This window comes from Paenibacillus harenae (assembly GCF_030812415.1).
Taxonomy (GTDB): Bacteria; Bacillota; Bacilli; order Paenibacillales; family Paenibacillaceae; genus Pristimantibacillus; species Pristimantibacillus harenae_A.
Map to the genome: position 1 here is coordinate 461,371 of NZ_JAUSST010000005.1, position 57,671 is coordinate 519,041.

Genomic DNA, 57,671 nt, shown 5'->3' on the forward strand with positions numbered 1-57,671 from the left:
CGGCATTACGCAAGAAGATCTTCGAGCCGCATTCCCCCATGCGGTCATCGAAAGCGCCGACGCTTCGGAGGCGGATAACGCCCCAAGGTCGCCCGGCATGAAGTATACGCATTATGCTCCGCGGGGCGAGCTTACGCTCGTCCAAGGCGAGCCGGATCAAGTAACGGCCTATATCCGTGCACAGGTCGCGAAGTCCAAGAATAGCGGAGAGTCCGCCGGAGTGCTGGCCTTCGAAGAACGAATCGCCTCCTATGAAGGCGATCTTGTGCTGTCCTGCGGAAGCGAAGCCTCGCTTGAAGAGGCAGCGCATCGCTTGTATGCCGCTCTGCGCGAATTCGACGCAGCCTCCATTCAGCGAATATGGGCGGAATGCGGCCCAGAACATGGGATCGGCGAAGCGCTTATGAACCGCATGGCCAAAGCCTCAGGCAATCGAATCGTTCGATTGTAGTCTGTTTGTCCACTTGTCCGCATATGTTTGGTAGAGAATGTGACGGACATGGAGGAGATAGGCTGTGGTCGAAGCTGATTTGCATGCAGGGCAATTTTTGACGCTGCTTATCATGGCTGTAGCGTTAGGTTTTGATGCTTTTTCGCTAGGGCTCGGTATCGGCTTAAGAGGAATCCGGATAAAGGATATTTTGAAGCTCAGCTCCGTTATCGCCTTGTTCCACATCATTATGCCGCTTGGCGGCATCGTCATGGGACAGTTCGTAAGCGGGCTGCTTGGCAGTGTAGCTACGACCGCTGCGGGTATTCTGTTACTGCTGCTTGGCGGACATATGATATACAGCTCGCTCAGGGGCGATGCGGTCGTGTCCTTCGACCACCGTACCTATTGGGGGTTGTTTGTTTTCGCGCTTAGCGTAAGCATCGACTCGTTTTCCGTTGGCATTACGCTTGGCATGTTCGCGGCGGATATATGGCTGACTGTACTGCTCTTCGGATTTTTCGGCGGCTTAATGTCGATAATGGGGTTAATGCTTGGACGCAAAGTAAGCGCGAACCTCGGCGAGTACGGGGAAGCGTTGGGAGGCGCAATCTTATTCGTCTTCGGTATTTTATTCGTGTTCTAGCAGGATGCGGCTTTAGATGCGGACGCTGGACGTATACGGTCTTTTTCTGTACTATTTAGTTAAGCGAAAACGTTTTTTGCTTGTGCGGTTTGCACAAAGATCCCAAGTTGAACATTTCATTATTAAAGGCTGACGGAATGTTGGCTTTCACCGCCAAATGATGGCGATAGCGGTTTGCGCTTGAATACGCGGTATGATAGGGGGCAGAAGGCATGAAACGGATTTTATTCGTATGCACCGGCAATACGTGCCGATCTCCGATGGCGGAAGCGATGCTGAGAAGAATGGCGCATTTAAGAGGGATAACGGTTGCCGTTCGTTCCGCCGGCGTATCGACCGTTGACGGACTACCCGTATCCCGGCATGCGCTGGAGACGCTGCGCGAACGAGAGATTGATCATAAAGGGACATCCCGGTCGATGACCGGCGAAGCGGTTGAATGGGCCGATCTCATATTGACGATGACGGCCGGTCATAAGAGAGGACTTCTGCAATGGTTTCCCGAAGCGGTGGACAAGACGTATACGCTTAAGGAATATACGAATATGGACAAGAGCGTACTTGCCGATATCGAGGAGCTTGAAGGGCTGTATACCGACATGCACATGAAGCAGGCGCTCGGCCAGCAGCTTACGTCCTCGGAACGTATGAGGCTGCTTGAGCTGGAACGACGTATTCCGAGCTTCGATATTGCCGATCCGTTCGGCGGCTCCTACGCTCTTTACGATAGCTGCGCGCATGAAATCGAGACGGCGCTTGTCCGCTTGCTTGATAAGCTGGCCAAGCGATAATCCGCCTCGGCCTACACGATAGCAATTGATTTTTTGCCGAGTATCGGCTATGATGAAAAGACATATTAGGTTTCCGATGTAACTGGCGACGGAAGTGGGCTAACCACGGTGGAGCATCGGATCATACGGCCGGTCGCCTGGGCAAAGAGCAACATGCTTACAAGCATGTCATGCTCTTTTTTTGTCTTTATAAGGATTAAGACGTAAGCTTGCTGCCTGCGCTTCTGTTTCGCCGCGAAGCGGCGGCTGATCCGCCTTGCGGGAGAATCAGCCGTTTACGCTTGACAAATGCAGGTATAATAAGACTGTAATTGATGTTCGAGGGAGGTCATTAAACCTATGAAAATTGCAATTGGAGCCGATCACGCCGGCTATGTTCTGAAGGATGTTGTCGTACCTTTCATTGAATCGCTTGGCCATGAGATTGTAGACGTTGGATGCGACTGCAGCCAGTCGGTCGATTATCCCGATTACGCGCTTCCGGTATGCGATCTCGTCGCGAGCGGCGAAGCCGATCGCGGCATTCTGATCTGCGGGACGGGCATCGGGATGTCCATTGCCGCCAACAAGGTGAAGGGCATACGCTGCGCGCTAGTGCATGATCTGTTCTCGGCGAAAGCGACCCGCGAGCATAACGATACGAACGTGCTTGCCATGGGCGAGCGGATTATCGGTCCGGGCGTCGCGCAGGAAATCATTCGGATTTGGCTCGAAACGCCGTTCTCGCAAGGCGAGCGCCATCTTGGACGCTTGAATAAAGTCGCTCGAATCGAACAACCAGTTGCTTTGAAATCCGAGTAATCGCTATGAATGAAACCTACATGAATGAACGCGTATCTCTCGAGTCGATAGCATCGAATGTGGAAACGATCATACGGGAGCTAGCTGCGGCGGGCGGTTTGTCTGAAGGCCAGCTTCTTGTAATAGGCGTCAGTACGAGCGAAGTGCTCGGGAAGCGCATCGGAACGGCAGGCACCGTGGATACCGCCGAGCGAATATTCGCAGGCGTTGAGGCTGTACGCAAGCAAATCGGCTTTCATCCGGTCTATCAATGCTGCGAGCATCTGAATCGCGCGCTTGTCATGGAGCAATCGGTTGCCGAGCGTCTTCGTCTCGAGCTTGTATCGGCTGTTCCGGTTCCGAAAGCAGGCGGTTCAATGGCCGCATTCGCGTATCGGTCGCTTTCCGGAGCTTGTCTCGTCGAGACGGTAGCCGCTCATGCGGGAATCGATATCGGCGATACGCTCATCGGGATGCATTTGAAGCGCGTTGCCGTTCCGGTTCGGCCTTCTATCAAGAGCATAGGAAGCGCGCATGTAACGATGGCGTTCACGAGACCGAAGCTGATCGGCGGGGCTCGCGCCGTCTATGAGCTGGAAGGCACGGCGGCACAGCCTGTGCAGGACAACGGCACTTGTGAATGATTTTTGATACGATAAGGATACATGAATCAAACCCTATATACTTTTTTTTAAACCTAAGGAGGAATTACTGTTATGGAAAATCTACGCAAGCAAGATCCTGAAGTGCTTAAAGCAATGGGCCTTGAGCTAACGCGCCAACGCGACAACATCGAACTGATCGCTTCCGAGAATATCGTAAGCGAAGCCGTTCTTGAAGCAATGGGCTCGGTTCTGACGAACAAATACGCGGAAGGCTATCCAGGCAAGCGTTACTACGGCGGCTGCGAGCATGTCGATATCGTTGAGGATCTTGCCCGCAACCGCGCGAAAGAACTGTTCGGCGCCGAGCACGCGAACGTGCAGCCGCACTCCGGCGCGCAAGCGAACATGGCTGTTTACCTCGCGGCGCTTAAGCCCGGCGATACGGTTCTCGGCATGAACCTGGCGCATGGCGGCCACTTGACCCACGGCAGCCCGGTTAACGCATCCGGCTTGCTGTACAACTTCGTCGCATACGGCGTACAAGAGGATTCCTTCACGATCGATTACGAAGAAGTTCGCAAGCTCGCATTCAAGCACCGTCCGCGTTTGATCGTTGCCGGCGCCAGCGCATACCCGCGCATTATCGATTTCGAGAAATTAGGCAAAATCGCGAGCGACATAGGCGCGTTGTTCATGGTCGATATGGCGCACATCGCTGGTCTTGTAGCTGCCGGCCTTCACCCAAACCCGGTGCCGCATGCGCACTTCGTAACGACAACGACGCACAAGACGCTTCGCGGACCTCGCGGCGGCATGATTCTTTGTCGCGGGCCATGGGCTGCTGCCATTGATAAAGCGGTATTCCCTGGTTCCCAAGGCGGCCCTCTTATGCATATTATCGCGGCAAAAGCCGTTGCTTTCGGCGAGGCGCTTCAGCCTTCCTTTAAGCAATATGCACAAAACGTCGTAAAAAACGCCAAGGTTCTTTCCGAAGAATTGTTGGCCCGCGGAATCAACATCGTATCCGGCGGAACGGATAACCATTTGATGTTGATCGACACGCGCAACCTGGGCATTACAGGCAAAGTGGCTGAGCATGTATTGGATGAAGTCGGCATTACGGTTAACAAAAACGCGATTCCGTTCGACCCGACCAGTCCGTTCGTAACAAGCGGCATCCGCATAGGTACGCCGGCGGCTACGGCTCGCGGCATGAACGAAGAAGCGATGAAAGTGATTGCGGAAGTTATCGCCCTAGTGCTTAAGAACGCCGAGGATCAAGCCGTGCTGGAGAACGCGCGCGGCATGGTTCGTGACCTGACGGCGAAATTCCCGCTTTATCCTGGAATGACTTACTAGTATCCATTCAAGTATCTATATACAGTTTTATGAATAAAAAGCCCGTGCCTCGACGCAAAGTTGACAGCACTGGCTTTTTTTTCATGCATTTTTTCATAGAAACCATGCATTTTTATTCATATATCCAAAAGCTATTTACAAACGTTTTGTAAGCTCCGGTAAAAAATTTTTTAAAGTAAAAAAAACCGCAAGTGTAATTTCGAAAAATTGTAGCATCCTATACGCAACAAGGGATTTGTCGAATTTCCAGCAAAATCGGATTTGCAAAATAGTTACGGTGGCAATTTTTAGCCAGTTGACAATGCAATCAGCGTTAGTATATATTTTTCTACGTTAAAATCAGAGTAATAGTATATTATTTTCGTGAAAATTAATGAATTCATTATTCATTTAGATTCATAATTATGCAAAATGAATTTTTATGCACTTTGTGTAATTATTAATCGTTAATTTTTGCGATTTTAGTGTTACAAAAAATTGCATCTGATACAAAATCAGGGGAGGAAACGAAGTGAAAAAGAAAACAGTATTTTCGTATGTAACGCTTTTGTTGGTGCTTACGCTCGTCTTAGCTGGCTGCGGCAACCAAAACAACAACCCTGCAAATCCGAACAACTCCGGCAACGATGGCGGATCCGAGGGCCAAGAGGAAGCTAGAGCTTTCCGCTTGAATCTTCATTCCGAACCGCCAAGTCTTGACCCGGCACTGATGGAAGACAACGTGTCCGGTACAATCGCAACGGGTATCTACGAAGGTTTGACTCGCAAAGACGAATCAGGCAACACGGTTGAAGGTATGGCCGAGTCTTGGGAAATTTCCGAAGACGGCAAAACCTATACATTCAAAATTCGCTCCGATGCAAAATGGAGCAATGGCGACCCTGTAACGGCAAATGACTTCGAATTCGCTTGGAAACGCGCGCTTGACCCGGCTATCGGATCGACATACGCATACCAATTCTATTACATCGCAGGCGCCCAAGATTACAACGAAGGCAAAACAACGAATGCCGACGCTGTAGGCGTTAAAGCGCTGGACGCTCAAACGCTGGAAGTTAAGCTTAACTCCCCAACGCCTTATTTCTTAGGTCTGACATCGTTCTATACGTATAACCCTGTTCATCAATCCGCTAAGGAAAATGCGGGCTGGGCTGCCGACGCCGCGACGATTATCGGCAACGGTCCTTTCAAAATGGGCGAATGGCAGCACAACACTTCCATCAAGCTCGTACCTAACGAAAACTATTACGCTAAAGATCAAGTGAAATTCACAAGCGTTGATTTCACGATGATCGCAGACTCGGCTACCGAGCTCGCGAACTATGAAACGGATCAGCTTGATTACACAGGCAAACCGACCGGCGAAATTCCGGCCGAGCAAATTCCGGTTCTTGCCGAATCGAAGAAAGACGAGTTCCACCAAGTAGGGACGGCTAGCTCGTACTACTACATGTTCAACATGGAGAAAGCGCCTTTCAACAACGTGAAGGTGCGTAAAGCTCTTGCAATGGCGATCGATCGCCAATCGATCGTTGAAGATATTACGCAAGCGGGCGAGCTGCCGGCTTTCGGTTTCGTACCTCCGGGTATCGTAGGCGTGAAAGGCGACTACCGCGACGAAGTGAAAGACGACTTCTTCAAGGAAGACGTAGAAGAAGCGAAAAAATTGCTTGCTGAAGGCTTGGAGGAGCTTGGTCTCTCTTCGTTCCCTGAAGTGAAGCTGACTTACAACACGAACGACTCGCACAAAGCGATTGCCGATGCGATCGTAGACATGTGGAAAACGAACCTGGGCATCACTGTAGGCACAGGCAACGAAGAATGGGCCGTATTCCTTGAGAACCGTACGGCGATGAACTATGAAATTCAACGTGCGGGCTGGGGAGCGGACTACAACGATCCAATGACTTACATGGACATGTTCGTAACGAAAGGCGGACAAAACAACACCGGTTTTGCTTCTGCCGAATACGACGCCCTGATTCAAAAAGCATATGCAAGCAGCGACCAACAAGAGCGTATCGACGCTATGAAAGAAGCGGAAAAAATCTTGATGGATCAATTGCCGATCTTGCCGATTTACTACTACAGCAGCGTATACATGCTGAAACCAGGATTCGAAAATATATACCTGGACTACAAAGGCGACATTGAGTACACTCGCGGCTACTACGTAGCGAAGTAAGGTGAGTCCAGCACTTGAGGTCAGGGATATATGCGCAAGCTGCGTATATATCCCTTTCTTTTGAGTGATTCCATGCAGGCTGTTGTAGCGTTTTGCTCATTTGTAAGGAGGTGTCCGTTGCAGTGCTTAAATACGTGTCCAAAAAATTTTTATCGATGCTTGCATCCTTGTTTGTACTTGCGTCAGCAACCTTCTTCTTGATGAAGCTTATTCCGGGCGATCCGTTTCTGCGTGAGAAAGCGATTCCCGAGAAAATTAAAGAAAGTCTATATGCCATGTACGGTTTAGATCAGCCGATATGGAAGCAATATTTGATGTATTTGAACAACCTGCTTCACGGAGACTTAGGAATGTCGATGAAGCAGCAATATATGTCCGTCACTCGCATTATTAAAGACAGTTTTGTGTATTCCGCGCAAATCGGGGTGCTGGCGATTATCGTTTCCGTTGCCGCAGGCTTGATTCTTGGCATTATCGCTGCGCTAAACCATCGAAAATTATTGGATAGCCTTACGATTGTCGTTGCCGTGCTGGGTGTATCGATTCCGAACTTCCTTGCGGCGTCGGCGTTGCAATATGTATTCGGCCTTAAGCTCCGCCTACTGGATGTATCGGGACTGAATGATTGGACCGACTACATTATGCCCGTGCTTGCGCTATCTTTCCTGCCGGCGGCGTTCATTGCACGCTTGACTCGTTCGACAATGCTTGAGGTTCTATCCGCTGATTATATTAAGACGGCTCGTTCCAAAGGACTCAGCGGCCGCATCATTCTTGTCCGTCATGCACTGCGCAATGCAATCCTGCCCGTTGTCACTTATATTGGGCCGATGACGGCAAACATTATTACGGGCTCCGTCGTGGTTGAACAAATATTCGGCATCGGCGGCATCGGCAAGTTTTTCGTTCAAAGCATTACGAACCGCGATTATACGCTTATTATGGGCCTTACGTTATTTTACGGCATCATCCTTATGGTCGCGCGGTTCTTGACCGATGTCGCCTACGGCTTCGTCGATCCGCGAATTAAGCTAAGCAGAGGGAAGGGGGCTAAATGATGGCTGAGAAAATGTTAACCCCTGACGACTTTGCCAAGCTGAGCAAAGAAGAGAAGAAAACGGAGACGGTCGTCCGCGAAAGCATTTCGGCTTGGAAGGACGCCTGGCTGCGGCTGAAAACGAACAAAATGGCGATGGTTAGCCTTGCTATCCTTGTCGTTATCATCATCATGGCGATCATAGGTCCATGGATTTCAGAGCTTATGGGCCAAGACTATTCTACCAACCATTTGAAAGAGAAGAATACCTCGCCGAACGGAACCTATTGGTTCGGAACGGACAATCTCGGCCGCGATATGTTCGCGCGTACGTGGATGGGAACGGGCATCTCGCTGCAGGTCGGTTTCTATGCCGCGCTTGCCGACCTCGTGATCGGCGTTATTATGGGCGGCATCATGGGCTACTTCGGCGGTCGCGTGGACGAGATCTTGAACCGCTTCTGCGAGGTGTTGTATTCGATTCCGAGCATGCTCATTATTATTTTGCTCATCGTCATTATGGAGCCGAGTATGTTCACGATCGTACTGGCCCTCAGCATAACAGGCTGGATTAATATGGCCTGGCTCGTTCGCGGGCAAATCATGCAGCTCAAAAACCAGGAGTACGTCATGGCGGCCCAAGCGCTTGGCGCAAGCACGCCGCGTATTCTGTTCAGACATCTTATACCGAATGCAATGGGACCGATTATCGTAACGCTGACGCTTACGGTGCCGAGCGCGATTTTCGCCGAAGCCTTCTTAAGCTTCCTCGGACTTGGCGTGCAATCGCCTTCGGCTTCGCTCGGCACGATGATTAACGATGCGATTAAAGCATGGACGCTTTATCCGTGGAGAATGTGGTTCCCGGCTGCGATTATCAGTTTGATGATGCTTTGTTTCAATATTTTCGGCGACGGCTTGCGCGATGCGCTCGATCCGAAGATGAAGAAGTAGGAGGTGGATCATGATGGAAAGATTGCTTGAAGTCAAAGACCTTCGCGTTGATTTTAAAGTTCGCGGCGGCATCGTGCAAGCGGTGCGCGGCGTCAACTTTCATGTGAATAAAGGCGAGGCGGTAGCGATCGTCGGCGAGTCCGGCTGCGGCAAGAGCGTCACGGCTCAATCGCTGATGCGGCTCGTTCCGTCCCCGCCGGCGAAGACGACAGGCTCGATTCAATTCGCGGGCAAAGATATATTGAAGCTGACCGATCGGCAAATGGAGGATGTGCGGGGCAAGGAAATGGGCATGATCTTCCAGGATCCGATGACTTCGCTGAATCCGACGCTAACGATCGGCCGTCAGATAACGGAAGGCCTTGTTAAGCATCAAGGATTAAGCAACGAGAAGGCACGTGCGCGCGCCATTGAGATGCTCGAACTGGTAGGCATACCGAATCCGGCTTCGCGCGTGAATCAATACCCGCATCAATTCTCGGGCGGTATGCGCCAACGGGCGATGATAGCAATCGCGCTTGCTTGCAACCCTTCGCTGCTTATAGCGGATGAGCCGACAACGGCGCTGGACGTTACGATTCAAGCGCAAATTATGCGCGTGATGAAAGATTTGCAGCAAAAGCTTGGCACTTCTATTATTCTAATTACGCATGATCTTGGAGTTGTAGCCGATGTGTGCGATCGCGTTATCGTGATGTATGCCGGCAAAGTGGTCGAGACAGGAACGAAATGGGAAATTTTCAAAAATCCGAAGCATCCGTATACGAAGGGTCTGCTGCGCTCGGTGCCAAGGCTCGATCAGAAGAAGGACGAGCCGCTTGTTCCGATCTACGGCATGCCGCCGGATTTGATCAAGCCGCCGGTCGGCTGCAGCTTCTGCGCGCGTTGCGACGAAGCGATGCGCGTCTGCGTCGATAACGATCCCGAATTGCTTAAGGTAGGCGACAGCGAGTCGCATGCATCGGCATGCTGGATGGCCCATCCTTTCGCGCAGCCGAAACGGGAGGTGTCGTTATGAGCCAACCGTTGATCGAAGTGAAAAACTTGCGCAAGTTCTTCAACCTTGGGGGCGGTACGACGCTTCAAGCGGTTAACGATATTAGCCTTTCGATCCAGAAGGGCGAAACGGTAGGTGTCGTCGGCGAGTCGGGCTGCGGCAAGTCGACGGCTGGCCGCACCATTATGCGGCTTTATGAACCGACCGGCGGCTCGGTTGCATTCGAAGGCAAGGACATTTACGGGCTGAGAGGTTCGAAGCTGAAGGCGCTTCGCCGCGATATGCAGATGATTTTCCAGGATCCGTATGCCTCGCTCAACCCGCGAATGACGGTTATGGACATTATCGGCGAGCCGATCGATATTCATAACCTCGCGAACGGCGGCAAGGAACGCAGGAAAAAGGTCGAGAATCTGCTCGATCTGGTTGGCCTTAACCCAAGCCATGCAACGCGTTATCCGCATGAGTTCTCCGGCGGCCAGCGCCAGCGGATCGGCATTGCCCGAGCGCTTGCGGTCGATCCGAAGTTCATCATTGCCGATGAGCCGATCTCCGCGCTTGACGTGTCCATCCAAGCTCAAGTCGTCAACTTGATGCAGGATTTGCAGCGCAAGATGGGACTCACGTATTTGTTCATCGCGCATGACCTCTCCATGGTTAAGCACATAAGCAATCGCGTTGCCGTTATGTACTTGGGCAAAATCGTCGAGCTGGCTTCCAGCGACGACCTGTACGCGATGCCTGCGCATCCTTATACGCGCGCGCTTATGTCGGCGATTCCGATTGCCGATCCCGAGGTGGAAGCAACGCGCGAGCGCATCGTGCTGACGGGTGATCTTCCGAGCCCGATCAATCCGCCGAAGGGCTGCCAGTTCCACACGCGCTGCCCGATCGCGACCGATCGCTGCAAGGTAGACGAGCCCGCTCTATTGGAAACGCGCAAAGGGCATTTTGCTGCATGTCACTACGCATAATAATGAAGATAAGCACACTGGAAGCGGCATTTTATGCTCGCTTTTGGTGTGTTTTTTGATTTGGCTGAGCTTGGATGCCCGTAAAGATTGAATAAGCAGCCATCCACCGACATGGAGTTCGAATTGTGGCTTTTAATGAAGAAGCGTTTTGTGGTAAAATTTAGGTAGTAGGGTTGATTGCGCGTAGTGTAATGGATGGACTTGAAATGAATTGCGTTTGAAATGGGGGAAGTTATGGAGTTCATTATAGCGCTGATCGTTATATTGTTCGTTGTATTTGGACTAATAGGGGCAACTACTAAAAAGAAGGGACGCGGATCGGGTTACCGGAACGGAGGATCGAGAGGAATGAAACGAATCTATGCCTCGTGGCCGTCTGCGGAGCCCCCTATGGCACTGGGCGTACCCTACGGGCATCCGGCCCGTTCGGCAGCGGAGAGGCTCGAATCGGCGCTGGGGCTGGATTTCGAAGCACGCGTCAAGGATCGAGTGCTGAAGGAGCAACCCCGTCTGACGGATAACGAATGGAAGTGGACGTGGTTCGAGCTGAAGCGTTATTTCCTCATGTGCGCGATTATGCGAAGCGTGCCGATGTATAGCCGTTCAGCTGACGCGATCTGGCATGAAATGCTTATGTTCACGAGGGAGTACGAGCAATTTTGCTCGGGATTCAGCGGCGAGATGATTCATCATGCGCCTCATGCAGCAGGCGTACAGTCGGAACCGGGCGAGAGAGCATGGTTCGACTGGGTATATGGCGAGTTATTCGAGCAGACGCCGGTAAGCGGAAGGGTATGGGGAACGTTCTACCGTACTCCGCTGCCGCAGTCGAAACTTTCGGAGATCGAGTTATGGAGCGAGCAGCAACTAAAAGATGGATGGTTCAACGGCAAAGCCTCGCTCAAGCATGGGGATTTGAGCGATACGATCGGTCACCTGATCGGTCGATTGAAGCGCCAAGTGGGAGAGGCCAAGCAGAGACGCATCATTACCCGTCAGGACCGGTCGTCAAGAAACGGAATCTATGATGATCCTGCGCTAATGATGCTGTCGGGCATGCTTATCTTTAATTCGCTTCATCATTCCGATGATTTTGCCCGGCAGATGGATAATCTGCAGACGGAAGAGGAACGTAAAGCGAACTCGAGCGGCGATTCGACTTACGCATGCAGCGGCTCTTCGCATGACGGCAGGCACGACGGCGGTCATGACGGCCATTCCGGCGGACACGGCGGCGATTCTTCGTGCGGCGGCGGGGGGAGCGGCGGCGGCGGATCGTCCTGCGGCGGCGGATGCGGTGGAGGCGGAGATTAGCGATCGATTCAAGTAACGAATGATATTATGGGCAACCCGCATTCCCTAGGAGGATGCGGGTTGTTTGTTATATGTAGCAAAAGTTATAAGTGCATATATGATCTTACAACCAGTGGTTAGGTATGTGGCGGTGTCTGTAAGAGTGTATAGGATCTTACAGAGTATTTGAGTCTGCTGGAGCACGCCCGCGACTTCGTGCAAGATCACATACGCACTTACAGTGGGAGGTCGGATAAGCATCGGCGTCTGTAAGAGCATATAGGCACTTACGGAGCTGCTGTTGGAGTCGAGGCTCGTTTCTGAGTACTGTAAGAGCATAAATAACCTTTCTTTTATCGTTTCTGCAATTATCGACAAGCCACAGCATCAGCCGGGCTGGCTTGGACATACTGAAAATGAATAAAACTCAAGATGCATCGAGGGGTTTACAATGCTATAATAGTTGGGATTGTGTCAAGCCTACAACTATATACGGGAGGAATTACGCTCCATGAGCAAACTAATCATTTGCGACCATCCTTTAATTCAGCATAAGCTGACTTTTATTCGGAATAAAGAGACGAATACGAAAGATTTTCGGGAATTGGTTGACGAAGTGGCTACATTGATGGCCTATGAAATTACGAGAGAAATTCCGCTGGACACGATTAAAGTACAGACCCCGGTCGCCGAGACGGACGCCAAGGTCGTATCCGGCCGCATGCTCGGTCTGGTGCCCATTCTTCGCGCGGGACTCGGGATGGTTGACGGCATATTGAAGCTCATTCCGTCCGCCAAGGTCGGTCATATCGGACTGGCTCGCGACCACGAGACGCTGCAACCGAAGGAATATTACATTAATTTGCCGACGGACGCCTCCAATCGCATGCTGATCGTTATCGATCCGATGCTGGCAACGGGCGGTTCGGCAATTGCTGCTATATCCTCGCTTAAGAGCCATAATTGCGACCAGATTAAGCTAATGTGTCTTATCGCCGCCCCTGAAGGCGTGAAGGCGGTTCAGGATGCGCACCCGGATGTAGACATCTATATCGCCGCGCTGGACGAGCGCTTGAACGAGAAGGGCTACATCGTTCCGGGTCTTGGAGATGCGGGCGACCGCATGTTCGGAACGAATTAGAGAAGTAAAAACTTCCCTGCTTTTGAAGCGAGTTTGCTATCAAACTTTTAGGCCCCCACATCATCGAATTACATCAATACAGTTTTTTTCATAGGAGTGGAAACTTTTGACCAAACTGAAAGTAATGACAATTTTCGGCACGCGTCCGGAGGCGGTCAAGATGGCACCGCTTGTTCTTGAACTGCAGAAGCATGACGATCAGATCGAATCGATCGTATGCGTGACGGCGCAGCATCGCCAGATGCTGGATCAGGTGCTGGACTTTTTCGAGATCGAACCGAATTACGATTTGAACGTAATGAAAGATCGCCAGACGCTGACGGAAACGACCGTACGCGTGCTTGAAGGCCTCGATCCGGTGCTGCAGCAAGCAAAGCCGGATATCGTGCTTGTGCACGGCGATACGCAGACGACGTTTCTTGCCAGCTATGCGGCGTTCTTGAAGCAGATTAAGGTCGGCCATGTCGAGGCGGGACTTCGCACGTGGAACAAGCTTTCTCCGTATCCCGAGGAGATGAACAGGCAGCTTGCCGGCGTCCTTTCCGACGTGCATTTCGCCCCAACGGAGTGGTCGGCGAACAATTTGCGCAAGGAGAACAAGTCCGAGGAAACTATCTATGTGACCGGCAATACGGCAACCGACGTGTTCCAATACACGGTGGACGAATCGTTCATGCATCCCGTGCTTGATTGGGCGAAAGGGAAACGGATGATTCTGATGACGGCACACCGCCGAGAGTCGCTAGGTGAGCCGCACCGCAATATTTTCCGTGCAGTGAAGCGGATCGTGGACGAGCATGAGGATGTCGTAGTCGTCTACGCGGTCCATCTGAACCCGGCAGTTAGAGAACCGGCTAATGAGATTCTTGGCAATCACCCTCGCATTCAATTGATCGAGCCGCTCGACGTGTTCCAGTTCCATAACTTCTACCCGCATACGTACATGATTATGACCGATTCGGGCGGCATGCAGGAAGAAGCTCCGTCGTTCGGGGTACCGACGCTTGTCCTTCGCGACACGACGGAGCGTCCGGAAGGAATTGAAGCAGGCACGCTTGAGCTTGTAGGCACGGATGAAGAGACCGTGTACGGCAGGGCGAAGGCGCTGCTCAACGATTCGGAGCTATATGGAAGAATGAGCAGAGCTGCAAATCCGTATGGAGACGGCAAAGCGTCGGAGCGCATCGTCGAGGCGATCCTGCATCATTTTGGCAGAAGAAAGGCGCGCCCCGATTCGTTCACAGAACGTTCATAGTTTACATGCGTTCAGTCAACTGTAAGGTCAATGTACAGCATACAGTAGTACTGTACGGTTTTGATCGCTCGGAACACTAGTAGAATCAAGGGTTTTGTACATTTTGTTCACTAAATGTTTGCAGTTATATCAATTGACAAAACCAGCGCCGCTTCGATAAAATATATGAGGATTGACAGGGGTACAAGCCAATGAATAGAAATAACAAAAGGGACAATCCGTTGCTGGCCGCCGGTCTAGTAGGCGCTCTCGGAATCAATGTCGCAGTTTGTATTTTCTTGGGGTACTGGATCGGCTCTCTGGGCGCCGACCGCTTCGGCGGCGAGATGGCTTGGAAGATGTCGGGTCTGCTTGTCGGTCTGGCTGTCGGCATTCTCTCAGCCATTCTGATTGTAAAGAGGGTTCTGGAGGATTCCGATGGATAACATTATGAAGACGGCAGTTCGGGTGCTCCTGTATCTGCTGGCAGCTTGTCTGCTGGTATGGGCTCTCGCTCCGGAATGGCGTATTGTCACACTCGGCCTTCTTCTAGGATTGGCGGCAAGTTCCATGAATGCGTTTTTATTGAGACGCCGAGTGGAGATGGTTACACATGGAGCAGCGGGAACCGGACCTCGCAAGATGGGTCTCGGACTCGGAAGCCGGATCGCGACCGTGCTTTTGGTAGCCATGATCGCCTATCGCTTCCCGGAGAAGTTCAGCATGCCGGCCGCTTTAATCGGCTGTATGGTTATGCCGTTTATTCTTTTGGCAGCAGCTTATTTCCATAACAAACGACAGTCTTAGCGGAAAGGGGTGAAAATTTTACATGCATGAATTTCCCGTAGTGCAGCTTGGGCCACTCAACATTGATATTTCCACCGTAATCGCGTTATTCGTATCCGTTGTCATAACGATGCTGGTGGCAAGATTGGCTGTTCGCAATCTTTCGGTGACCAACCCGGGCAAGATGCAAAACTTCCTGGAATGGGTCGTTGAATTCGTTCACGGCGTTATTGCCAGCGCAATGCCGCTTAATCGTGTCAAACCTTTCCTATCGCTAGGATTGACGCTTATTATGTTCATTTTCATCTCCAACTTACTCGGCTTGCCTTTCGGTATCACTTTCGAGGCACATCACGTCAACGAAGCATTGGGGATTACGCAAGAGTTGTTGGACGAGCACCATGGCGAAGCGCACGTTTCCTTCTGGAAATCGCCAACTGCGGATCTTTCGGTTACGGCAGGCCTGGCGCTTATCGTATTCGTGATCGTCCACTACCTTGGTCTTAAACAAAATAGAAAGCACTACCTGAAGCATTACTTCCATCCGTTCCCGATTTTCTTGCCGGTCAACATTATTGAGACTATCTCGAAACCGGTAACGCTGGCACTTCGGTTGTTCGCTAACATCTATGCGGGCGAGGTTCTAATTTCTACGATTCTGATGCTTAAATGGGTCGGTATTCCGTTCCTGGCTGCTTGGCAGGGCTTCAGTTTATTCGTAGGCGGCATTCAGGCTTTCCTGTTCACGATTCTGACGATGGTTTATATTTCGCAAGCTGCCATTCATGACGAAGCCGATGAACATCATTAATATCGCTTTATGCCCGGGCAAGCTCATGGGCCTCCGGGTTGGTTATACAACTAAAAACAACATATCTTGAGGAGGAAATTTAAAATGGAAATCTTGGCAGCAGCATTGGCAGTAGGTTTGGGCGCAGTTGGCGCAGGCGTAGGTAACGGTATGATCGTCAGCAAAACAGTTGAAGGTATCGCTCGTCAGCCTGAACTTCAAAGCAAGCTTCAAACAACAATGTTTATCGGTGTAGGTATCGTCGAAGTTGTGCCTATCATCGGCGTAGTTATCGGATTCTTGGCGTTCTTCAGCGCTTAATTGAAAACAGTCATGATTGGCGGGGAAGGCCTAGCCCTCTTCGCCTTCGTTATGAAAATACGCTTTAATCAAACAGCGGATGGCGACAGCCGTTCACGCTTGGACACTACTGTGGTAAGAAAGGAGTGGCTTCAATGAGTTTGAGTTGGGAATCGACAGTGATAGCGATTATTTCGTTCCTGATTTTGTACTGGTTCTTGAACAAGTATGCGTTCGGTCCATTGTTCGGTGTAATGGAGAAGCGCAGACAATTGGTGCTCGAACAGATGAATACAGCGGATTCCAGCCGTAAAGCTGCCGAACAACAAATGGAAGAGCAGAAGGCAGCGCTGCAGCAAGCGCGCAAGGAAGCCTACGAAATTATCGAGCAAGCGAGAACGACAAGCTCGAAGCAAGCGGACGAAATCGTGCAAACGGCTAAATCCGAAGCTTCCCGCCTGAAAGACGACGCTCTCAAAGATATCGAAAGCGAGAAAAACAAAGCGATTGCAGCTCTTCGTTCCGAAGTCGGCGGCATCTCCGTTAAGATCGCATCGAAAATTATCGAGAAGCAAGTGGACGAGAAGGCACAGGAGCAGTTGGTTGATCAATACCTGAAAGAAGTTGGAAACAAATGAGCCGCGATACGGTCGTAGCGAAGCGCTACGCTAAAGCGTTGTTCGAGGTTGCCGCTTCGCAGCAAATCGTTGCCGAAGTGGAAGCGGAACTGAAGCTGATTGTTGAAACGCTTGAACAAAACGTGGACGTTCAAAAATTTCTTTCCTTGCCTAGCATTGATCCGGACAAAAAAGTAGCGGTAGTAAAAGCGGCCTTCGGCGACAGCATCTCCGCGCTCGTACTCAATACAATCGAAATTCTTATTTCGCGCAGACGGCAGGACAATCTTGCCGAAGTATACGCAGCGTATACGAAGATTGCGGGTGATTCGCTTGGTCAAGCGCATGCGACGGTTTATTCCGCGCAATCGCTTAGCGGCGAGGAGCTTGCTAACGTAGCGGCTCAGTTCGGACAATTGACCGGCAAAAAAATCATTGCGCAGCAAATAGTAGATCCTTCCCTGCTCGGCGGCGTGCAAGTGCGCATCGGCGACCGTCTCTATGACGGAAGCTTGTCCGGCAAGCTGGATCGTTTACAAAAATCGTTTAAAATCTAATGCATGGTAGATAGGGGTGAACGAATTGAGTATTAGACCTGATGAAATCAGCACGCTGATTAAACAACAGATCGAAAACTATAAATCCGAAATTCAAGTTGTTGACGTCGGCACCGTAATCAATGTCGGTGACGGTATCGCCCGCGTACACGGCTTGGAAAACGCGATGCAGGGGGAACTGCTCGAATTCGCTAACGGTGTTGTCGGTATGGCCTTGAACTTGGAAGAAAGCAATGTCGGTGTCGTAATCCTCGGACCATACACGGAGATCCGCGAAGGCGACCAAGTAAAACGTACTGGCCGAATTATGGAAGTGCCAGTCGGCGAAGAGCTTCTTGGCCGCGTAGTTAACCCGCTTGGTCAGCCGCTTGACGGCAAAGGACCAATCAACACGACTCAATTCCGTGCCATTGAATCGCCGGCACCGGGCGTTATCGACCGTAAATCGGTTCATGAGCCTATGCAAACAGGCATCAAGGCGATCGATGCGATGGTACCGGTTGGCCGCGGCCAACGGGAGCTTATCATCGGCGACCGTCAAACGGGTAAAACTGCGATCGCGATCGATGCGATCATCAACCAAAAAGGCAACGGCGTGAAGTGTATCTACGTTGCGGTTGGTCAAAAACAATCCACTGTTGCTAACGTTGTAGAAACGCTTCGCCGTCATGGCGCGCTTGACTACACGATCATTGTAACAGCCGGCGCTTCCGAACCAGCTCCATTGCTCTTCCTGGCTCCTTATGCAGGCTGCTCGATGGGTGAATACTTCATGTACAAAGGCGAGCACGTTCTCGTAATCTACGATGACTTATCGAAACAAGCGGCAGCATACCGCGAGCTTTCGCTCTTGCTCCGTCGTCCACCGGGTCGGGAAGCTTACCCAGGCGACGTATTCTACTTGCACTCCCGTTTGCTGGAGCGCGCTGCGAAACTTAGCGATGCAAGAGGCGGCGGTTCATTGACTGCATTGCCATTCATCGAGACGCAAGCATCCGACGTATCGGCTTACATTCCTACGAACGTAATCTCGATCACTGACGGTCAAATCTTCCTTGAAGCAGATCTGTTCTACTCGGGCCAACGTCCGGCGGTTAACGTCGGTATCTCCGTATCCCGTGTCGGCGGTTCCGCTCAAATCAAAGCGATGAAGAAGGTAGCCGGTACGCTCCGTCTTGACCTTGCGGCCTACCGCGAGCTTCAAGCGTTCTCGCAATTCGGCTCCGACCTCGACAAATCGACGCTTGCACGCCTTAACCGCGGTGCGCGTACGATGGAAATCCTTAAGCAAGGCGTTAACGAGCCGATGCCGGTTGAGAAGCAAGTCATCTCGATCTACTCCGCTGTTAAAGGCCACTTGGACGATATTCCAGTCGGCGACATTCTTCGCTTCGAGAAAGAGTTCCACGCATACCTGGATTCGAACAGCCCTGAGATTGGCGCATCGATCCGCGATACGAAGGACATCGTTGCCGACAACGAGAAAGCTCTCGTTGACGCCATCAACAAGTTCAAGAAAAGCTTTGCCGTAACGGCTTAGAACATAAATCGTCTACGCCCGTCCTATTTCAGTCCGGGCGTAGCTTCCTTACTCCTCCAACACCAGGCTTTGTTCACGCTACGTGAGTTGCGTGCACAAGGCAACAAAGGCGGGTGAATCAAATGGCAAAAGGTATGCGCGATATTAAACGCGAGATTAAGAGCAAACAAAATACGAAGCAGATCACGAAAGCGATGGAGATGGTCGCGGCTTCCAAGCTGAGAAAAGCACAAGAAGCGGCGACAGCGTCCCGTCCTTACGCGGATAAGCTGAAGGAAGTTGTAGCAAGCATCGCAGCCGGCACGAAGGATGTAAAGCATCCGATGCTCGAGACGCGTCCTATCAAGAAAACGGGTTACCTCGTTATTACTTCGGACCGCGGTCTTGCAGGCGGCTACAACTCCAATATCCTTCGTAAAGTAACGCAAACGATTCGCGAAAATCATAAATCCACTGACGAATATGTATTGTTCGTTATCGGACGCAAAGGCCGAGACTTCTTCCGCCGCCGCAATATGCCGATCGTCGAAGAAGTGATCGGTTTGCCCGATGCGCCTACTTTCGCAGACATTAAGTCGATCGCGTATTCTGCAGTGAAGAACTTCGCTGATGGTACGTACGACGAGCTTCACCTGTATTACAACGAATTCGTCAATGCGATTACGCAAGTGCCGACAGCAGTTCGCTTGCTGCCGCTGGAAGATGTGAGCGGCAAAGGTTCTGTTGCATCGTACGAATACGAGCCATCGGCTGAAGGCGTGCTCGAAGTGCTGCTGCCTAAATATGCGGAAACGCTTATTTACAGCGCGGTATTGGACGGCAAAGCCAGTGAGTTCGGCGCTCGTATGACGGCAATGGGCAGCGCAACGAAGAACGCGAACAAAATGATTAACCAATTGACTCTTACGTACAACCGTGCGCGTCAAGCGGCGATCACGCAAGAAATTTCCGAGATCGTTGCAGGAGCGAACGCTCAATCGTAACTATATATTGCACTGTCACTGCAGGGCGCTTGCGATAAGCGATACTTGGGTGCAGTAACAAGAAGGAACCAGGAGGGAAAACCATGAAAAAAGGACACGTTGTATCCGTCATGGGTCCGGTCGTAGACTTAGAGTTCGAACGCGGCAATCTGCCGGAAATTTTGAACGCTGTCAAAATCGAGCAAAAAGGCGAAGCAGGCGGCATCGATATTAATCTGACGCTTGAAGTAGCTGTTCACCTCGGTGACAATAAGGTACGTGCCGTAGCTATGAGTACGACTGACGGTCTAGTACGCGGTATGGTTGCTGTCGATACTGGCGCAGCTATCACAATCCCGGTTGGAGCGGCAACGCTTGGCCGTGTATTCAACGTACTTGGCCAACCAATTGACGAAGCTGGGGACGTAACATCGGCAATCAACCTGCCAATTCACCGTCCGGCTCCTGCTTTCGATGAATTGTCCACGCAAGCGGAAATTCTTGAAACAGGCATTAAAGTAATCGACCTTCTCGCACCATACGCAAAAGGCGGTAAAATCGGCCTCTTCGGCGGCGCGGGCGTAGGTAAAACGGTTACGATCCAAGAATTGATCAACAACATCGCGCAAGAGCATGGCGGTATCTCCGTATTCGCAGGTGTAGGCGAACGTACTCGTGAGGGTAACGACTTGTACCATGAGATGAAGGATTCCGGCGTTCTTAGCAAAACAGCGATGGTATTCGGTCAAATGAACGAGCCTCCAGGCGCACGTCAACGTGTTGCTTTGACGGGTCTGACAATGGCCGAGTACTTCCGTGATGAGGAAGGCAAAGACGTTCTTCTGTTCGTCGACAACATCTTCCGTTTCACGCAAGCAGGCTCCGAGGTTTCGGCCCTTCTAGGCCGTATGCCATCCGCCGTAGGTTACCAGCCAACGCTGGCAACTGAAATGGGTCAATTGCAAGAGCGTATCACGTCGACGAAAAAAGGCTCGGTTACATCGATCCAAGCGATCTACGTACCTGCCGATGACTACACGGATCCGGCTCCTGCAACGACGTTTGCCCACTTGGACGCAACGACGAACTTGGAGCGTAAAATCTCCGAAATGGGTATCTTCCCGGCGGTTGATCCGCTCGCGTCGTCTTCCCGTATCCTTAGCCCGGGCGTTCTGGGCGAAGAGCATTACAACGTAGCTCAAGGCGTTAAGAAAATTCTTCAGCGCTACAAAGAGCTTCAAGATATTATCGCAATCCTCGGTATGGACGAGCTGAGCGAAGAAGACAAATTGACCGTTGCTCGCGCACGGAGAATTCAACTCTTCCTGTCCCAACCGTTCCACGTTGCCGAACCGTTCACAGGCACACCGGGTAAATACGTTCCTGTTAAAGAATCCGTTCGCAGCTTCAAAGAAATTCTCGAAGGCAAGCATGATGACCTTCCGGAAGAAGCTTTCCGTTATGTAGGTGTAATCGAAGAGGCCGTCGAGAAAGCCAAAACGCTGCAATAGTAGCGAAAGGCGGGAGGAATCCACATGAGTACCTTTCTGGTAGAAATAGTGACTCCGGAGCGTAAAGTATACGCGGAGACTGCGAACATGGTAAGCGTAACGGGCGTAGAAGGCGAGCTCGGCATTTTGCCGAACCACATTCCCCTTGTAACGCCGCTTCGCATCGCTCCCGTAACGATCAAGCGCGAAGGCAATAAAGTCGATATCGTAGCGGTTAACGGCGGGTTTATCGAAGTACGCAAGGATAAGATCGTTATTCTTGCCGAAAGCGCCGAGCTGGCTACGGATATCAATATCGAACGTGCGGAAGCTGCCAAGCAGCGCGCGCAACAACGTCTGGCTGCCAATAAGCGTGACGAGGTCGACTACCGCCGCGCAGAGCTCGCTCTGCAACGCGCGATGAACCGTCTGACCATTATGCAGAAGTAAGCAAATAGAGAAAGCACTGCGATAGCCCTCTGGGCTTTAGCAGTGCTTTTTTTTATGGTTGCTTTTAAGTTATAACAGGAATAACTCCAATTATTTTCTGTGGAGCATGTGTTCGAATCCGGCATAAAGGGCCCCCCCCTGTTAATTCTGGACGGGTTTGTGCTAGAAAAAAATTATTGACTTTGATAATGAGAATCTTTATCATAGTGAAAGTGGTAAGAGAGATTATCAATATGGGGGAATGATGGGGAATGAAACGATTGAAACTAATGAGCTTAATGCTGGCTGCAATGGTCGTATTTCTGGCTGCTTGCGGAGGTAACGGAAATAAAGGCATTACGGACAATGAAAGTGCAACTAATACAGAACAAGCTAACCATACAGCTACAAATGCACCTACTGCGGAGGATGATACCGTACGTACGATTAAGCACGTGCTCGGCGAGACAGAAATCAAGGGAACACCGAAGAAGGTTGTCGTTCTGGAATGGACATATGCCGAGGATCTGTTGGCGCTTGGCGTTCAACCGGCTGGCGTGACGGATATCGAGAACTACAACGTCTGGTACGGCTATTTGGAACAGAAGCTGAATGCTGACGTAGTCGATCTTGGATCGCGTCAAGAACCGAGCTTGGAGACGATCACGAGTCTTGCGCCTGACCTTATTATCGGCGTTCAAACCCGCCATGAAGCGATCTACGACCAACTGAAAGCAATCGCGCCGACACTGATCTTCAACCCATTTCCAGCTGAAGGAGGAGTTGACCAGTACACCGAGATGGAAGAGACATTCCTCGCGATCGGTGAAGCTCTTAACAAGAAAACGGAGGCTGAGAGCGTATTGGCTGACCTGCACGCGTCTTACGTGGAATCGAAGAGCAAGCTTGCCGCTGCCGGCAAAGAAGGACAATCGATCGTCCTGACGCAAGCATGGAGCACGGACGGTGTAGCGACATTCCGCTTGTTCACGGATAATTCGATGGCGATGTCGATTATGGGCAAAATCGGACTGAAAAACGCTCACAAGGATGAGACGTTCCAAATGTACGGCTACTCGGAAGGCTCGCTGGAAGTGTTGACGAAGGATGAGACGAAGCAAGCTAGCCTGCTGTATACAATTAGCCCTGGAGATACAATCTTCAGCGAATTGCTTCCTAAAAACGATGTATACAACAATCTTCCGTTCGTTAAAGAAAACCGCCTTTACAACCTAGACGGCATCTGGCCATTCGGCGGCCCGTTATCGGCAGAGCTTCTAGCAAACAAAGTAACTGACCTGCTTGCCAAATGAGCCATCAAGCCGTAACGAAGAAGCATAAGCAACAAACGATGAAGAGCCCTGTGCTGCTAGCGGCAGCCGGGCTCCTTCTGCTTGCGGTGCTGTCTGCCGTCCACCTGACGCAGGGAGAAGCCGATCTCCCGCTTAAGACTACCATTACCGCCTTATTCTCATTCGATCCGCAGATGGAGCATGAGATTCTATGGACGCTGCGATTTCCACGTACGTTGATCGGTATACTTGTAGGAGGCGCATTGGCCGTTGCGGGCGCATTGCTTCAGAACGCTACGCGCAATCCGCTCGCGTCGGCGGCTACGCTAGGCATTAATGCAGGTGCGTTTTTTGTGCTTACCATTTGTACGATCTTCTTTCCCGTGCTGGCTCATTCTTACCCATTCCTATTGACTTGCGCTGGCGGAGCAGCTGCTGCGCTTCTTGCCTTTACGATGGCTGGAGGAGCGAAGGCTTCTCCGGCTCGCCTAGCCTTGTCAGGCATGATCGTCACAATGGCGCTTAGTTCGGGCGTCGCAGCACTGCAGTTGTTCTTCGAGCAGAAGACGATGGGATTGTTTCTGTGGGGCTCTGGCTCCTTGGTGCAGAACGGTTGGGGCGGCGTGCAGCATGCGTGGCCTTGGATAATAGGCGGCGTGCTGTTAGCCTGCTTATTGGCAGGCAAGTGGGATCTCATGGAGATGGATGAGGATACGATCACCTCTCTTGGCCAAAAGGCATGGAAGCTTCGATTCTCCGGTATCGCAATAGCGGTCGTGTTGGCTGCTATTGCCGTCAGTGTTGTTGGCCCGATCGGTTTCGTCGGGCTCATCGCCCCGCATCTGATGCGGATGCTCGGTGCGAAGGGACATATTGCCTTGCTCCCAACATCGTTCATCTGGGGAGCGGTTATCGTCATTGCGTCCGATACGGCCGCTATGCAGTTCAGACATTCGCTCGGTCCAATGCCGGCGGGTGCTGTAACGGCCTTGATCGGCGGCCCATGGCTCGTATGGTTGGTCCTTCGGACGGTTAAAGCAAAGCGCGAGGGTGCGCCACAGGCTACCTCCGCGTCGTCAGTCAAGCTTGCGCGCGTTCCTTACGCCGCATGGGTTGCGGGCGCATTCGTTCTGCTGGCGGCAGCGGTTGTCGCGAGCTTGGCTTTCGGCAGCTTGCGAATTCCTGTCGGCGATGTCTTATTGGCCTTATTCGGCAATGGCGATGAGCAGGTCAAACGACTGGCAATCGATATGAGGCTGCCGCGCACGTTGGTTGCCGCGCTTGCCGGCGCTACCTTAGCGGTTAGCGGTCTGCTGCTGCAGGGCATCGTACGCAATCCGCTTGCCGATCCTTCCATTATTGGCGTGACGGCAGGCGCTAGCGTTGGCGCGATGCTGCTTATGGCCGTATTCACCGGCCTGTCGGTTCAGTGGTTGCCTGCCGGAGCGTTTATCGGGGCGGTATGCGCCTCGGCGCTTGTGTTCCTATTAGGCAGAAAGAGCGGATTTCAACCTGCAATCGTTGCTTTGCTGGGACTTGGCGTATCGGCGGCAGGCAGCGCCATCGTGCAAATTCTGGTCATCCGGATGAAGATGACCGTCGCGACGACGCTGGTCTGGCTTGCGGGCACGACCTATGCACGGACTTGGGATGATTTCTGGCAATTAGTCTACTGGCCGTTAATCCTATTGCCGGTAGCTTGGCTGCTGGCACGAAGGATCGATATTTTACAATTCACGGATACGACTGTAACCAATCTGGGTTTGAAGGCGGATCGCGCCAGATTGCTGATCGGGGGGTTAGGCGTGGCGCTTGCCGCTGCGGCTGTATCGGTCGTAGGCTCAATTGGTTTTATCGGATTGATAGCGCCTCATATCACGAGAATGCTCGTAGGCCCGCATTATCGCAAGCTCGTTCCGCTCACCGCCCTTCTGGGCGCCGTGCTGCTCGTGCTCGCCGATACGGTCGGACGATCCGTACTTGCGCCGAAAGAAATTCCGTCGGGACTGATCGCGGCCCTTATTGGAGCTCCTTACTTCATGTGGCTGATGTGGCAGGCTAACCGAAAGAAAAGCAGCTAATTCCATTTAATATTCGTGTTTACGACATATTTTAAGAATATTTATCAAAAAAAGGGCTTTAATTGACGAAAAAGCTAATCTTCTGCATGAAATATCCTACAACCTATGTTAATATAGTTAACATTAGTAGGAGATAGAGAAGAGCAGGAGGAGAAGGTCATGTTCGATTGGTTAGGGATGAAAGTTGGGTTTCCGCTCTGGATTTCTTGGCAATTAAATAAAGATTTGAAGGAAGATGTCGAGCAGAGCTTCGAGGGGATTGCAGAGACGCGGAAGGAGCTTCTATCTTCGTGGGCGATGGAGAACTGGGATCAGCTCGATCAACTGGCGGGTCAATTAAAGGCTGTGTTTGCGGGAAGCGGAGGTAAGCTATCCGAAGCAGACCCGTCATCCATCGAACGTTTGCTAGAACGTACGTATGGCCGCGCCATCGATATGACGGAGCTCTTTCTTATGGATGACCAGCACACGGTGATCTATTCCACGCATGCCGGTCATGTCGGAAATGTGTATCGCCCGGGCAGCGCGATTTATAATGGCTTGGTCTATGCGACGCAGGACGGCAGCCCGCGGAAATGCTTGTTCGGGCCGTACAGCGATCCGATCACGCTGGGGCTTGGCGCGCGTTCTTCCTCCTTCCACGATAAAATGACGCTGCTGTTCATTTGCCCGTTCACGGCGGAAGGCGGCGCTTCGGTTACCCTTTGCGCGCGCGTGCCGAACGATGTCATCGGCGACTTAATTCAGCGCGAATCGGGCCACGTCTACCCGGACTCGGGAGACAACTATATTTTCATGGCCGAGCCGGGTCTTAACCGGCAGATCGTCCCGGGTACGGCATTGTCGCGCAGCCGGTTCGAGGATCGGACGTTCACGCATGGCGAGAACCTGAAGGATGGCGTTACGACAGACTGGGGAACGGTATCGATCAAGGAGCATACGGAGCTTGAGCTGATATTTACCGATCCGGCGACGGGACAACTGCATCCGGGAGTTGCGAATACGATTCGGAATGGCAGCAATCTGTTCGTTCAGTTTCCGGGTTATTCGGATTACCGTCATATCTCCGTAATCGGCAAAGGCGTAACGTTCCAGCTGCCGCATTGCCCGGATAGGTGGGGCATGATGTGCGAAGGCGATTTGGAAGAGGTGTACCGGATTCGCAGCATTGGCTGGAGACAGCGCAAAATTCAATGGGGCTCAACGCTCGTGCTTAGCATTTTGTCGGCGCTTCTTATCGGGTTTATCGCTTCATCGGTATCGCCTTGGGTCGCAGCTGCAGCGATATTCGCATTTACGCTCGTGTTCGGGGTTCTATTTACCGGAATCGTCCAGCGCAAGGAAGCGGGCAGAGTCGTAGGGCATTTGCGCAAAGTGAATTCCTTTATCCGGATGAACGCGGAAGGAAAGGGCGACCTGACGCAACGTCTCGATCTATCGGTGTTCGACAATGACGAATCGAAGGAACTGGCGAAGTGGATCAACAATATGATCGACTCGCTCGAAGGCGTTATGCTGCAAGTCAAGCTGGCCGCGGCGGATGTGCTGTCCAGCCAGCATGTGCTTAACGAGTCGGCGGCTATTACGGCGGAGTCGACCGAGCGGGTGAGCGGGAAAGTAAGCGATATGATCGGAAGCATACGATTGCAGTTGAAGGATATCGATACGGCTAAGGATACCGCTGGCGACATGCGTTCGACGCTAAGGCTGCTTGAAGAGCAAGCTGCGGAGCAAATCGCGGTAGCGAAGTCCGAGGTCGATCGGATCGGCGATAAAATGAACCATATTTCGGCCAAGGTCGGCCAAACGAACGAGACGATTCATCGGTTCATGGAAACGGTACAAGAGATAAGGGGCGTGCTGCAAGTCATCGAGGAGATCTCTTCGCAGACGAATTTGCTGGCGCTGAACGCTTCGATCGAGGCAGCCCGCGTCGGCGAGCAAGGCAGAGGCTTCGCGGTAGTCGCAGCCGAAATTCGCAAGCTGGCCGATATGACGAAGAAATCGACGGAAGAGGTTCATACGATTACTCATCATATCTATGAGGAAGCGAAGCAAGCCTATGCGTCCATGGATGAAGGGACTCGGGTCGTAGAGGAAGGGACGGAGCTTGTCGCGACTGCCGCCAGTACGCTCGCTGCCGCTCATGCCGAAGACGTGCGGAAGACGCAGGTCGTTGACGAGGTTGTCGAGCTGATGGAGAAGATCGCGCTTGTCAGCCGCGAGAATCGCAGAGTGTCATCCGATGTAGAGGGCAAGGTGAAAGAGCTTATAGGCGAGATGACCAATGTTCGCCAAACCTCTCAAAGCGTGGAGTCGATTACGACGCTGCTGCAGCAATTGGTCGGACAGTTCAAGCTGACCGAATCAAGAATCAGATAAACGAATCATAAACATACGAAGTTGCTGAATAGAGCCGCAAGTGCCGTTTTTCGTAAACGGGCTTGCGGTTTTTTTGTCGAAACTAGCATGTACATAAAAATGGAATGCAAGAGGCACTCTAATCCTAAGGCGGAAAGAGAGGGGGCAAGGGTGTAATGTCGGGACGTATGACGCAAGGCAGACGCAAAAGCGGCGGAACAGATGAGAAGAGGCTTCCCAAAGCGGTGAAGCATGAAACGGAGCAATTGAAAAGAATAGAGGAGATGCCCCTTACCGCCTCGGTGAAGCAAAATATGGAGATGTGCAAAAAAGAGCTCGGAGAAAGTCCGGATATCATCTATCGCGAATTGGAATTAAATAACGGCGATAATACGCCAATCCTGCTTATTTATGTCCAAGGGATGATTGACGATGAGCGGATGAATGAATTCGTCATTCAGCCGTTGCACCGGGATCGGTACGACGTCGAGTCGCAGGCGCAAGATATGACGATGCTTAAGTGGATGGAGAAGAAGCTGCTGGCAACCGGTATTGCAGTGGAAGTGAAGGATTGGAAGTTGATATACCAGAAGCTGTTCCTGGGTTACTGCATCATAATGGTGGAGGGAGTTGCGCGAGCGATAGCCGCCAATGTTGTCGGAGGACCGCGCCGGGGCATTGAAGAGCCGAAGACCGAGATGGTTATACGCGGTCCGCGCGAAGGCTTCACGGAATCGGTGCGCGCGAATACGGCGATGCTGCGAAGGAAGATTCGCAGTCCGAGGCTTTGGATGGAGCAAGTGACGATTGGAGATTTGACGCAAACGCCAGTCAGCTTCATGTACATAAAAGGTCTTGCCGGCGAAGACGTTATCGATGATTTGCGTGAGCGGCTGAAATCAATCGAGATTGACGGCATATTGGAATCCGGATATATCGAGGAACTAATCGGCGACCAGAAGTGGACGCCGTTCCCTACCGTGATGAGCAACGAACGGCCGGATGTGATAGCGGCCAACTTGCTGGAGGGCCGGGTTGCGGTGCTTGTCGACGGCACGCCTTTCGTACTTGTCGTGCCGGCAACGCTCAACGTATTTTTCCAATCGGCAGAGGATTACTATCAGCGGTTCGACATTGCGACGTTTCTGCGTTTGTTGCGGTTCGTATCGTTTTTTATTGCTCTCCTGATGCCGTCTGTTTATGTGGCCATTATTGGCTATCATCAAGAGATGATACCGACGCAGCTGCTTCTGAAGCTGGCGGCTCAGCGGGAAGGCGTACCGTTTCCTGCCTATTTGGAGGCTTTCATTATGGAGCTTGTATTCGAAATATTGCGCGAGGCGGTCGTGCGCATGCCAAGCGCTGCGGGTAATACCATCTCGATAGTAGGCGGTCTCGTCATCGGACAATCCGTCGTAGAGGCCGGTATCGTGTCCCCGGCGGTCGTAATTGTCGTTTCGTTCACGGCGATTGCCAGCTTCGTCTCGCCGAATTACAGTCTTGGCATCGCCGCGCGGTTGTTGCGTTTCTTCCTGCTGCTCGCCGCATCAACGCTTGGTTTCTACGGTATCGCGCTCGTCACGCTGTTCATTCTGCTGCATCTTTCCAATATTAGATCGTTCGGCGTACCTTACATGACGCCGTTTGCGCCATTCGTAGGCCCCGATCTGAAGGATACGTTCGTTCGTGCCCCATTATGGTTGATGAAGGAGCGCCCGCAGCGGATCAAGTCCGATAATAAGGTACGGCAGCAGGTAGACCCGGAGCTTCGGAAGGAGCCGGGGCAATGATCGCAAACCGAATCCGGGCTTGGGTGCAAAGAGCAGGAGTAGGCGGGGGCGGAGGGCTTGCGCGGTTAATCTGCGTAATCTGCATGCTTCTGCTACTAAGCGGTTGCTGGGACTTGCGATATTTGGATAAGCTTGGCGTTGTTTACGCGGTCGGGATTGATCCTGATCCGTCAGGCAAGCAGGAATTGCAGCTAACCGTTCAAGTTGTACTGCCGCAGAACGTTGCATCGGAGAGCAAGGGCAGCGGAGGCGGGCCGACCGTGACGACGTTCACAGAAACGGGGGATACCGTATTCGAGGCGATTCGCAAAATGTCGACGAAGACGTCGCGTCGGCTTTTTTTCTCCCATACTCAAATGCTCATCATTAGCGAAGCCATGGCACGCCGGGGCGTCTATCCGCTTGTTGATCTCATCGAGAGGAATCCCGATATTCGGACCGATATGCAGATTGCCCTAACGCGCGGAACGAGCGCCCGCAAGCTGCTCCAGACGACGACGCAGATGGAATCGATCCCGGTCAATCAGCTTCGTGAAATGATCGAGGTGAACGAGGAAGCGTATGCTACCAATTACGCTACATATGTAAAGGATATTACAAGATTGGCGGGTAAGGGGGGAGAGCAAGGCGTTATACCTTCCTTGCGCATCGAGGGAGACAAGTCGGCAGGCAATAAGGCGGACAACATAACTAGCATTCCTGCGGAAGCAGTGCCGTCACTTGCATCGATGGGTGTGCTTAAGGACGGCAAGCTCGTTGGTTTCCTTACGTCGAAGCAATCTCGGGGTCTTGCATGGTTGAAGGACAAAGTGAAGAACACAGTCGTCAAAGTAGCCTGCCCGGAGTCGGAGGGCTACCTGACTGTAGAAGTGCAAAACGCAAAGCGTTTATACAAAGTGAAGCAGAGTGGGGATGGCAAGCCGATCATCGAGGCCGAACTGCTGCTTACGGGAGGCATACAGGAAATCATGTGCCCAGGCGTCAAGGTGATGGAAGAGAGCGTGCTGGAACAAATAGGCGAGTTGGCAAGCCAAACGGTTAAGTCCGAAGCGGAGGAGGCGATTCGCGTTCTGCAGAAGGATATTCGCTCGGATGCGCTCGGTTGGGGCAAAGAAATCTATATGCATAAGCCATCGTTATGGAAGCGGGTAGAAGCGGAGTGGGACACTGAATTTTCGAGCGTTCAGTCGAACATTAGGTGCAAGACGAAAATTTCCAGTTCAGGCATAAGAAGCGAATCTATCGTGGAATGAGTGGTCGGGATGCTGCCTTTAATAGCGGCTATGCTTATGACGGCGGGAATAGGCGCTTTCATATGGATACGCAACGGTATTCGTAAACAATACAAGGAGCGGGGCTGGGCGATGTTTATTTTGTTGATTGGCGCGCTACTCATTGCGGGGATGATGCTAGGATTACCGATACCTAATCCTTTGGATATGATTATGGCCATATTTAAGCCGGTATATAAACCGTTAATCGCTTGGATCGAGAAGGGGTGAGCATAACGTGGGAAAAACGGCAGGCTTGAACAACTCGCTAATAACTTCCGGGCAAGCGGCGAAGATACTTTTCATGTTCGCGATGGGAAGTTCGACGCTCATCCTTCCTACGGCTGTTGCAGCCATCGCCAAGCAGGACAGCTGGTTGTCGTTTCTGATAGCCGGCCCGATCAACTACTTCGTGCTGATGATCTACTTGGCGCTTAACGATCGATTCCCCCGAATGTCGTTTACCCAATACGCTCAGAAGCTGATCGGCGTTTGGGCAGGCAAAGCGCTAAGCCTGACCTATATCTTCTTTTATCTGATATTAAGCGCTCTTGTGCTGCGGAATATATCGGATTTTCTGGGATTGTCGGTATTGCCTCAAACGCCGGGGTGGTTCATTAACAGCACCTTCATGATCGTAGTGGGGTACGGGGTGTTTTTGGGCATTGAAACCATTGCGCGAACGGGTGAAATATTGTTCACCTGGGGTCTTATTATCATCTTCGTCGTATTGGTCTTGCTCTCCAATCAATTCAATTTCCATAATTTTGAGCCTATATTGTATCAAGGGCTGATGAGTCCGATTAAAGGCAGCTATCCGATCATCGGCTTCCCGATCGCCGAATTCGTGTTTTTTACATCGATACTCCCCCTCATAACCAAGCAGGGCAAGCCGAAACTGCGCAAGGATCTCAAGCTGGTGATCGTATGCCTGACATTTGCGAGTACAGTGATGACTGTTTTCCTGATTGGCGTTATGGGGGTGAGCGAGGTAAGCCGAAGCCCTTTCTCTGTGTACGATATGGCCAAGTATATCAATATAGAGGAGATTGTGGTAAGGGTCGAAATTTTGGTGGCGATCGTGTGGATCGGCACTGTATTCATGAAGCTCGTACTGTGCGTGTATGCGCTCACGGTAACGACTGCGCAGGTGCTCGGTCTGAATACGTATCGGCCGCTGGTCATGCCGTACTCGGTCATTATCGTACCGCTGTCGATTTTCATCTATCGGAATGTCGCCCATACGAAGGAAGTAGCCGCAGGGGTGTGGACTTTATATTCATCCGTTCAAGGTATCCTATTCCCGCTCATCCTGCTCTTTATCGCCGTCCTAACCGGCAAACGGGATTCCGAGTACGGAATCTTCCCTTCTCCTGAAAACACGGACGGAAAGAACGCCAAAGACAGCCCGCCGGCGGAGCAAGCGGAAGCTCGCAAGGCAGAGTCGGAAGCCGAACAATCCGAGCGAACGGAGCCGGAGCAGTCGGGAGAGGGACAGACGGAGCAGGAGCAATCGCCTCCGAAGCCAGCGGGAGGGCAGAAGTCGGGGCAGCAATCGGCGGCTTCGAGCGACTCGCAGCAATCGCCCCGGGACCAATCCGACGGTTCGCCACCATCCGACATGGGGGATCAATCCGCGTCGCAAACCGGCCAATCGGAGGAGTAACTCCGTCATAGACGGTTGTGGAAGCATTTGTTATAATTGTGATGGAAAAATGACCAAGCGGCACATGTCCGCGCCAAACCAACGGACGGAGGCGACCCGAGTGGAAAACTACGCCAACAACTATGTCGTGGTGGCAATTTTCATCGTACTGGGCATTTTGCTCCCGGTTGCGGCTTTGACTATCGGAAGGCTGCTTCGGCCCCATAAGCCGACGGAGCTTAAGAAAACGACGTACGAGAGCGGCAATGAACCCGTGGGTGAAGGTCAGGTCAGATTCAATATCCGTTACTATTTATTTGCGTTGATGTTTGTCATCTTTGATGTCGAAACCGTTTTCTTATATCCATGGGCCGTTGCTTACAATAAGCTCGGCCTCTTTGTGCTGGTGGAAATGATCATATTTGCGGGAATGCTGCTTGTCGGACTTCTATATGCTTGGAAGAAGAAGGTGCTGAAATGGAATTCAGTTTAGAATCAATTTCACTCGATGAACGCAAAGAGCTGGAACGCAACGTATTTATGGGAACATTGGAGCAATTGAAGGCATGGGCGCGGAGCAACTCGTTATGGCCGCTCACGTTCGGCCTTGCGTGCTGCGCGATCGAAATGATGGGAACGGGCGCGTCGCATTACGATCTTGACCGCTTCGGCGTCATGTTCCGGACGTCGCCGCGCCAGTCCGACGTCATGATCGTCGCGGGCACGGTAACGAAGAAGATGGGTCCGCTGCTTCGCCGGCTGTACGACCAGATGCCGGAGCCGAAGTGGGTCATCGCGATGGGCTCTTGCGCGACGGCAGGAGGGCCGTACGTGAAGTCTTACGCTGTCATCAAGGGAGTCGACCAGATCGTGCCCGTCGACGTCTACATTCCGGGCTGTCCGCCGAATCCGGCCGCGCTTATCTACGGGATTAATCGGCTGCAAGAGAAGATCCGTTACGAGGCGAAGACCGGGAAGCGGGTGACGGGACGATGAGCGAGGAGCAGGAGAAGAAGGATAAGCCGGAGGAAGCGCCTGCGGTCGATCCGGAGCGCGAGGCGAAGCTGAAGGCGGCGGCGGAAGCGCGCGCGGCGCGCCAAGCTGCGAAGGAGAAGGCGGAAGCCGAGGCTGCGGAGGCCGCTTCCCCCGAGCCGAAGCCGCCATCGCCGAAGCAGCCGCAGCCCGATCGGCTCGTCGCTCTCGTGCGGCAAGCGGCGGGGGACGACGCGATCATGGAGTCGTACTTGAACGAGCTAAACGGCGATATGCCAACGCTTGTCATACATAACAAGCACTGGCGGAGCATAGCATCGATGCTGAAGGAGCATGACGAGCTGCGCTTCAATTATTTGCGCAACGTATCGGGCGTCGATTATGAGACGCATATGGAAGTTGTGTATCACATGATCTCGCTGGAAAGCAAACAAGAGGCGGCGATCAAGGTGCGGACCGAGAGGGATGCCGCATCGGTGTACTCCGCAACGCCGGTCTGGGCGACGGCGAATTGGAACGAACGCGAAATCTACGATTTGCTGGGCATAGACTTCCCGGGACATCCCGACTTGCGGCGCATCATGATGCCGGATGATTGGGTCGGGCACCCGCTTCGCAAAGATTACGAGCCGCTGGATTCGGAGGTGTAACCGCCTATGATTCGTACAGAAGAGCTGTTATTGAACGTAGGTCCGCAGCATCCGAGCACGCATGGCGTATTCCGAATCGTCGTTAAGCTTGACGGCGAGGTCATTACGGAAGCGACGCCGGTTATGGGCTACTTGCACCGCGGCACCGAGAAAATCGCGGAAAATTTGAATTTTACGCAGATCATCCCTTATACGGACCGGATGGACTACGTGTCGGCGATGACGAACAACTATGTGCTCGTTCATGCCGTCGAGACGATGATGGGGCTCGAGATTCCGCTGCGCGCGGAATTTATGCGGCTCATTGTCATGGAGATGCAGCGCGTAGCAAGCCACCTTGTCTGGTGGGGCACGTACCTGCTCGATATTGGGGCGATGAGCCCGTTTCTCTATGCGTTTCGCGACCGTGAAATCATCATTGATCTGTTCAATGAGCTATGCGGTGCAAGATTGACCTACAATTACATGCGCGTCGGGGGCGTCAAGTGGGATGCGCCTCCGGGCTGGATGGACAAAGTGCGCGACTTCATTCCGTATATGGAGAAGAAGCTGCAGGAATACGACAAGCTCGTCAGCGGCAATGAAATTTTTCTCGCGCGGATCAAGGGCATCGGGCAATACGATGCGGCGACCGCGATCGATTACGGATTGTCGGGAGCGAATCTTCGCTGCACCGGCGTCGATTGGGATTTGCGCAAGGCGGAGCCTTACAGCTTGTACGATCGCTTCGAATTCGACGTGCCGCTCGGCACGAGAGGCGATTGCTACGATCGATATCGCATCCGGCTGGAGGAAATTAAACAAAGCCTTCGCATCTTGAAGCAAGCGGTGGAGCAATTTCCGCAAGGCGGCGAGACGATGGGCAAAGTGCCGCGCGCCATAAGGCCGCCAGCCGGCGAAGTGTATGTGCGCATCGAATCGCCCCGCGGCGAGATCGGCTGCCATATCGTCTCCAAGGGCAAGGCCGAGCCATACCGGCTTAAGTTCCGCCGTCCTTCCTTCGTCAATCTGCAATTGCTGCCCAAGCTGCTTGTCGGGGAGACGATGACCAATCTCATCACGATACTGGGCGGCGTCGACATTGTCGTCGGGGAGGTCGATTGCTAATGGGAGCATGGCTAAGCGAGCCGCTTACTTGGGGCAATGCCCTCGTAATGTTCCTATGGGGTGTCGTATTCTTAGGAATCGTACTTGGCTTCGTAACGTATGCGATCTACTTCGAGCGTAAAGTCATCGGGTGGATGCAGCTTCGCATCGGGCCGAATCGGGTCGGTCCGTTCGGCTTGTTCCAGACGGTAGCCGACATTTTGAAGCTTCTCGTTAAGGAGGACACGATTCCCCGCAAGGCTGACCGGTTTCTATTCATTCTTGCGCCTGCGCTTGCTTATGTGCCGGCCTTCTCCGTGCTTGTAGTGCTTCCTTATACGCAAAATTTATATTTTGCCGATCTGAACGTCGGCTTGCTCTATTACGTGGCATTGTCGGGCATATCGACGCTTGCCATCGTCATTGGCGGCTGGGCCTCCAATAACAAGTATGCCTTGCTGGGAGGCATGCGTTCCGCCGCGCAGATGATCAGCTACGAGGTGCCGCTTGTCATTTCGGTCGTCGGCGTCATCCTGCTGAGCGGCAGCCTCAACCTGCGGGATATTGTAGAAGCCCAGGCTGGCGGCTGGTTCTGGAACTGGAATTTCCTGCCGCAGATCATCGGCTTCGTCGTCTTCATCATCGCGGCCGTCTCCGAGCTGAACCGGACGCCCTTCGACTTGCCGGAGGCCGAATCCGAGCTGGTAGCCGGCTATCATGTCGAATACAGCGGCTTCCGCTTCGCTTTCTTCATGCTTTCGGAGTATGTATACGTGTATGCCATTGCGGCGCTTACGACGGTGTTGTTCCTCGGAGGATGGCATGCGCCTGCGCCGTTCCTCGATTTTGTGCCGGGCATCCTCTGGTTTTTGCTCAAGTTCGCCTGTATCGTTTTTTTCCTGTTCTGGATTCGGGCGACGTTCCCGAGGATCCGCGTCGATCAACTGATGGGACTCGGCTGGAAGGTGCTGCTGCCGGTATCGCTGCTTAACGTTTTTTTGACCGCTGTATACCTGGAGCTGTTCATCAAAAATTAAGAGGGGGAATAGGCAATGAACGGAATGCTGAAGGGCCTTGGCGTTACGCTTAAATCAATGACAGCCCCAAAAGTAACGACTTCCTATCCCGACGTACCGATTAACATGCCCGATCGCTTTCGCGGCATCCAGCATTTCATCCCGGACTTGTGCATCGTATGCAACCAATGCGCTCGCATTTGTCCAACGGATTGCATCACGCTTACGGGCAAGCCGAATCCCGATCCGGAGAAGAAGGGCAAAGTGATCGATACGTTCGACTTGAATTTCGAAATATGCATTTTGTGCGACTTGTGCACGGAGGTATGTCCGACCGAAGCGATTGTGATGACCAATCACTTCGAGCTGTCGGCTTTCAGCCGCGACGATCTGTTCAAGGACGTGCAGTGGCTGACCGATAACAATACGCTCGTTCGCGAAGATAACAACAATATCGGAGCGCCGGCCAAAGGGGGCGCCAAGTAATTGTTTACAATTGATTTTACTGGAGAGTACGCCGCTTTCTTTCTATTCTCCGCGATTATGATTTGCGGCGCCGTGCTAATGATCATGCTGGAGAAGGTCGTCCATATGGTCGTCTCGATGGCAGCGGTCTTCCTCGGACTTGCAGGCATGTTCGTACTGCTGGAGGCGGAGTTCGTCGCATTCGTGCAGGTGCTGATCTATGCGGGAGCGATCTCGATACTGATGATCTTCGGCATTATGATGACGAAGCACCAGCAGGCGGAGCAAGCGCCGGTAAAGCCGCTCAAGGAGACGCTTGCGATTATCGGCTCGCTGAGTCTGTTCGGACTGTTGTTCTATGCGATCCGCCGGACGACCTTCCCCGAGCCGCTGCCCTTTCAACCGGGCGAAGACAATACGATGGCTATCGGCATGACGCTGTATACGGGCTATATGATTCCGTTCGAGCTGCTCTCGGTGCTGCTGACGGTAGCCTTCATCGGCGCGATCGTGATGGCCAAGAAGGAGGCGGATTAATACGATGCTTCCCTCCTATTTGACGATGGCTGCCATCTTGTTCTGCATCGGGCTGTACGGGGCTTTGGTGAAGCGGAACGCGGTCATCGTTTTGCTGTCGATCGAGCTGATGCTGAATGCGGTCAATCTGAACTTGGTCGCCTTCTCGAAATACGGCGTCGTTCCGGCGCTTACCGGACAGATCTTCTCCTTGTTTACGATTACGGTGGCGGCTGCGGAGGCGGCTGTAGGCGTCGCGATCCTGATCGCGTTGTTCCGCTCGCGGGGAACGGTGCAAGTGGATGAATACGACGAAATGAAGAGGTGACGTAAGCAAATGGAAATATATACGAAGGCGGCTTGGATCATTCCGCTGCTTCCACTGGCAGCGTTCCTCCTTCTGACGGCGCTTGGCAGAAGCTACCGGCGAGCGGGAGTCTTGATCGGAACTGCGGGCGCGCTGGCAGCGTTTCTGCTGTCGCTGCTCGTGCTTATCGGCAGGCTCGGCGAAACGGCAGTCGATTACAGCAAAGCGTTCGATTGGATTACGATCGGCGATTATACGCTTCGCATCGGCTTCGAGGTTACGAATCTGACTTCCATGATGCTGGTCGTCGTGACGCTCGTGAGCCTTCTGGTCAACATCTACTCGGCAGGTTATATGAAGAGCGATGAGCGGATCACTGTTTTTTATGGATATGTATCGTTGTTTACGTTCTCGATGCTCGGACTTGTTCTATCGGATAATCTCTTATCGCTCTATATATTCTGGGAGCTCGTTGGCGTGTGCTCGTTCTTGCTGGTCGGCTTCTGGTATGCGAGGCCTGCAGCGAAGGCGGCTGCCAAGAAGGCGTTCATCGTGACGCGGATCGGCGATGCCGGGCTGTTAGTCGCCATTCTGCTGCTCTTCTGGTACATGCCGGATCATCGTTTGGAGTTTACGATGATCCAAAGCGTCTTCGATGGACCGTCAGGCGCGATAACGACCGAGTTATCTACGTTGATTGCTTTGCTCATTTTCTTGGGGGCGGTTGGCAAGTCGGGCCAATTCCCGCTCCATGTCTGGCTGCCCGACGCGATGGAAGGCCCGACGCCGATTAGCGCCTTGATCCATGCGGCGACAATGGTGGCGGCCGGCGTATTTCTCATTGCCAGAACGTATGATATCTTTCTCGATTCGGCGGCAGCGATGCAAACCGTCGCCTATATCGGAGGCTTCACGGCTATCTTCGCCGCGACGATCGCGCTTGCGCAGAACGATATTAAGCGCATATTGGCTTATTCAACGGTAAGTCAGCTTGGGTATATGATGATGGCGCTGGGCTTAGGCTCGCTCACCGGCGGCATCTTCCATCTGTTCACGCACGCTTTCTTCAAAGCGCTGCTGTTCCTTGGAGCGGGCAGCATTATCCATGCGGTACATACGCAGAACATTCAAGAAATGGGCGGTCTAGGCTCGAAGATGCGCGTAACCGCCTGGACGTTCGGCATCGGGGCGCTGGCTCTCTCCGGCATTCCGCCGTTATCCGGCTTCTGGTCGAAGGATCTTATATTGTCGGTCGCCTTGCAGGAGAATAAGCTGCTCTTCATCGTAGGTGTAGCGGCGGCGTTCTGTACGGCGCTATATATGGCGAGACTGTTCTTCCTCGTATTCATGGGCAAACCTCGATCTTCATTGGGCGGAGCGCATGAATCGCCATCCGTCATGACGATTCCGCTTATGGTGCTCGCAGCGCTTGCCGTCGTTGCCGGATTCGTGGAGACGCCGTGGAACGGGGCGCTTGGTTCATGGCTAAGCGGCGGCATTGCCGAGGAAGCGCATAGCAGCGGCATTGCGATTATCGCCTCTATCGCCGTTGGCGTATTGGGGATTTACTTGGGATGGTTGATCTACGTGAAGGGAAGCGTAAGCCGCAGTATCGTTTCTGACAAAGCGCCATGGCTCGTGATGCTGCTCGAACGCAAGTATTTTATCGATGAGTGTTACGAGCGGATCCTTGTAAAGCCGCTTAAGGGGCTGGGTACGCTGCTTATGGCGCTGGATAGCTATGTGATCGGCGGTGCGGTGCGCCTCGTGTCAGCGGCTGCCGATTCGGCAGGCAAAGCGGCAGTGCGGCTGCAGAACGGCCAAGTACAGACGTATGGCATTGCGGCTCTCTTAGGGCTTGTCGTCATTGTGCTCGCTATCGTCGGAAGGAGGTTCTGGTCATGAGCATCCTGCCCGACATACCGATCCTCTCTTTTATATTGTTGTCACCGCTGCTAGGGCTGCTCGTCATCCTGTTCCTGCCCAAGCATAGCGGGAATTTACTGAAGACGGCGGCTGTCATCGCAACGCTCATCCCGCTTGCCCTGTCGTTGTGGCTTTATGCCGATTACGACAAGCAGCAGAGCGGTGCCGTCTACGAGGAGCAGCTTGACTGGGTTGAAGTGCCTCTCAACAAGGAGCTTCATTCGGACGTTAGCGCCTTTACGTTCAAACTTCAGTATGAGCTCGGGGTAGACGGTCTTTCTTTACCGCTTCTTTTGCTAACAGGTCTCGTTACGGCAATGGCTGCGCTGGGAGCCTTCCACGTGAAAAAACGATGGAAAGCGTTCTTCGTCTGGTTTCTGCTGCTGGAGTTCGCGATGCTTGGCGTATTTCTCGCCCGCGATGTGTTCCTGTTCTTCGTATTCTTCGAGCTGACGCTGGTTGCGATGTATTTCCTAATCGGCATCTGGGGTTTTTACAACCGGGAGCGGGCAGCGAACCAGTTCTTGATCTACAACGGTCTCGGCTCGGCGATTATGTTAATCGCCTTCGTCATCCTCGTGAATACGGCCGGCTTCCGCGTCGAACAAATCGGAGAGCAGGTCCAGTACGTCTATAGCGGGAGCTATGCGGATATCATTCGCAACATGACCGATGCGGGGGCAATGGTCAATCAACCTGCCGTTAACGAGATGGGGGCGCTGAATCCTTTTGTCATGTCGGATACGATGCACCGGACGTTATTCATTATGTTGCTCGTTGCCTTCGGCATTAAGCTTCCGATCTTCCCGTTCCATACTTGGATGCTGAAGGTGCATGCGGAAGCGCCGCCGGCAGTCGTGATGATCCACTCGGGCATACTGCTTAAGATGGGCGCCTACGGCTTGCTCCGCTTCGGCTTGCTTTTATTCCCCGAACAGGCGAAATCATGGGCGGCCGTTCTCGCCGTGCTTGGCGTCATTAATATCTTATACGGAGCCGTGCTCGCCTTCAGACAAATGGAGCTAAGGCTCGTACTCGCGTATTCCTCGATGAGCCATATGGGCATCGTATTGCTCGGCTTGGCGGCGTTTAACGAAATCGGGCTGCAGGGCGCTATATTCCAGCTTGTATCGCATGGACTTATATCGGCATTGTTGTTTCTGATCGTAGGAAGCTTGTACGAACGAACGGGGACGACGGAGCTAACGGAGCTGGGAGGACTGGCGCGTTCGCTTCCTTTCACGAGCGGGGCGTTGCTGGCTGCGGGACTGGCATCGCTTGGATTGCCCGGGTTATCGGGCTTCGTGGGCGAGCTGCTGGCGCTGCTTGGGCTGTTCGAGTCGATGAGATGGCTCGCCGCTATTGCGGTTCTCGGCGTTATTTTGACGGCGGTTTACGTACTAAGAAGCGTTCTGAAAATAACGTTCGGTCCGCTGCCGGACAAATACGCCGCGCTCAAGGATGCCCGTCTGATCGAAGCCGTACCGATGATCGTTTTGCTTGCTTTCATCGTGCTGCTAGGCTGCTACCCGTCCCTATTGACCGATACGGTGCAATACAGCATCGGCGACGTATTCGCGCAATTACTTGCTACAAGGGCGGGGGGATAGACGATGCATGAAGCTGATTCTTTTGTGCCGCTGACTTGGGCGGATATGCTCCATCTTGCCCCTGAGTTGTCGTTATCCGCATTGTTCATTATGATCGTCCTGCTGGATCTCGTTCTTCCGAAGCGCGTGAATCGGATCTGGATCGGAGGCTGGCTAACGTTAGGCTCCCTGCTTATATCGCTCGGCTTTGTTATCTGGCAGTTGCTGGATCGCAATAGCGGAGGGAACGCAGCGGCGGAGACGATCCAGCTGCTTGCGAACAGCTATCGAATAGACGACTTCGGCAGTTTGCTCAAGATTGTATTTTTGGCGGGCGCATCTCTTATCGTGCTGCTGGCGATCGGCTCGACCAAAGACGATGACGCGATTACGGATCGGGCGGAATATTTCTACCTGCTGCTGCCTGCGGTCGTAGGCGCGATGGCAATGGCTTCCTCCGGCAATCTTATTTCTCTTTATATCGGGCTCGAGCTGTTAAGCATTACGAGTTATATATTGGTCGGCATGCGGAAGAAATCGTCGAAGTCGGCGGAGGCCGCTTTCAAGTATCTCGTAACGGGAGGCATCTCGTCTGCTTTTATCCTTTTCGGAATGTCTTATTTGTACGGCGTAACGGGGTCGGTCGATCTTGGAGGGATCGGAGCAGCGATCCCGGGGGCAATTGCCGATTTCAAGGCGCTGCTGTATGTAGGCTTCTTCTTCATCCTTGCGGGCTTCGGGCTGAAAATAGCGACAGCTCCGTTCCACGCATGGGCGCCGGACGTCTATCAAGGCGCGCCGACGCCTGTCGCGGCGTTCTTGGCCGTCGTCTCCAAAGGGGCGGCATTAGCCGCAGTCTTCCGGATCATGTACAATACGGCGTTCTTCGCCGCTACGGACCTCGATGCGTATATATCGAAGGATGTATTCTTCGCGATGCTTGTACTGGCTGCGGCCGGAATGCTTACAGGTACGACGGCCGCGCTTCGTCAAAAGCAGGTGAAGCGATTGCTCGCCTTGTCCGGCGTTGCCAATGCGGGATATTTGCTCGTGCCGATCGGCCTCTCGATTACGGTTGTACATAGCAGCAACTTCGCCGAGTTTATTTATTACTTGATCGCTTATCTGTTCATGACGGTTGGCGCGTTCGCCGTATTAACGGCAGTGAACCGTACGGCAGGCGAAGGAGAGATGAAGGATTTTGCGGGAATGTACTACCGGGCGCCATGGACGGCGGCAGCGATGGTGGTGCTCTTGCTGTCGCTGGCGGGTCTACCTATCTCTGGCGGATTCTTCGGTAAGCTGTTCATCTTAATCGGAGCAGCTAACGCGAAAGCGTATTGGCTGGTAGCGATCATGGTAGCGAGCAGCGTCATCTCCTACTACTTCTACTTCGGCTTCATCCGGCAAATGTTCATGCGCAGCGGGGGCGAGGAAGAAGAGATTCGGGTGCCCGCGGCAACCGGGATTGCGATCTGGGTGTGCGTGGCGGCAACCCTTGCGTTAGGCTTGTTTCCAGGGATAGTCATGGAATGGATCGATGGCGCGTTCTCGTTGCAGGTTGATTTGTTGGTTAAATAGTAGAACGCAAAAAGACAGAGGCTGCCTCCGGTTCGAAACCGGAATGCAGCCTCTGCCATATTTCAAAAGTTCGACTGATTAGTCACCTATACAGCTCTGCTGATGGGCACGTTTTTGCTATTTTTCTTCCGTCTGCCCTCAATCGCGTTCGCAATAGACCTTCCCAGCTTGTTGCTCGGCAGTTCCACGTATTTATAGGTGAAGTGAGCGACTGGAAGACTTGCTAGCGGTACGAGAAGGAAGGCCGCTTCTATCGGAATTATTTTGCCCAGGAAAATAGTGATGATCATCATGACCGGGATATGAACCAAATAAAGACTGAATGAAATTTGTCCAAGCCACGTAAATGGTTTCAAAGACAGGAAGCTGTTTAGGCGGTCCGAGGAAAGTACGGCCGCGAATAGCAGAAGAATGCCGGCAATGGTGATGACGTCCGTTATTCTCTGATCTTTCACTTGGAATAGGACAACCATCCAGCGGCAATTAATCAATACGAGCGAGACAGCTACAAGCATAACCGTGTAGGCTATCTTCAGCTTGGGCAGCTTATTCCGATACTTCGATAGGAGAGCTCCTAAGATGAAGCAGGTGCAATAATACATACTCCATCTGACTGCTTTCACCATGATCAATAAACGGCCTTCGTCCAGCATGGCGGCCCAGCTATCCAATGCAAAATAAATTAGAAAGTTCAAGCCGAGCGACAGGATGGCAGCGCCGATCAAATTGAATCTCCTTATTATAAGAAGGAACAAAGGTAAAATTAACGATATTCTCATTTCATGAAACAGCGTCCAAACGACTCCGTTCACATTGGTCGTATCGTGGTTTTCCATTAGAAAGTAAGCAATGATTGCTTTAAGCGTAACGGGATGATTCCACCGATTGTCGTATGAGCCGCTTAATCCTTGAATATCTTTATATTCTAAAAAAAACGTCAATAGCAACGCCGATGCCAGCATGAGAACAATGTAAGGAATGTATATGCGGCAGAAACGTCTTATCGCATACGCCCCGTACGATTGGGTTTTCCCCTCGAAAAAGGGGATCGCGAGAACGAATCCGCTCAATACGAAAAATAAAAGAACGGCTTCTCTGCCCGCCCATAAGGTGTGCAATGGCGTGATGGTGAAATATTTGAGAAAATCGTTTGCGAAACGATTGAAATTGGCTTGTTCGAAAATGGTAAAAGCGATTAAACAGTGAAAAATAACAACGATCATCGAAGCAATTCCCCGAAGCGAATCGAGCGATTTTATACGATTATTGCTCAAGTTGATTTCCTCCCATCCTCCAATCATTTGTGCGCTTTATGCAGCTAATCCATCATAACATAAGGTTAAGTGCTTGGGTATTGTAAAGAGCTAGTAGGTCTTTTGGACCGTTGTTTGCCGTCTACAAGGGAATGGACGGCTTGGAATCGAATATGAATACATGCAAATCCATACAGTTGATAACTAATATGCCAAATCGAAGCGACCATTATGACAAAAAGGCAGAATGCGATGATATTGCGAAATAGAATGACGCTGAAGCAATCAGCGGCAATTACATATAAAGCGTGGCGCGCTCTTGTGCGAAGAGCGCTGCTCACGCTGTTGCTCGCGAGCGTAACCCTCGGGGGCCTAGCCCCCGCAGGGTTCGCTCGCCATGCGGCGGCAGCGCCGCAGGAGGCCGCGGTCTCGGACGCGGCCCACGGCGGCCCTGGCGCCGCTGAGGAGCAGCCGCAGAGCTGGCTGCTCAAATGGAGCGACCCCGCGCTGGCGCATGCGCTGCGCGGGACGGAGGTGCTCCGCAGCCAGAGCGAGGCGGCGGTCGATGTCGTGCGTCCTGCCGGCGACAGTGGCGAGGACGCGCAAGCTTGGCTCGCCCGGCTGCAAAGCGAGCCGGGCGTCGAATACGTGCACCCGAATAGCCGGGTGCACGCCCTTGCGCTGCCGGAAGCGCCGCAAATCATGGCCGCATCCGCCGCTCCCGGCTCCGCACCCCTAGCCGTGCAGAAGACGGCGGTGAACGATCCCGAATTTAAGCAGCAGCCGTACTTGGAACAGATCGGTGCGGTCCGTGCGTGGGAGACGGTGAGCGAGCAGTCGAAGCTAACGATAGCCATTGTAGATACGGGGGTCGATCTCGACCACCCGGATCTTGCCGAGAACTTGGTGCCCGGCGCGAATCTCGTGAATCCGAAGCTGCCGCCGAACGACGATAACGGCCACGGCACTAGCGTTGCCGGCGTTATTGCCGCCACAACCAATAACGGCAAAGGCGTTGCGGGCATCATATGGAAGGCTAAGATTATGCCGATCAAGGCGCTCGACCACCGCGGCGACGGAACGGAAGAGGAGCTTGGCGATGCGATATTATACGCGGTCAAGAGCGGCGCGCGTATTGTAGTGCTGTCAGTGGGGCTTCATCGTTATTCGCCTTATATGCTCGATATCGTGGAATATGCCGAATCCAAAGGCGTGCTGCTCGTAGCAGCGGCTGGCAATGATGGTGTATCTTTCGGCGCGAAAGCCGCAGTCAAATATCCCGCCGCCTACCCGACGGTGGTCGCTGTCGGCGGCGTCAAGCCGAACGGGACGGTCGATCCGCGTTCCAATCCAGGACCGGAGCTTGATGTCATGGCGCCTTGGAACGTTTTCACGACGGGAATGGGCGGGTTATACAAGAAGGAAGAGGGCACTTCGATGGCTGCGCCGCAGGTTGCGGCGGCTGCCGGTCTCCTATGGGCGAAATATCCGGATTTGAAGCCTTATCAGATAAGAGCGCTGCTGCGTCAGACGGCGAAGGATATCGGCCAGACTGGCGTCGACGGCAAATCGGGCTACGGCTTGCTGCAGATCGATAAAGCGGTGCGCACCGGGGTGGCTGCGGACGCATTCGAGCCGAATAACGACAGCAAGACGGCTAAGCGATTCCAGCTTGCCACAAGCATTTCGGCGTTGCTGGAGAGCGGGGCCGATCAGGACTGGTACCGGATAGACGTGCCGCATAACGGGACGCTCGCCATTGCTTACAGAGGTTTGGCCGAATCCGGCAAGGCCACGCAGCCAGTAAGGATTTATCAATATTTTAACGGCCAACAGCAGCTGGTTTCCGATACGAAGCTGACCAGCGCGTCGATTGATATCGATGTGAAGAAGGGCGCGCAGCTTATTCGGATAGAGCTTATCAATCCATATAGCACTTTAGGCTTGCCGTATGTATTGACATCAACCTTTACAATGGAGCAGGACGCTTACGAGGCCAACGACAAGTCTTATGAGGCGTATACGCTCCAGCCCCGCACGCAGACGGTGGGAGGGAACTTCCATCAGTTGGCGGATCGCGACTGGTACGCCGTTACGTTTACGCAGAGCGGCAAGCTGAAGGTAACGCTTGGCACGGACACGGCCCGAATCGATCCGGGTCTCGCGATACAGCGCGCCGGCGATCAGCTTCTGCTCTATGACGAGGAGGGCGAAGGGGAGTCGGAGCAGTCTCCTGTCATAACTGTCGCTCCAGGGAAATATTATATTCGTGTCCATAATGCAATTTCATCCGAAGCAAGTCCCGTAATAGGTACATACTCGTTCAAGATGGAATATACGCCTAAGTATATCGATCCGAACGAACCGAACGACAAGTCGTATGAATCGTTTATGGTGAATCCGGGTACGGAATACGTAGGGGTCATCGGAAGCAAGACCGATTTGGATTGGTTCCAATTCCGCGTGAGCAAGGCAAGCGTCGTCGCGATGGCCGTCAATGGCGTTCCTTCTTCCGTCAACTTGAAGCTGGAAGCCTACGATAAGCGGATGTCTCCTTTAACGACGTCGTCCACCGCCAAGAGCGGTTCGCTGCAGTCGCCGGAGCTGGTGCTTCAGCCGGGCGTCTATTACGTAAAGCTGTCTGCAAGCGCGCCGTTCGATACTCAATACTACCGCTTCAAAATAAAGTCGGAGCCGCTGGTTGAAGGCTTCCGCGACATTTCCGATCACTGGGCCCGGAAGGAAATAACCGCTTTAAGCCAACTTGGCATTATTAACGGTTCAGGCAATTACCGCTTCGAGCCGAAACGGGCGATAACGCGCGCCGAGGCCGTAGCGATGGTTGCGAAGGCTTATAAGCCGGAGGGGAGTATCGACGCAAGCCAGAAGCCGTTCAAGGACGTGTCAGCCTCGCATTGGGCGTACGACGAAGTAGCCAAGGCCGTAAAGCAGGGCTGGATTAAAGGTTTCCCCGACGGGAGCTTCAAGCCGGACCAGCCGATTACCCGCGTAGAGATGGCCGTCATTATCGGCTACGCGGACGGCGTAAAGCCTAGGCCTCCGATTGCCGCTCCTTTCCCGGACGTAAGCAGGACGCACTGGGCAGCGCCAATCCTTATCGCTCTCAAGGCGGATGGCGCAATCGCAGGCGTAGAGAACAACCAATTTAAACCAAAGCTGCAAGCGAGCAGGGCTGAATATTCCGCACTTCTATATCGTCTGCTGTTCGGTTAAGGCTAATATGCAATGAAGCAATAGAGCAATGAAGTAAAGGAGAAGCTATGGATAATTATGATGTATTCGATGAGGCGCAGCGGATGACGGGCATAACCGGTTTATTTTCCATTATTGTGGTTTTGGTCAGTATTATGCTGGTGTGGACGCTGCTGCAGGAAGTGAAGTGGGAAACGTTTTTCAAGCATCCCCGCAATGCCAAGGCAAGGATGTTCCAAGTCGTCGTCGCGGTTATTCTCGGGCATTTGTTCGCCAAGTTTATATTGGAATATTGGAGCTTCACCACGATGCTCCGCAGCTTTGTCGAATAACTGTTGCGAAAGATGTCAACAATGGGTATTAAATGATGGTATGAAAATAAAGCATGGCTGCGAATAGTATGTAAATAGTCCTATCGGAGTGACGCGAAACCGCAATGCGATTAAAAAAAGGACTATATTTTTGGGCTGAAATGCCGATATAGGCTATAAGGCTCATAAGCAGAAAATGGAAACAATTTAACGCTTGTCGATTCATGTAGATGAGTGATAAGATGAAGTTTAGTTGTGGTGCGGAATTCCATTATATGCTCACAGAGGAAATTGAAATTGCAGTTCGCGGAGGGAACCATAAGATGACCAAAATTATCGTCCGCGGAGGTCAGCGTTTGAAGGGAACGGTCCGTGTCAGCGGTGCAAAAAATGCCGTGCTTCCCATTCTAGCGGCCTCATTATTGGCGACAGAAGGAGACAGCGTCATCTATGACGTACCCCTCCTCGATGACGTTATGACGATCCAGAAGGTGCTTGCCTCGTTAGGCGCACGATTAACTTATAATAATGAAACGATGCGCATATCAGCGCCAGCCATTACTTCCATCGAGGCACCTTACGAACTTATTCGTAAAATGCGTGCTTCGTTCCTTGTCATGGGACCGCTTCTCGCCCGCGTCGGCAAGGTCCGCATCTCGCTGCCGGGGGGATGCGCGATCGGCACGCGTCCGATTGACCAGCATTTGAAGGGCTTCGAGGCGATGGGCGCGGAGATTACCCTAGGCCATGGCTTCATCGAAGCAAGCACGCCGACCCGTCTTAAGGGTGCCAAGATATACCTAGACGTGGCCAGCGTCGGCGCGACCGAAAACATCATGATGGCGGCCGCACTGGCTGTCGGAACAACCACGATCGAAAATGCAGCCAAAGAACCGGAAATCGTCGACTTGGCTAACTATATCAACGCCATGGGCGGCAAGGTGCGCGGTGCAGGCACCGGCCTGATCCGCATCGAGGGCGTTGACAAGATGCACGGAGCAGCACATAACGTTATTCCTGACCGCGTAGAGGCGGGAACATACATGATCGCTGCAGCGATCACAGGCGGAGACGTATTCGTCGAAGGCGCAATCGCCGACCACTTGACGCCGGTTATTTCCAAGCTTGAAGAGATGGGCGTCGAGATTATTGAAAGCGACAACGGCATTCGCGTTCGAGCGGGCGCCGAATTAAGATCGGTCGATGTGAAAACATTGCCGCATCCGGGCTTCCCGACGGATATGCAATCGCCAATGATGGCACTGCTCCTCTTCTCGGAAGGTACGAGCGTCGTAACGGAGACGGTATTCGAGAACCGCTTCATGCATGTCGAAGAGTTCCAGAAGATGAATGCCCAAATCAAGGTGGACGGACGTACCGCTATCGTAAGCGGAGGATTGCCGCTTATGGGAGCAAAGGTATGCGCGACCGATCTGCGTGCCGGAGCGGCATTGATCTGCGCGGCTCTTCGCGCCGAAGGCGAGACGGAGCTTACCGGTCTGCATCATGTCGATCGCGGCTATGTCGATATTACGGGCAAGCTTGCCGCGTTAGGCGCAACGATCTACCGTGTCGAGTCGGAGAACGAGCAAGCAGCTGTCTTACCGGCGGCTGCGGCGTCAAGAGCGGTGGCCGCAAGTGCCGATATCCCCGCAGCGGTCATCGCGGCATCCGTTGTATCGGAACACGAGCCGGCAGCTGGCTATAAGCGCGACAAAGAGGTTGCCGTTCTTAAAGTTCAGCCGACTTGGGCTTAATGCCAAACAAGCGCGAATAAGGAGCTGTTTCAAATAAGCCGAACCGGTTTATCTGAAACGGCTTCTTTTTTCATTATGAACGGAGTTTGCTTATTTACCGGAGTTAGCTATAATGGTTGGGACTACTGAACGATGCAAAGGGGATGCCATGGCAACGATACACGATGTCGCGAAAAAAGCGGACGTATCCGTAACGACGGTTTCCCGCGTTTTGAATAACCGGGGATATATTAGCGAAGCGACAAGAACCAAAGTATTTAGAGTTATGGAGGAGCTTCATTATCAACCTAATGAGATCGCGCGCTCCCTCCTAAGGAAGCAGTCTAACGTAATCGGTCTTATTATTCCGAACGTCTCCCATCCATTCTTTAGCGAGCTTGCCAACTATGTTGAAAACTACGCGTACGACCAAGGATTCAAACTTCTTTTATGCAATTCACAGCTCGACCCGGTGAAGGAAAAGGATTATATCGAGATGCTGAAGCGGAATCGCGTCGATGGCATTATAATGGGCAGCCACACGCTTCAGGTCGAGGAGTACAAAAATTTAAACTCGCCGATCGTTACGATCGACCGTCAAATCAGCAATGAAATTCCTTATATCTCTTCCGATAATTACACGGGCGGAAGCCTTGCGGCTAGTCTTCTGGTTGAGAAAGGCTGCATGAAAATCGCCCATATTTGCGGTAATCTGGAGCTGCAATTGCTGGCCAACAAGAGAACCGAAGCCTTTCAATCGGTCATGAAAGAAAACAACGTGGAACATCTTATCATTCAAACCGACATGAATGTATTTGATCAAATGCAGTACGAGGATATTATGAAACGTTTGTTCGAGGAGCATCCCGATATTGACGGCGTGTTCGCGACGAGCGACATTATTGCGGCATTTGCGGTGAAGCAGTGCGCAGCCGCCGGCAAGCGTATCCCGAACGATATGAAAATTATCGGGTACGACGATATTAATGCGGCGAGGTTGATGACGCCGTCTATTACGACAATCAAGCAGCCGATTGCCGAGATCGGTCGCAAAGCTGTCGATCTGATCATGCAGCAAATGAACGATGAGCCGTTCGAAGCGGAAAACATTCTGCCGGTGACTATCGTAGAACGCTCCACGACATAGACGAAAAGAACGGAAATCCCTTGCGCGACGCGGGGATTTTTATTTTCTCAAAATATGTCAATCGTTTGATATGTCAAACGATTGACATACACCATAAACGACTATATAATACGTTATGAAAGCGGTTTACATTTTCAAAACCGCAACAATTCTCGTGAATCGGGGGCAAACAAATGAAATCTTGGAAATGGATGCAAGCACTGGCATTATCTCTTCTCGTCGTTATGCTCGTAACGGCATGCGGCAAGTCTGGCGAGTCCGTTGAAGGCTCGGCAGTTACGATTACGTTCCTTAACTCGAAGGGCGAAATTCAATCGCAGCTTGAAGAAGCGGCGAAAGCGTTCAAAGAAGATAATCCCGACATCACCATGGAAATCATACCGGTGCCTGCGGGGCAGTCGCCGTTCGAGAAAGCGTCTGCGCTTTACGCTTCAGGCAACCCGGCAACGATCACGATGCTGGATACGGGCGACGTCGAAAAATTCAAAGACCGCGTCCTCGACCTGAGCGGCGAGAAGTGGATGGCGGATGCGGTTGATCGCAGCACGGCGCTGACAACGTTTGAAGGCAAGAACTACGCATTCCCATTGGCAATCGAAGGTTACGGCTTTATTTATAACAAAGCGGTAGTTGACCAAGCGATAGGCGGCACGTTCGATCCGGCAACGATCAACACGACCGGGGCGCTTGAAGAGCTGTTCAAAAAAATCGAGGCTTCCGGCAAAGCGCCGCTCATCGTTTCTCCTATGGATTGGTCGCTTGGCGCCCATTACCTGCCGCTTGCTTACGCAGGTCAATCGGCGGATACGGCAGCAGTCGCACAATTCGTTGATGATCTGAAAGCAGGCAAAGTCGATCTGGCCGGCAACACCGTCTTTAACGGATTGCTCGATACGTTTGATCTTATGGCAAAATACAACATCGACAAGGCATCTCCTTTGTCCGGCACTTATGAGAGAGGACCGGAAGTGCTAGGCAAAGGCGAGGTTGGCATCTGGTTCCAAGGCAACTGGGCTTGGCCGCAAATCAGCAGCTTTGATACGGCAAGCGGACAATACGGTTTCCTGCCGGTACCGGTCAGCAACAATGCGGATGACTTCGGCAATACGCAAATTTCTTCCGCGGTATCCAAGCGCTTGGTGCTCGACAAAGAGAAAAATACGGCTGAGCAGCAAGCGGCGGCAAAGAAATTCCTTGAGTGGATGGTTTACAGCGACAAGGGTCAAGATTTCCTTGTAAACAAAGCGAATATCATTCCGGCGTTCAAGAACATTACGCTTGAAGCGAAAGATCCGCTGGCGAAGTCGATTTCCGATTATATCGCGAAAGGCAAGTCTCAGGATTCCATGAGCACATTGCCGGCAGACCACTGGGCGAAAGTCGGCGCCTCCATGCAAAAATATCTTGCAGGAGCGGCAGACCGTAGCGTGCTGACTAAAGAAATCCAGGAATATTGGAAGTCGGTTAAGTAATCATTAGCCGCGAGACGCCGGCTTATCCCGTCAAATGACGGGGTAAGCCGATTACGCTTGATTGCTTCCTCTCTTAGCAAACCATCCATGAATGCGAGGGATCATGATGATAACGGAAAAAGGGCTGTGGAATCGTTTACGACTGCGGCTGCTGTTTACCGGACCTACTTTATTTGCTTTTCTTGCCGTAATGATCGTTCCTTTCCTATATGGCATTTATTTGACCTTTACGAACTGGGACGGCATATCGACGGCAAGCAGCCTTGTAGGGTTTCAAAACTATGTTTCGGTATTTCAAGATACGGTATTTTGGCAATCTTTTTTATTGACTTTAAAATACGTGTTCATTACCGTCGTGCTTATTAACGTGGTCGCTTTTCTGCTCGCATATGCGTTAACGAGCGGCTTGAAGGGCCAAAGCCTCTTCCGGGCAGGCTTCTTTATTCCGAATCTGGTAGGCGGCATCGTGCTCGGCTTCGTATGGCAATTCATATTTTCAAATGTATTCGTGTATTTGGGTAAAGAAATGAGCATCCCCTTGTTCAGCGCCTCCTGGCTGGCCGACCCGGATAAAGCGTTCTGGGCGATGATTATCGTTACCGTTTGGCAATATGCAGGCTACATGATGGTTATTTATGTCGCGGGACTTATGAACGTGCCTAAGGATATTTTGGAAGCGGCGAGCATCGATGGTGCTAGCCTGCCCACGAAAATGCGCAAAATGGTGCTTCCGCTTATGGTTCCGTCTTTTATCGTCTGTATCTTCCTGTCGCTGCAAAGAGGCTTCATGGTCTACGATTTGAACATTTCCTTAACGAAGGGCGGACCGTTCAAGAGCACGGAAATGGTTTCCATGCACGTGTACGAGAAGGCGTTTCTGTCGAGGGACTACGGGGTAGGGCAAGCGGAAGCTTTCGTGCTGTTCCTGCTCGTGGCGATCATTACGATCGCTCAGGTGTACTTTAGCAAGAAGATGGAGGTGGAGGCGTAATGAAAAATTCGAGTTCAACGGTCGCTTGGACGAAATTCGCCGTCCTCTTCGCCTGCTTGCTGCTGTTCGTTTTCCCGTTTCTGCTTCTGCTCGTCAATTCGTTCAAAGAGAACAAAGCGATTACATCCAGCCCGCTTTCGCTTCCCGAGAGCTTCAGCATGACCAATTATTCGGACGCATTCGGTAAAATGGATTACGTCTCCGCATTTACGAATTCGATTATTGTAACGGTGCTTAGCGTATTGCTCATTTCCCTTTTGGCAGCCATGACGGCTCATTATTTTGTTAGACATCAAACGAAGTTCAACCAATATACGTTCTTCTTAATGGTCGCGGCGATGATTATCCCATTCCAAGCCATTATGATTCCTCTCGTCAAAATATACGGATCCATTGGCTTTCTGGACAGCAAATGGGCCCTGATCTATATGTATATCGGATTCGGCAGCCCGCTGGCTGTGTTCATCTATCACGGATTCGTGAAAAGCATCCCGGCCGAGCTTGAAGAGGCGGCGCTTATCGACGGCTGCACAAGAACGCAAACCTTCTTCCGCATCGTATTTCCGGTGCTGATGCCGACCACGGTTACGATTGCTATTTTGAACGTGCTCTGGATTTGGAACGACTTCCTGCTGCCTTCCCTGGTGCTGATTGCCCCGGACGAGAGAACGCTGCCGCTCTCGACCTTTTATTTCTTCGGTACGTATACGGTCGATTACGGCCCGTTGATGGCTGGTCTTATGCTGACCATACTGCCTGTGCTGATCGTTTATTTGTTCGCGCAGAAATACATTATTCAAGGGGTTATGCAAGGCTCCATTAAATAACGAGTAAGGGTAGGATGCTTTATTATGTACACACGCGAGAATGCCGACAAGTTTATCGAGAGCAGAAAATATTTGCTGAAAGGGGAGTACCGGCTGAGCTACCATTTAATGAGCGAGTTCGGCTGGATGAACGATCCGAACGGCTTTGTTTATTATAACGGCGAATACCACATGTTTTATCAGCACTATCCGTATCAGCCGGCATGGGGCCCGATGCATTGGGGTCATGCGGTCAGCCGCGATCTGATGAAGTGGGAGTACTTGCCGGTAGCCTTAGCGCCGGATCAGGAATACGACCGCGACGGATGCTTCTCCGGCAGTGCGATCGAGAAGGACGGCATGCTGTATTTGATGTATACGGGGCATATCGTGACTGGGCCGGACAAGGAATTGCACTATAGTCAAAATCAAAATATGGCCGTGTCCGATGACGGCGTCCATTTCCGGAAGCTTGCAAGCAATCCGGTGATCCGGCCGGAGCAAATTCCGGCAAACGTCAGCCAAAAGGACTTTCGCGATCCGAAGGTGTTCGAGCGTGACGGCGTTTATTATGCCGTCTTAGGGTCGAATGACGGAATGGGCAGCGGACTTCTATTAATGTATCGGTCGGAAGACTTGCTGAATTGGACTTTCGTAAATGAAATCGCGCGAAGCGACGGACATATGGGGGACAACTGGGAATGTCCGGACCTCTTCGAGCTGCAGGGGCATGACGTGCTTATGCTGTCGCCTCAGCGCATGCCGGCGCAAGGGGACGACTTTCAAAATCTGCATTCGACCGCCTATATGATTGGCCGTTTGGACATGGAGCAAGGTCGGTTCCTGTATGACCGGTATGAACAAATCGACTGCGGCTTTGATTTTTACGCTCCGCAAACGACGATTGACGATAAGGGAAGACGCATCGTCATCGGCTGGATGGAAACTTGGGAGACGGAAATTCCGACGCAGCTTGGACACTATTGGGCGGGAGCGATGTCTCTTCCGCGCGAGGTCGTGATGCAGGGAAATGCTTTGCATTTTAAACCGATAGATGAAATGGCTAATTATCGCCATAACGGTTATGAGGCTTCTAATCTAATGATAGACGGCGAGCGGGACTTGGGCGTAAGCGGAGACTGCTACGAGCTCGAGGTCGTTTTCCGTGCGGAACAAGCCGAAGAATTCGGTTTGAAGCTTCGCGTGCATGGCGATGAAGAGACGGTATTATCCTATAGCCCTGCGGATGGACGATTCCGCTTTAACCGCGACAAGGCCGGAATCGGACTGGGCGGCGAGCGCATGACGAAAGTCGAACTGAATGAAGGGCTTCTGGAGCTTCGGGTATTCGTCGACAAGTCATCCGTTGAAGTATTTATTCAAGGCGGCGCGAAAGTAATGACGGGCCGTATCTACCCAGGCGCGCAATCGCTTGGCATTAAAGCGTATGCTAAAGGTTCCTGTGATATAGTATCCTTCAAGAAATGGGATTTGCAGTAGGTACGCAAATCTGCTTCATGATGCGAACATCAGGGTATCGCCCATTCTCTCCTATTGGAAGGAATGCGGCGATGCCCTTTTTCAATAAGTTGGCACTAAAATGCGAGAAGAGCGGCATTCATCTTAGCGGAGCGGAATGAAAGCTTGTTCATTTCCCGTTCATCTTCGTTTGCTATAGTCGATTCGATCAAGTCTGATGGAGGGTGGCGTAAAGCAAATGAAGAAGTGGACGATTTGGCTAGGCATCGTTATCATTCTTGCCGCGGCCGGAGCGGGAGCGTATTACTATTATTTCGGGAAAGAGAAGGAAGGGGCCGAAGAGACGCCCGTCGCGCAGACGGTAACAGCGACGAAGGGCTCCATTGTGAACCAAATTAGCGGTACGGGCTCGGTGGCCGCGAACTCGCGCGAGACGCTGACCGCCGGCAAGAGCGGAACGATCGCCGAGGTGCATGTGAAAAAAGGAGATAAAGTGAAGGCGGGTCAGACGATCGTGACGTTCGAGGATTCGGACGATTATGAGGATCAGATTGAAACCATTCAGGAGAATAAGGAAAAGCTGCAGAATACGATTGAAGGGTATCAAGAAGACTATAAAGCTGCGATAGGTACGGAGAACGAAGAGGAAACAAAGGAAAAGATTCAAAAAAGCATTGAGGATGCCCATTCGCAATTAGCCGATCTGGAGGATGATTTGCAAGGTATTTATGATGAGCAGAGCGAGCAGGCAAAGTCGGTATCGGCAACGATCGACGGCGAGATTACGGAGTTCGATATCGAGGCGGGCGATGAGGTTCAAGCCAATACGACGATTGCGACCATCGTTGATTATACGAAGCTTGAGTTCGTTACGACTGTCGACGAGCTGGACATTCCTTCGGTCAAGGCAGGCCAAGCGGTTAACATTACGCTTAGCTCGATCGCCGATCGGACAATCAGCGCGACGGTGTCGGAGATCGCGCGCGAAGGCACGTCCAGCAACGGCTCGTCTTCCTTCGAGGTGAGCATTCTTCTGAATGACATCGACGGAGTTATGGCTGGCATGTCGGGGGAAGCGTCCATAACCATCGAGTCGAAAGAGGACATCGTTCTCGTACCGGTCGATGCGGTTGTCGAGATGGGCGGCAAATCGTTCGTTCGCGTGCCGTCGACCGGAGAAGAAGGCGCTGCGGAAAGCGACGGCCAGCAGACGGGTGGTCGCGGACAAGGCTTGCGGTCCAGTGAAGGCGGACCGATGGGAGAGGGCGGAGCGCCGCCGGCAGATGGAGCTCCTCAAAGTGGAGATGGCGCACCCGGAGGCGGTCAAGCACCGGCAGGCAGCGGAACGGCTGCGGAGGGTCAAGCGCCGGCAGGCAGTGGAACATCAGCCGGTGACGCTCAAGCACCTGCAGGTGAAGGCGGCGCATCCGCAGGAATGGAGCAACGGCCAACAGGCGGCGCTGGCGGCACGGCATCCAGCGAGCGCCAAAACATGCGTGCGGCGATGATGGAGTCTTTGACCCTTGGCGGACAGCTGGTCGAAGTGACGACGGGACTTAGCAACGATGCTTTTGTTGAAATTGTATCGGGACTGAATGAAGGAGATAGCGTGCTGATTCCGATTGCTTCCGGTACTGCCGGCATGGGAGGCGGACAGCAAGAAACGGAAGTTCAGATGCAAGTCTTCCCTGGAGGCGGCTTCCAGATGGGCGGAGGCTTCCAAATGGGAGGCGGAGGCGCCGTACGCGGCAGCACCGGTGCCGTGGGCGGCGGTGGCATGCGATGAGCGTGAACGACCAAAGCTATATCCCGTTAATCGAGATGGACGGCGTAACCAAGTATTATATGATGGCGAGGGAGAAAACAACCGTTCTGCACAATGTCTCGCTCAAGGTAGATCATGGCGAGTTTCTGGCGATCGTCGGCCCCTCGGGTTCGGGCAAGTCGACGCTTATGAACATCATCGGCTGTCTCGATACGCCAAGTGAAGGAAGCTACAAGCTGGAAGGCTCAGAGATGAACGGGCAGAGCGACAATAAGCTAACGGTGATGAGGAACCAAAAAATCGGGTTTATTTTTCAAGGGTATCATCTGCTTCCGAAACTGACGGCGCTGGAGAACTGCGAGCTCCCGCTTATCTATCGGGGTTTGCCGGGCAAGCTGCGAAAGCAGCTGGCCAAGGAAGCGCTGGAGAGAGTCGGTCTCGGCAACCGGCTGCATCATCGGCAAAGCGAGCTGTCCGGCGGTCAGCAGCAGCGGGTTGCTATCGCGCGCGCGTTAGCGACGAATCCGCCTATGCTCCTCGCCGATGAGCCGACAGGCGCGCTCGATTCCAAGACGGGCATGGAAGTGCTGAATATGATGGAGGAATTGAATCAAACGGGGCAGACGATCGTCCTCATCACGCATGATATGGAGGTGGCCCAACGGGCCAGGCGTACGGTTGTCATCCGGGATGGGGTGCTCACGGAGCTTGGGAGGAGGAATGACGATGAAGCTTACGCAAGGCTTGTTAATGGCCGTGAAGAGCGTCTTATCGAACAAGCTTAGAACGATTCTATCGATGCTCGGAATATTGATTGGCGTTGCGACCGTCATTGCGCTTGTCGCTATGGGCAAGGCGTCATCCAACGAGGTGGCCGAGCAGGTGTCCTCGCTCGGAAGTCCGAATTCATTGTCCGCTACCATCACAGGCCGGGGCACCGTAACGTCGCTTACGGTTGACGAAGCAAACGAACTCGGCGATGTTATGAATATAGAAGGCGTTGCGCCGGTAACGAGCAGCAACGCGTACGCGA

54 protein-coding genes and 1 riboswitch (2 of these 55 only partly in view) are annotated in these 57,671 nt (G+C 52.5%); of the genes, 53 read left to right on the forward strand and 1 reads right to left on the reverse strand.

The genetic code is table 11. The features are described from left to right. The 42 genes from J2T14_RS20205 to J2T14_RS20410 all read left to right on the forward strand — a co-directional run. Window positions 1-451, forward strand: the 3' end of a protein-coding gene (locus J2T14_RS20205) for an L-threonylcarbamoyladenylate synthase (RefSeq protein ID WP_307473614.1). It extends 617 nt beyond the left edge of the window; only the last 451 of its 1,068 coding nucleotides appear in the window; the start codon falls outside the window, past its left edge; the stop codon is at window positions 449-451. A 112-nt stretch (window positions 452-563) separates the two neighbouring features. Next, window positions 564-1,076 carry a manganese efflux pump MntP gene (locus J2T14_RS20210; RefSeq protein ID WP_373458181.1) on the forward strand — a complete coding sequence of 171 codons (513 nt, stop codon included), beginning with the start codon at window positions 564-566 and terminating at the stop codon, window positions 1,074-1,076. A gap of 212 nt (window positions 1,077-1,288) precedes the next feature. Continuing rightward, window positions 1,289-1,867 carry a low molecular weight protein arginine phosphatase gene (locus tag J2T14_RS20215; protein WP_307473616.1) on the forward strand — a complete coding sequence of 193 codons (579 nt, stop codon included), beginning with the start codon at window positions 1,289-1,291 and terminating at the stop codon, window positions 1,865-1,867. 68 nt (window positions 1,868-1,935) lie between these two features. After that, window positions 1,936-2,017: riboswitch (ZMP/ZTP riboswitch) on the forward strand. Between the two features lie 189 nt (window positions 2,018-2,206). Beyond that, a complete protein-coding gene (rpiB, locus tag J2T14_RS20220; RefSeq protein WP_307473618.1) occupies window positions 2,207-2,668 on the forward strand; it encodes a ribose 5-phosphate isomerase B in 462 nt (153 codons plus the stop codon). Between the two features lie 5 nt (window positions 2,669-2,673). Next, window positions 2,674-3,291 (forward strand): TIGR01440 family protein, encoded by a 618-nt coding sequence (locus J2T14_RS20225; protein WP_307473621.1) that lies wholly within the window; start codon window positions 2,674-2,676, stop codon window positions 3,289-3,291. Window positions 3,292-3,363: 72 nt separating this feature from the next. Next, window positions 3,364-4,611 carry a serine hydroxymethyltransferase gene (glyA, locus tag J2T14_RS20230; RefSeq protein WP_307204779.1) on the forward strand — a complete coding sequence of 416 codons (1,248 nt, stop codon included), beginning with the start codon at window positions 3,364-3,366 and terminating at the stop codon, window positions 4,609-4,611. A 511-nt stretch (window positions 4,612-5,122) separates the two neighbouring features. After that, on the forward strand, window positions 5,123-6,796 hold the full coding sequence (locus J2T14_RS20235) for a peptide ABC transporter substrate-binding protein (protein WP_307473623.1): 1,674 nt from the start codon (window positions 5,123-5,125) through the stop codon (window positions 6,794-6,796). Window positions 6,797-6,918: 122 nt separating this feature from the next. Further along, window positions 6,919-7,854, forward strand: a complete 936-nt coding sequence (locus J2T14_RS20240) for an ABC transporter permease (protein WP_307204782.1) — start codon at window positions 6,919-6,921, stop codon at window positions 7,852-7,854. Then, window positions 7,851-8,786 (forward strand): ABC transporter permease, encoded by a 936-nt coding sequence (locus tag J2T14_RS20245; RefSeq protein ID WP_307204783.1) that lies wholly within the window; start codon window positions 7,851-7,853, stop codon window positions 8,784-8,786. Before J2T14_RS20240 ends, J2T14_RS20245 begins: the two co-directional genes overlap by 4 nt. Before the next feature lie 13 nt (window positions 8,787-8,799). After that, window positions 8,800-9,804, forward strand: coding sequence for an ABC transporter ATP-binding protein (locus tag J2T14_RS20250; RefSeq protein ID WP_307473863.1), 1,005 nt, complete (start codon window positions 8,800-8,802; stop codon window positions 9,802-9,804). Further along, on the forward strand, window positions 9,801-10,757 hold the full coding sequence (locus tag J2T14_RS20255) for an ABC transporter ATP-binding protein (RefSeq protein WP_307204784.1): 957 nt from the start codon (window positions 9,801-9,803) through the stop codon (window positions 10,755-10,757). Before J2T14_RS20250 ends, J2T14_RS20255 begins: the two co-directional genes overlap by 4 nt. A 348-nt stretch (window positions 10,758-11,105) precedes the next feature. Next, window positions 11,106-12,071, forward strand: a complete 966-nt coding sequence (locus J2T14_RS20260) for a hypothetical protein (protein ID WP_307473626.1) — start codon at window positions 11,106-11,108, stop codon at window positions 12,069-12,071. Between the two features lie 490 nt (window positions 12,072-12,561). After that, complete coding sequence (upp, locus tag J2T14_RS20265) at window positions 12,562-13,191, forward strand: uracil phosphoribosyltransferase (RefSeq protein WP_307204786.1); 630 nt, start codon at window positions 12,562-12,564, stop codon at window positions 13,189-13,191. Window positions 13,192-13,297: 106 nt separating this feature from the next. After that, the gene (wecB, locus tag J2T14_RS20270) at window positions 13,298-14,446 is read left to right on the forward strand and encodes a non-hydrolyzing UDP-N-acetylglucosamine 2-epimerase (RefSeq protein WP_307204788.1); all 1,149 of its coding nucleotides are present in this window, start codon (window positions 13,298-13,300) and stop codon (window positions 14,444-14,446) included. 191 nt (window positions 14,447-14,637) lie between these two features. Then, complete coding sequence (locus J2T14_RS20275; RefSeq protein WP_307204789.1) at window positions 14,638-14,871, forward strand: AtpZ/AtpI family protein; 234 nt, start codon at window positions 14,638-14,640, stop codon at window positions 14,869-14,871. After that, window positions 14,864-15,232: an ATP synthase subunit I gene (locus tag J2T14_RS20280; RefSeq protein ID WP_307204790.1), complete on the forward strand. Its 369-nt coding sequence runs from the start codon at window positions 14,864-14,866 to the stop codon at window positions 15,230-15,232. Before J2T14_RS20275 ends, J2T14_RS20280 begins: the two co-directional genes overlap by 8 nt. A gap of 22 nt (window positions 15,233-15,254) precedes the next feature. Continuing rightward, complete coding sequence (gene atpB, locus J2T14_RS20285) at window positions 15,255-16,022, forward strand: F0F1 ATP synthase subunit A (protein ID WP_307473628.1); 768 nt, start codon at window positions 15,255-15,257, stop codon at window positions 16,020-16,022. 84 nt (window positions 16,023-16,106) lie between these two features. After that, on the forward strand, window positions 16,107-16,322 hold the full coding sequence (gene atpE / locus J2T14_RS20290) for a F0F1 ATP synthase subunit C (RefSeq protein ID WP_307204792.1): 216 nt from the start codon (window positions 16,107-16,109) through the stop codon (window positions 16,320-16,322). A 134-nt stretch (window positions 16,323-16,456) separates the two neighbouring features. After that, window positions 16,457-16,939, forward strand: coding sequence for a F0F1 ATP synthase subunit B (gene atpF, locus J2T14_RS20295; RefSeq protein ID WP_307473631.1), 483 nt, complete (start codon window positions 16,457-16,459; stop codon window positions 16,937-16,939). Continuing rightward, window positions 16,936-17,475, forward strand: coding sequence for a F0F1 ATP synthase subunit delta (locus J2T14_RS20300; RefSeq protein ID WP_307473633.1), 540 nt, complete (start codon window positions 16,936-16,938; stop codon window positions 17,473-17,475). The genes atpF and J2T14_RS20300 overlap by 4 nt, the downstream gene beginning before the upstream one ends. Before the next feature lie 25 nt (window positions 17,476-17,500). Then, entirely contained in the window at window positions 17,501-19,015 is a 1,515-nt protein-coding gene (gene atpA, locus J2T14_RS20305; RefSeq protein WP_307204795.1) for a F0F1 ATP synthase subunit alpha, read from the forward strand. Window positions 19,016-19,137: 122 nt separating this feature from the next. Then, window positions 19,138-19,998, forward strand: a complete 861-nt coding sequence (atpG, locus tag J2T14_RS20310) for an ATP synthase F1 subunit gamma (protein WP_307204796.1) — start codon at window positions 19,138-19,140, stop codon at window positions 19,996-19,998. A gap of 83 nt (window positions 19,999-20,081) precedes the next feature. Further along, window positions 20,082-21,488 carry a F0F1 ATP synthase subunit beta gene (atpD, locus tag J2T14_RS20315; protein ID WP_307204797.1) on the forward strand — a complete coding sequence of 469 codons (1,407 nt, stop codon included), beginning with the start codon at window positions 20,082-20,084 and terminating at the stop codon, window positions 21,486-21,488. A 24-nt stretch (window positions 21,489-21,512) separates the two neighbouring features. Next, window positions 21,513-21,917 carry a F0F1 ATP synthase subunit epsilon gene (locus tag J2T14_RS20320; RefSeq protein ID WP_307204798.1) on the forward strand — a complete coding sequence of 135 codons (405 nt, stop codon included), beginning with the start codon at window positions 21,513-21,515 and terminating at the stop codon, window positions 21,915-21,917. A gap of 251 nt (window positions 21,918-22,168) precedes the next feature. Beyond that, window positions 22,169-23,209 carry an ABC transporter substrate-binding protein gene (locus J2T14_RS20325; protein WP_307473635.1) on the forward strand — a complete coding sequence of 347 codons (1,041 nt, stop codon included), beginning with the start codon at window positions 22,169-22,171 and terminating at the stop codon, window positions 23,207-23,209. After that, window positions 23,206-25,269 (forward strand): Fe(3+)-hydroxamate ABC transporter permease FhuB, encoded by a 2,064-nt coding sequence (fhuB, locus tag J2T14_RS20330; protein WP_307473637.1) that lies wholly within the window; start codon window positions 23,206-23,208, stop codon window positions 25,267-25,269. The genes J2T14_RS20325 and fhuB overlap by 4 nt, the downstream gene beginning before the upstream one ends. A gap of 159 nt (window positions 25,270-25,428) precedes the next feature. Beyond that, window positions 25,429-27,651 (forward strand): methyl-accepting chemotaxis protein, encoded by a 2,223-nt coding sequence (locus J2T14_RS20335; RefSeq protein ID WP_307473639.1) that lies wholly within the window; start codon window positions 25,429-25,431, stop codon window positions 27,649-27,651. 155 nt (window positions 27,652-27,806) lie between these two features. Beyond that, a complete protein-coding gene (locus tag J2T14_RS20340; protein WP_307473641.1) occupies window positions 27,807-29,420 on the forward strand; it encodes a spore germination protein in 1,614 nt (537 codons plus the stop codon). Further along, window positions 29,417-30,673, forward strand: coding sequence for a Ger(x)C family spore germination protein (locus J2T14_RS20345; RefSeq protein ID WP_307473644.1), 1,257 nt, complete (start codon window positions 29,417-29,419; stop codon window positions 30,671-30,673). The genes J2T14_RS20340 and J2T14_RS20345 overlap by 4 nt, the downstream gene beginning before the upstream one ends. Before the next feature lie 9 nt (window positions 30,674-30,682). Continuing rightward, window positions 30,683-30,922, forward strand: a complete 240-nt coding sequence (locus tag J2T14_RS20350) for a hypothetical protein (protein WP_307204804.1) — start codon at window positions 30,683-30,685, stop codon at window positions 30,920-30,922. A gap of 7 nt (window positions 30,923-30,929) precedes the next feature. Further along, window positions 30,930-32,357 carry a GerAB/ArcD/ProY family transporter gene (locus J2T14_RS20355; protein ID WP_307473646.1) on the forward strand — a complete coding sequence of 476 codons (1,428 nt, stop codon included), beginning with the start codon at window positions 30,930-30,932 and terminating at the stop codon, window positions 32,355-32,357. Between the two features lie 64 nt (window positions 32,358-32,421). Then, window positions 32,422-32,829 carry an NADH-quinone oxidoreductase subunit A gene (locus J2T14_RS20360; RefSeq protein ID WP_307473865.1) on the forward strand — a complete coding sequence of 136 codons (408 nt, stop codon included), beginning with the start codon at window positions 32,422-32,424 and terminating at the stop codon, window positions 32,827-32,829. Continuing rightward, complete coding sequence (locus tag J2T14_RS20365; protein WP_307204808.1) at window positions 32,814-33,332, forward strand: NuoB/complex I 20 kDa subunit family protein; 519 nt, start codon at window positions 32,814-32,816, stop codon at window positions 33,330-33,332. The genes J2T14_RS20360 and J2T14_RS20365 overlap by 16 nt, the downstream gene beginning before the upstream one ends. Continuing rightward, window positions 33,329-33,979: an NADH-quinone oxidoreductase subunit C gene (locus tag J2T14_RS20370; protein ID WP_307473647.1), complete on the forward strand. Its 651-nt coding sequence runs from the start codon at window positions 33,329-33,331 to the stop codon at window positions 33,977-33,979. Before J2T14_RS20365 ends, J2T14_RS20370 begins: the two co-directional genes overlap by 4 nt. Window positions 33,980-33,985: 6 nt before the next feature. Continuing rightward, window positions 33,986-35,086 carry an NADH-quinone oxidoreductase subunit D gene (locus J2T14_RS20375; protein WP_307204810.1) on the forward strand — a complete coding sequence of 367 codons (1,101 nt, stop codon included), beginning with the start codon at window positions 33,986-33,988 and terminating at the stop codon, window positions 35,084-35,086. Continuing rightward, window positions 35,086-36,102: an NADH-quinone oxidoreductase subunit NuoH gene (gene nuoH, locus J2T14_RS20380; RefSeq protein WP_307204811.1), complete on the forward strand. Its 1,017-nt coding sequence runs from the start codon at window positions 35,086-35,088 to the stop codon at window positions 36,100-36,102. The genes J2T14_RS20375 and nuoH overlap by 1 nt, the downstream gene beginning before the upstream one ends. A 15-nt stretch (window positions 36,103-36,117) precedes the next feature. After that, window positions 36,118-36,567 carry an NADH-quinone oxidoreductase subunit NuoI gene (nuoI, locus tag J2T14_RS20385; RefSeq protein ID WP_307204812.1) on the forward strand — a complete coding sequence of 150 codons (450 nt, stop codon included), beginning with the start codon at window positions 36,118-36,120 and terminating at the stop codon, window positions 36,565-36,567. Continuing rightward, on the forward strand, window positions 36,568-37,083 hold the full coding sequence (locus J2T14_RS20390) for an NADH-quinone oxidoreductase subunit J (protein ID WP_307473650.1): 516 nt from the start codon (window positions 36,568-36,570) through the stop codon (window positions 37,081-37,083). A gap of 4 nt (window positions 37,084-37,087) precedes the next feature. Continuing rightward, window positions 37,088-37,390 (forward strand): NADH-quinone oxidoreductase subunit NuoK, encoded by a 303-nt coding sequence (gene nuoK, locus J2T14_RS20395; protein ID WP_373458177.1) that lies wholly within the window; start codon window positions 37,088-37,090, stop codon window positions 37,388-37,390. 9 nt (window positions 37,391-37,399) lie between these two features. Then, on the forward strand, window positions 37,400-39,274 hold the full coding sequence (gene nuoL, locus J2T14_RS20400) for an NADH-quinone oxidoreductase subunit L (RefSeq protein ID WP_307473652.1): 1,875 nt from the start codon (window positions 37,400-37,402) through the stop codon (window positions 39,272-39,274). After that, the gene (locus tag J2T14_RS20405) at window positions 39,271-40,905 is read left to right on the forward strand and encodes a complex I subunit 4 family protein (protein WP_307473654.1); all 1,635 of its coding nucleotides are present in this window, start codon (window positions 39,271-39,273) and stop codon (window positions 40,903-40,905) included. The genes nuoL and J2T14_RS20405 overlap by 4 nt, the downstream gene beginning before the upstream one ends. A gap of 3 nt (window positions 40,906-40,908) precedes the next feature. Beyond that, the gene (locus J2T14_RS20410; protein WP_307473656.1) at window positions 40,909-42,465 is read left to right on the forward strand and encodes an NADH-quinone oxidoreductase subunit N; all 1,557 of its coding nucleotides are present in this window, start codon (window positions 40,909-40,911) and stop codon (window positions 42,463-42,465) included. Between the two features lie 86 nt (window positions 42,466-42,551). Here J2T14_RS20410 and J2T14_RS20415 read toward each other — a convergent pair whose 3' ends face one another. Then, on the reverse strand, window positions 42,552-43,739 hold the full coding sequence (locus J2T14_RS20415; RefSeq protein WP_307473658.1) for an acyltransferase family protein: 1,188 nt from the start codon (window positions 43,737-43,739) through the stop codon (window positions 42,552-42,554). 231 nt (window positions 43,740-43,970) lie between these two features. Between J2T14_RS20415 and J2T14_RS20420 the strand changes: the two genes are divergently transcribed. The 11 genes from J2T14_RS20420 to J2T14_RS20470 all read left to right on the forward strand — a co-directional run. Next, window positions 43,971-46,952 carry a S8 family serine peptidase gene (locus J2T14_RS20420; protein WP_307473660.1) on the forward strand — a complete coding sequence of 994 codons (2,982 nt, stop codon included), beginning with the start codon at window positions 43,971-43,973 and terminating at the stop codon, window positions 46,950-46,952. Between the two features lie 47 nt (window positions 46,953-46,999). After that, a complete protein-coding gene (locus tag J2T14_RS20425) occupies window positions 47,000-47,263 on the forward strand; it encodes a DUF1146 domain-containing protein (RefSeq protein WP_307204820.1) in 264 nt (87 codons plus the stop codon). A 302-nt stretch (window positions 47,264-47,565) separates the two neighbouring features. Further along, window positions 47,566-48,999 (forward strand): UDP-N-acetylglucosamine 1-carboxyvinyltransferase, encoded by a 1,434-nt coding sequence (gene murA / locus J2T14_RS20430; RefSeq protein WP_307473662.1) that lies wholly within the window; start codon window positions 47,566-47,568, stop codon window positions 48,997-48,999. A 148-nt stretch (window positions 49,000-49,147) separates the two neighbouring features. After that, entirely contained in the window at window positions 49,148-50,125 is a 978-nt protein-coding gene (locus tag J2T14_RS20435) for a LacI family DNA-binding transcriptional regulator (protein ID WP_307204823.1), read from the forward strand. A gap of 173 nt (window positions 50,126-50,298) precedes the next feature. After that, complete coding sequence (locus tag J2T14_RS20440) at window positions 50,299-51,597, forward strand: ABC transporter substrate-binding protein (protein ID WP_307204824.1); 1,299 nt, start codon at window positions 50,299-50,301, stop codon at window positions 51,595-51,597. A 106-nt stretch (window positions 51,598-51,703) separates the two neighbouring features. Beyond that, entirely contained in the window at window positions 51,704-52,588 is an 885-nt protein-coding gene (locus J2T14_RS20445) for a carbohydrate ABC transporter permease (RefSeq protein WP_307204825.1), read from the forward strand. After that, the gene (locus J2T14_RS20450) at window positions 52,588-53,415 is read left to right on the forward strand and encodes a carbohydrate ABC transporter permease (protein ID WP_307473664.1); all 828 of its coding nucleotides are present in this window, start codon (window positions 52,588-52,590) and stop codon (window positions 53,413-53,415) included. The genes J2T14_RS20445 and J2T14_RS20450 overlap by 1 nt, the downstream gene beginning before the upstream one ends. Window positions 53,416-53,439: 24 nt before the next feature. Then, window positions 53,440-54,894 carry a glycoside hydrolase family 32 protein gene (locus tag J2T14_RS20455; RefSeq protein ID WP_307473666.1) on the forward strand — a complete coding sequence of 485 codons (1,455 nt, stop codon included), beginning with the start codon at window positions 53,440-53,442 and terminating at the stop codon, window positions 54,892-54,894. A 217-nt stretch (window positions 54,895-55,111) separates the two neighbouring features. Continuing rightward, on the forward strand, window positions 55,112-56,659 hold the full coding sequence (locus tag J2T14_RS20460; RefSeq protein WP_307473667.1) for an efflux RND transporter periplasmic adaptor subunit: 1,548 nt from the start codon (window positions 55,112-55,114) through the stop codon (window positions 56,657-56,659). Next, a complete protein-coding gene (locus J2T14_RS20465) occupies window positions 56,656-57,423 on the forward strand; it encodes an ABC transporter ATP-binding protein (protein ID WP_307204829.1) in 768 nt (255 codons plus the stop codon). Before J2T14_RS20460 ends, J2T14_RS20465 begins: the two co-directional genes overlap by 4 nt. Then, on the forward strand, window positions 57,365-57,671 hold the 5' portion of the coding sequence (locus J2T14_RS20470) for an ABC transporter permease (protein WP_307473669.1). The gene runs 884 nt beyond the window's last position; 307 of the gene's 1,191 nt are visible here — the first part of the coding sequence; it begins with the start codon at window positions 57,365-57,367; its stop codon lies beyond the right edge, outside the window. Before J2T14_RS20465 ends, J2T14_RS20470 begins: the two co-directional genes overlap by 59 nt.

Coding starts and splice junctions, on each gene's coding strand:
- J2T14_RS20210 (WP_373458181.1), top strand. CDS start 564: ATGGCTGTAGCGTTAGGTTTTGATGCTTTTTCGCTAGGGCTCGGTATC.
- J2T14_RS20215 (WP_307473616.1), top strand. CDS start 1,289: ATGAAACGGATTTTATTCGTATGCACCGGCAATACGTGCCGATCTCCG.
- rpiB (WP_307473618.1), top strand. CDS start 2,207: ATGAAAATTGCAATTGGAGCCGATCACGCCGGCTATGTTCTGAAGGAT.
- J2T14_RS20225 (WP_307473621.1), top strand. CDS start 2,674: ATGAATGAAACCTACATGAATGAACGCGTATCTCTCGAGTCGATAGCA.
- glyA (WP_307204779.1), top strand. CDS start 3,364: ATGGAAAATCTACGCAAGCAAGATCCTGAAGTGCTTAAAGCAATGGGC.
- J2T14_RS20245 (WP_307204783.1), top strand. CDS start 7,851: ATGATGGCTGAGAAAATGTTAACCCCTGACGACTTTGCCAAGCTGAGC.
- J2T14_RS20250 (WP_307473863.1), top strand. CDS start 8,800: ATGGAAAGATTGCTTGAAGTCAAAGACCTTCGCGTTGATTTTAAAGTT.
- J2T14_RS20255 (WP_307204784.1), top strand. CDS start 9,801: ATGAGCCAACCGTTGATCGAAGTGAAAAACTTGCGCAAGTTCTTCAAC.
- J2T14_RS20260 (WP_307473626.1), top strand. CDS start 11,106: ATGAAACGAATCTATGCCTCGTGGCCGTCTGCGGAGCCCCCTATGGCA.
- upp (WP_307204786.1), top strand. CDS start 12,562: ATGAGCAAACTAATCATTTGCGACCATCCTTTAATTCAGCATAAGCTG.
- J2T14_RS20275 (WP_307204789.1), top strand. CDS start 14,638: ATGAATAGAAATAACAAAAGGGACAATCCGTTGCTGGCCGCCGGTCTA.
- J2T14_RS20280 (WP_307204790.1), top strand. CDS start 14,864: ATGGATAACATTATGAAGACGGCAGTTCGGGTGCTCCTGTATCTGCTG.
- atpB (WP_307473628.1), top strand. CDS start 15,255: ATGCATGAATTTCCCGTAGTGCAGCTTGGGCCACTCAACATTGATATT.
- atpE (WP_307204792.1), top strand. CDS start 16,107: ATGGAAATCTTGGCAGCAGCATTGGCAGTAGGTTTGGGCGCAGTTGGC.
- atpF (WP_307473631.1), top strand. CDS start 16,457: ATGAGTTTGAGTTGGGAATCGACAGTGATAGCGATTATTTCGTTCCTG.
- J2T14_RS20300 (WP_307473633.1), top strand. CDS start 16,936: ATGAGCCGCGATACGGTCGTAGCGAAGCGCTACGCTAAAGCGTTGTTC.
- atpG (WP_307204796.1), top strand. CDS start 19,138: ATGGCAAAAGGTATGCGCGATATTAAACGCGAGATTAAGAGCAAACAA.
- atpD (WP_307204797.1), top strand. CDS start 20,082: ATGAAAAAAGGACACGTTGTATCCGTCATGGGTCCGGTCGTAGACTTA.
- J2T14_RS20320 (WP_307204798.1), top strand. CDS start 21,513: ATGAGTACCTTTCTGGTAGAAATAGTGACTCCGGAGCGTAAAGTATAC.
- J2T14_RS20325 (WP_307473635.1), top strand. CDS start 22,169: ATGAAACGATTGAAACTAATGAGCTTAATGCTGGCTGCAATGGTCGTA.
- fhuB (WP_307473637.1), top strand. CDS start 23,206: ATGAGCCATCAAGCCGTAACGAAGAAGCATAAGCAACAAACGATGAAG.
- J2T14_RS20335 (WP_307473639.1), top strand. CDS start 25,429: ATGTTCGATTGGTTAGGGATGAAAGTTGGGTTTCCGCTCTGGATTTCT.
- J2T14_RS20340 (WP_307473641.1), top strand. CDS start 27,807: ATGTCGGGACGTATGACGCAAGGCAGACGCAAAAGCGGCGGAACAGAT.
- J2T14_RS20345 (WP_307473644.1), top strand. CDS start 29,417: ATGATCGCAAACCGAATCCGGGCTTGGGTGCAAAGAGCAGGAGTAGGC.
- J2T14_RS20350 (WP_307204804.1), top strand. CDS start 30,683: ATGCTGCCTTTAATAGCGGCTATGCTTATGACGGCGGGAATAGGCGCT.
- J2T14_RS20360 (WP_307473865.1), top strand. CDS start 32,422: ATGTCCGCGCCAAACCAACGGACGGAGGCGACCCGAGTGGAAAACTAC.
- J2T14_RS20365 (WP_307204808.1), top strand. CDS start 32,814: ATGGAATTCAGTTTAGAATCAATTTCACTCGATGAACGCAAAGAGCTG.
- J2T14_RS20370 (WP_307473647.1), top strand. CDS start 33,329: ATGAGCGAGGAGCAGGAGAAGAAGGATAAGCCGGAGGAAGCGCCTGCG.
- J2T14_RS20375 (WP_307204810.1), top strand. CDS start 33,986: ATGATTCGTACAGAAGAGCTGTTATTGAACGTAGGTCCGCAGCATCCG.
- nuoH (WP_307204811.1), top strand. CDS start 35,086: ATGGGAGCATGGCTAAGCGAGCCGCTTACTTGGGGCAATGCCCTCGTA.
- nuoI (WP_307204812.1), top strand. CDS start 36,118: ATGAACGGAATGCTGAAGGGCCTTGGCGTTACGCTTAAATCAATGACA.
- nuoK (WP_373458177.1), top strand. CDS start 37,088: ATGCTTCCCTCCTATTTGACGATGGCTGCCATCTTGTTCTGCATCGGG.
- nuoL (WP_307473652.1), top strand. CDS start 37,400: ATGGAAATATATACGAAGGCGGCTTGGATCATTCCGCTGCTTCCACTG.
- J2T14_RS20405 (WP_307473654.1), top strand. CDS start 39,271: ATGAGCATCCTGCCCGACATACCGATCCTCTCTTTTATATTGTTGTCA.
- J2T14_RS20410 (WP_307473656.1), top strand. CDS start 40,909: ATGCATGAAGCTGATTCTTTTGTGCCGCTGACTTGGGCGGATATGCTC.
- J2T14_RS20420 (WP_307473660.1), top strand. CDS start 43,971: ATGATATTGCGAAATAGAATGACGCTGAAGCAATCAGCGGCAATTACA.
- J2T14_RS20425 (WP_307204820.1), top strand. CDS start 47,000: ATGGATAATTATGATGTATTCGATGAGGCGCAGCGGATGACGGGCATA.
- murA (WP_307473662.1), top strand. CDS start 47,566: ATGACCAAAATTATCGTCCGCGGAGGTCAGCGTTTGAAGGGAACGGTC.
- J2T14_RS20435 (WP_307204823.1), top strand. CDS start 49,148: ATGGCAACGATACACGATGTCGCGAAAAAAGCGGACGTATCCGTAACG.
- J2T14_RS20440 (WP_307204824.1), top strand. CDS start 50,299: ATGAAATCTTGGAAATGGATGCAAGCACTGGCATTATCTCTTCTCGTC.
- J2T14_RS20445 (WP_307204825.1), top strand. CDS start 51,704: ATGATAACGGAAAAAGGGCTGTGGAATCGTTTACGACTGCGGCTGCTG.
- J2T14_RS20450 (WP_307473664.1), top strand. CDS start 52,588: ATGAAAAATTCGAGTTCAACGGTCGCTTGGACGAAATTCGCCGTCCTC.
- J2T14_RS20455 (WP_307473666.1), top strand. CDS start 53,440: ATGTACACACGCGAGAATGCCGACAAGTTTATCGAGAGCAGAAAATAT.
- J2T14_RS20460 (WP_307473667.1), top strand. CDS start 55,112: ATGAAGAAGTGGACGATTTGGCTAGGCATCGTTATCATTCTTGCCGCG.
- J2T14_RS20465 (WP_307204829.1), top strand. CDS start 56,656: ATGAGCGTGAACGACCAAAGCTATATCCCGTTAATCGAGATGGACGGC.